Source organism: Salinimicrobium gaetbulicola (assembly GCF_042676025.1).
Taxonomy (GTDB): Bacteria; Bacteroidota; Bacteroidia; order Flavobacteriales; family Flavobacteriaceae; genus Salinimicrobium; species Salinimicrobium gaetbulicola.
Genome location: NZ_JBHTJP010000032.1, coordinates 1417832 through 1475502 on the forward strand (window position 1 = coordinate 1417832; position 57671 = coordinate 1475502).

61 protein-coding genes and 1 tRNA gene (1 of these 62 cut by a window edge) are annotated in these 57671 nt (G+C 40.2%); 54 read left to right on the forward strand and 8 right to left on the reverse strand.

The annotated features are described in order from the left end of the window. The 13 genes from ACFQ1G_RS07925 to ACFQ1G_RS07985 all read left to right on the forward strand — a co-directional run. Positions 1-404: the end of a cbb3-type cytochrome c oxidase N-terminal domain-containing protein gene (locus ACFQ1G_RS07925; protein WP_380738289.1), read on the forward strand. The gene continues 472 nt to the left of window position 1, outside the view; 404 of the gene's 876 nt are visible here — the last part of the coding sequence; the start codon falls outside the window, past its left edge; the stop codon is at positions 402-404. A gap of 69 nt (positions 405-473) precedes the next feature. Further along, complete coding sequence (gene ccoG / locus ACFQ1G_RS07930; RefSeq protein ID WP_380738486.1) at positions 474-1850, forward strand: cytochrome c oxidase accessory protein CcoG; 1377 nt, start codon at positions 474-476, stop codon at positions 1848-1850. Positions 1851-1872: 22 nt separating this feature from the next. After that, on the forward strand, positions 1873-2169 hold the full coding sequence (locus ACFQ1G_RS07935) for a hypothetical protein (protein ID WP_380738291.1): 297 nt from the start codon (positions 1873-1875) through the stop codon (positions 2167-2169). Positions 2170-2187: 18 nt separating this feature from the next. Next, the gene (locus ACFQ1G_RS07940) at positions 2188-2634 is read left to right on the forward strand and encodes a FixH family protein (RefSeq protein ID WP_380738293.1); all 447 of its coding nucleotides are present in this window, start codon (positions 2188-2190) and stop codon (positions 2632-2634) included. Further along, a complete protein-coding gene (locus ACFQ1G_RS07945) occupies positions 2634-3335 on the forward strand; it encodes a sulfite exporter TauE/SafE family protein (RefSeq protein ID WP_380738295.1) in 702 nt (233 codons plus the stop codon). Before ACFQ1G_RS07940 ends, ACFQ1G_RS07945 begins: the two co-directional genes overlap by 1 nt. Positions 3336-3675: 340 nt before the next feature. Beyond that, the gene (locus tag ACFQ1G_RS07950; RefSeq protein WP_380738297.1) at positions 3676-4266 is read left to right on the forward strand and encodes a YceI family protein; all 591 of its coding nucleotides are present in this window, start codon (positions 3676-3678) and stop codon (positions 4264-4266) included. Between the two features lie 70 nt (positions 4267-4336). After that, entirely contained in the window at positions 4337-5644 is a 1308-nt protein-coding gene (locus ACFQ1G_RS07955; protein WP_380738299.1) for a hypothetical protein, read from the forward strand. 86 nt (positions 5645-5730) lie between these two features. Continuing rightward, a complete protein-coding gene (locus tag ACFQ1G_RS07960; RefSeq protein ID WP_380738301.1) occupies positions 5731-6306 on the forward strand; it encodes a YceI family protein in 576 nt (191 codons plus the stop codon). A 4-nt stretch (positions 6307-6310) separates the two neighbouring features. Beyond that, positions 6311-7585 (forward strand): acetyl-CoA hydrolase/transferase family protein, encoded by a 1275-nt coding sequence (locus tag ACFQ1G_RS07965; RefSeq protein ID WP_380738303.1) that lies wholly within the window; start codon positions 6311-6313, stop codon positions 7583-7585. Positions 7586-7692: 107 nt separating this feature from the next. Continuing rightward, positions 7693-7992: a thioredoxin gene (gene trxA, locus ACFQ1G_RS07970; RefSeq protein ID WP_380738306.1), complete on the forward strand. Its 300-nt coding sequence runs from the start codon at positions 7693-7695 to the stop codon at positions 7990-7992. A gap of 6 nt (positions 7993-7998) precedes the next feature. Further along, positions 7999-8595 (forward strand): Crp/Fnr family transcriptional regulator, encoded by a 597-nt coding sequence (locus ACFQ1G_RS07975; RefSeq protein ID WP_380738308.1) that lies wholly within the window; start codon positions 7999-8001, stop codon positions 8593-8595. Positions 8596-8726: 131 nt separating this feature from the next. After that, positions 8727-9017: a hypothetical protein gene (locus ACFQ1G_RS07980; protein WP_380738310.1), complete on the forward strand. Its 291-nt coding sequence runs from the start codon at positions 8727-8729 to the stop codon at positions 9015-9017. Between the two features lie 10 nt (positions 9018-9027). Continuing rightward, the gene (locus ACFQ1G_RS07985) at positions 9028-9417 is read left to right on the forward strand and encodes a group III truncated hemoglobin (protein WP_380738312.1); all 390 of its coding nucleotides are present in this window, start codon (positions 9028-9030) and stop codon (positions 9415-9417) included. A gap of 69 nt (positions 9418-9486) precedes the next feature. On the opposite strand, the gene hemN is transcribed toward ACFQ1G_RS07985, so the two are convergent. Next, positions 9487-10851 carry an oxygen-independent coproporphyrinogen III oxidase gene (hemN, locus tag ACFQ1G_RS07990; RefSeq protein ID WP_380738315.1) on the reverse strand — a complete coding sequence of 455 codons (1365 nt, stop codon included), beginning with the start codon at positions 10849-10851 and terminating at the stop codon, positions 9487-9489. A gap of 93 nt (positions 10852-10944) precedes the next feature. After that, positions 10945-12456 (reverse strand): hypothetical protein, encoded by a 1512-nt coding sequence (locus tag ACFQ1G_RS07995; protein ID WP_380738317.1) that lies wholly within the window; start codon positions 12454-12456, stop codon positions 10945-10947. A gap of 269 nt (positions 12457-12725) precedes the next feature. On the opposite strand from ACFQ1G_RS07995, the gene ACFQ1G_RS08000 reads away from it, so the two are divergent. Next, positions 12726-13055 carry a hypothetical protein gene (locus tag ACFQ1G_RS08000; RefSeq protein WP_380738319.1) on the forward strand — a complete coding sequence of 110 codons (330 nt, stop codon included), beginning with the start codon at positions 12726-12728 and terminating at the stop codon, positions 13053-13055. Between the two features lie 122 nt (positions 13056-13177). On the opposite strand, the gene ACFQ1G_RS08005 is transcribed toward ACFQ1G_RS08000, so the two are convergent. From ACFQ1G_RS08005 to ACFQ1G_RS08015, 3 genes are all read right to left on the reverse strand, one after another. Beyond that, a complete protein-coding gene (locus tag ACFQ1G_RS08005; RefSeq protein WP_380738321.1) occupies positions 13178-13555 on the reverse strand; it encodes a HEPN domain-containing protein in 378 nt (125 codons plus the stop codon). Positions 13556-13626: 71 nt separating this feature from the next. Then, positions 13627-17157: a pyruvate:ferredoxin (flavodoxin) oxidoreductase gene (gene nifJ / locus ACFQ1G_RS08010; RefSeq protein WP_380738323.1), complete on the reverse strand. Its 3531-nt coding sequence runs from the start codon at positions 17155-17157 to the stop codon at positions 13627-13629. A gap of 27 nt (positions 17158-17184) precedes the next feature. Continuing rightward, entirely contained in the window at positions 17185-17535 is a 351-nt protein-coding gene (locus tag ACFQ1G_RS08015) for a 4Fe-4S dicluster domain-containing protein (protein ID WP_380738325.1), read from the reverse strand. A gap of 229 nt (positions 17536-17764) precedes the next feature. On the opposite strand from ACFQ1G_RS08015, the gene ACFQ1G_RS08020 reads away from it, so the two are divergent. From ACFQ1G_RS08020 to ACFQ1G_RS08085, 14 genes are all read left to right on the forward strand, one after another. Beyond that, positions 17765-19615: a 2-oxoacid:acceptor oxidoreductase subunit alpha gene (locus ACFQ1G_RS08020; protein ID WP_380738326.1), complete on the forward strand. Its 1851-nt coding sequence runs from the start codon at positions 17765-17767 to the stop codon at positions 19613-19615. A gap of 2 nt (positions 19616-19617) precedes the next feature. Next, positions 19618-20631: a 2-oxoacid:ferredoxin oxidoreductase subunit beta gene (locus ACFQ1G_RS08025; RefSeq protein ID WP_380738328.1), complete on the forward strand. Its 1014-nt coding sequence runs from the start codon at positions 19618-19620 to the stop codon at positions 20629-20631. A 76-nt stretch (positions 20632-20707) separates the two neighbouring features. Continuing rightward, complete coding sequence (locus ACFQ1G_RS08030; protein ID WP_380738330.1) at positions 20708-21058, forward strand: NADH-quinone oxidoreductase subunit A; 351 nt, start codon at positions 20708-20710, stop codon at positions 21056-21058. Beyond that, positions 21049-21630 carry an NADH-quinone oxidoreductase subunit B gene (locus ACFQ1G_RS08035; protein ID WP_380738332.1) on the forward strand — a complete coding sequence of 194 codons (582 nt, stop codon included), beginning with the start codon at positions 21049-21051 and terminating at the stop codon, positions 21628-21630. The genes ACFQ1G_RS08030 and ACFQ1G_RS08035 overlap by 10 nt, the downstream gene beginning before the upstream one ends. Before the next feature lie 10 nt (positions 21631-21640). Then, the gene (locus ACFQ1G_RS08040; RefSeq protein ID WP_380738334.1) at positions 21641-22117 is read left to right on the forward strand and encodes an NADH-quinone oxidoreductase subunit C; all 477 of its coding nucleotides are present in this window, start codon (positions 21641-21643) and stop codon (positions 22115-22117) included. Between the two features lie 7 nt (positions 22118-22124). Continuing rightward, positions 22125-23261, forward strand: a complete 1137-nt coding sequence (locus ACFQ1G_RS08045) for an NADH-quinone oxidoreductase subunit D (RefSeq protein WP_380738336.1) — start codon at positions 22125-22127, stop codon at positions 23259-23261. Between the two features lie 10 nt (positions 23262-23271). Beyond that, complete coding sequence (nuoH, locus tag ACFQ1G_RS08050) at positions 23272-24321, forward strand: NADH-quinone oxidoreductase subunit NuoH (protein WP_380738338.1); 1050 nt, start codon at positions 23272-23274, stop codon at positions 24319-24321. Between the two features lie 4 nt (positions 24322-24325). Continuing rightward, on the forward strand, positions 24326-24802 hold the full coding sequence (locus tag ACFQ1G_RS08055; protein WP_380738340.1) for a 4Fe-4S dicluster domain-containing protein: 477 nt from the start codon (positions 24326-24328) through the stop codon (positions 24800-24802). A gap of 3 nt (positions 24803-24805) precedes the next feature. After that, a complete protein-coding gene (locus ACFQ1G_RS08060; RefSeq protein WP_380738342.1) occupies positions 24806-25408 on the forward strand; it encodes an NADH-quinone oxidoreductase subunit J family protein in 603 nt (200 codons plus the stop codon). 46 nt (positions 25409-25454) lie between these two features. After that, on the forward strand, positions 25455-25772 hold the full coding sequence (nuoK, locus tag ACFQ1G_RS08065; RefSeq protein WP_380738344.1) for an NADH-quinone oxidoreductase subunit NuoK: 318 nt from the start codon (positions 25455-25457) through the stop codon (positions 25770-25772). Between the two features lie 12 nt (positions 25773-25784). Beyond that, complete coding sequence (nuoL, locus tag ACFQ1G_RS08070) at positions 25785-27704, forward strand: NADH-quinone oxidoreductase subunit L (RefSeq protein WP_380738346.1); 1920 nt, start codon at positions 25785-25787, stop codon at positions 27702-27704. A 9-nt stretch (positions 27705-27713) separates the two neighbouring features. Further along, positions 27714-29201, forward strand: a complete 1488-nt coding sequence (locus ACFQ1G_RS08075; RefSeq protein ID WP_380738348.1) for a complex I subunit 4 family protein — start codon at positions 27714-27716, stop codon at positions 29199-29201. Between the two features lie 18 nt (positions 29202-29219). Further along, positions 29220-30647 carry an NADH-quinone oxidoreductase subunit N gene (locus ACFQ1G_RS08080; protein WP_380738350.1) on the forward strand — a complete coding sequence of 476 codons (1428 nt, stop codon included), beginning with the start codon at positions 29220-29222 and terminating at the stop codon, positions 30645-30647. A 6-nt stretch (positions 30648-30653) separates the two neighbouring features. Beyond that, complete coding sequence (locus ACFQ1G_RS08085) at positions 30654-30983, forward strand: hypothetical protein (RefSeq protein ID WP_380738352.1); 330 nt, start codon at positions 30654-30656, stop codon at positions 30981-30983. A gap of 75 nt (positions 30984-31058) precedes the next feature. On the opposite strand, the gene ACFQ1G_RS08090 is transcribed toward ACFQ1G_RS08085, so the two are convergent. Then, the gene (locus ACFQ1G_RS08090) at positions 31059-31721 is read right to left on the reverse strand and encodes a c-type cytochrome (RefSeq protein WP_380738353.1); all 663 of its coding nucleotides are present in this window, start codon (positions 31719-31721) and stop codon (positions 31059-31061) included. Positions 31722-31983: 262 nt separating this feature from the next. Here ACFQ1G_RS08090 and ACFQ1G_RS08095 point away from each other — a divergent pair, with 262 nt between their 5' ends. Beyond that, positions 31984-33948 (forward strand): sensor histidine kinase, encoded by a 1965-nt coding sequence (locus ACFQ1G_RS08095; protein ID WP_380738355.1) that lies wholly within the window; start codon positions 31984-31986, stop codon positions 33946-33948. Continuing rightward, positions 33945-34319 carry a response regulator gene (locus ACFQ1G_RS08100; RefSeq protein WP_380738357.1) on the forward strand — a complete coding sequence of 125 codons (375 nt, stop codon included), beginning with the start codon at positions 33945-33947 and terminating at the stop codon, positions 34317-34319. The genes ACFQ1G_RS08095 and ACFQ1G_RS08100 overlap by 4 nt, the downstream gene beginning before the upstream one ends. 71 nt (positions 34320-34390) lie before the next feature. On the opposite strand, the gene ACFQ1G_RS08105 is transcribed toward ACFQ1G_RS08100, so the two are convergent. Next, entirely contained in the window at positions 34391-35299 is a 909-nt protein-coding gene (locus ACFQ1G_RS08105; RefSeq protein WP_380738359.1) for a diacylglycerol/lipid kinase family protein, read from the reverse strand. Between the two features lie 210 nt (positions 35300-35509). On the opposite strand from ACFQ1G_RS08105, the gene surE reads away from it, so the two are divergent. Next, positions 35510-36232, forward strand: a complete 723-nt coding sequence (gene surE / locus ACFQ1G_RS08110; RefSeq protein ID WP_380738361.1) for a 5'/3'-nucleotidase SurE — start codon at positions 35510-35512, stop codon at positions 36230-36232. Positions 36233-36443: 211 nt separating this feature from the next. On the opposite strand, the gene ACFQ1G_RS08115 is transcribed toward surE, so the two are convergent. Then, positions 36444-36516: transfer RNA gene (locus ACFQ1G_RS08115), tRNA-Gln, on the reverse strand. A gap of 257 nt (positions 36517-36773) precedes the next feature. On the opposite strand from ACFQ1G_RS08115, the gene ACFQ1G_RS08120 reads away from it, so the two are divergent. The 23 genes from ACFQ1G_RS08120 to ACFQ1G_RS08230 all read left to right on the forward strand — a co-directional run bounded on the left by ACFQ1G_RS08120 (position 36774) and on the right by ACFQ1G_RS08230 (position 57602). Beyond that, positions 36774-40043 (forward strand): protein O-mannosyl-transferase family, encoded by a 3270-nt coding sequence (locus ACFQ1G_RS08120; protein ID WP_380738363.1) that lies wholly within the window; start codon positions 36774-36776, stop codon positions 40041-40043. A 44-nt stretch (positions 40044-40087) separates the two neighbouring features. Continuing rightward, positions 40088-40726 carry a polysaccharide deacetylase family protein gene (locus tag ACFQ1G_RS08125; protein ID WP_380738365.1) on the forward strand — a complete coding sequence of 213 codons (639 nt, stop codon included), beginning with the start codon at positions 40088-40090 and terminating at the stop codon, positions 40724-40726. Between the two features lie 65 nt (positions 40727-40791). Beyond that, positions 40792-41967 carry a tyrosine-type recombinase/integrase gene (locus ACFQ1G_RS08130; RefSeq protein ID WP_380738367.1) on the forward strand — a complete coding sequence of 392 codons (1176 nt, stop codon included), beginning with the start codon at positions 40792-40794 and terminating at the stop codon, positions 41965-41967. 177 nt (positions 41968-42144) lie between these two features. Next, positions 42145-42555: a hypothetical protein gene (locus ACFQ1G_RS08135; RefSeq protein ID WP_380738369.1), complete on the forward strand. Its 411-nt coding sequence runs from the start codon at positions 42145-42147 to the stop codon at positions 42553-42555. 180 nt (positions 42556-42735) lie between these two features. Beyond that, positions 42736-43104 (forward strand): hypothetical protein, encoded by a 369-nt coding sequence (locus ACFQ1G_RS08140; protein ID WP_380738371.1) that lies wholly within the window; start codon positions 42736-42738, stop codon positions 43102-43104. 160 nt (positions 43105-43264) lie between these two features. Further along, positions 43265-43981, forward strand: coding sequence for a hypothetical protein (locus ACFQ1G_RS08145; RefSeq protein WP_380738373.1), 717 nt, complete (start codon positions 43265-43267; stop codon positions 43979-43981). 185 nt (positions 43982-44166) lie between these two features. Then, complete coding sequence (locus ACFQ1G_RS08150; RefSeq protein ID WP_380738375.1) at positions 44167-44604, forward strand: RDD family protein; 438 nt, start codon at positions 44167-44169, stop codon at positions 44602-44604. 253 nt (positions 44605-44857) lie between these two features. Then, positions 44858-45148, forward strand: a complete 291-nt coding sequence (locus ACFQ1G_RS08155; protein ID WP_380738377.1) for a hypothetical protein — start codon at positions 44858-44860, stop codon at positions 45146-45148. 209 nt (positions 45149-45357) lie between these two features. After that, positions 45358-45840, forward strand: a complete 483-nt coding sequence (locus ACFQ1G_RS08160; protein WP_380738379.1) for a hypothetical protein — start codon at positions 45358-45360, stop codon at positions 45838-45840. Positions 45841-46161: 321 nt separating this feature from the next. Then, positions 46162-46455, forward strand: a complete 294-nt coding sequence (locus ACFQ1G_RS08165) for a hypothetical protein (RefSeq protein ID WP_380738381.1) — start codon at positions 46162-46164, stop codon at positions 46453-46455. Positions 46456-46611: 156 nt separating this feature from the next. Then, positions 46612-47226, forward strand: a complete 615-nt coding sequence (locus ACFQ1G_RS08170; protein WP_380738382.1) for a DUF4339 domain-containing protein — start codon at positions 46612-46614, stop codon at positions 47224-47226. A 169-nt stretch (positions 47227-47395) separates the two neighbouring features. Continuing rightward, on the forward strand, positions 47396-48373 hold the full coding sequence (locus ACFQ1G_RS08175) for an alpha/beta hydrolase family protein (protein WP_380738384.1): 978 nt from the start codon (positions 47396-47398) through the stop codon (positions 48371-48373). Between the two features lie 161 nt (positions 48374-48534). Beyond that, the gene (locus ACFQ1G_RS08180) at positions 48535-49107 is read left to right on the forward strand and encodes a hypothetical protein (protein ID WP_380738386.1); all 573 of its coding nucleotides are present in this window, start codon (positions 48535-48537) and stop codon (positions 49105-49107) included. Positions 49108-49267: 160 nt separating this feature from the next. Further along, on the forward strand, positions 49268-49777 hold the full coding sequence (locus ACFQ1G_RS08185; protein WP_380738388.1) for a TPM domain-containing protein: 510 nt from the start codon (positions 49268-49270) through the stop codon (positions 49775-49777). Positions 49778-49925: 148 nt separating this feature from the next. Next, entirely contained in the window at positions 49926-50447 is a 522-nt protein-coding gene (locus ACFQ1G_RS08190) for a hypothetical protein (protein WP_380738390.1), read from the forward strand. 155 nt (positions 50448-50602) lie between these two features. Further along, positions 50603-51238: a hypothetical protein gene (locus ACFQ1G_RS08195; RefSeq protein WP_380738392.1), complete on the forward strand. Its 636-nt coding sequence runs from the start codon at positions 50603-50605 to the stop codon at positions 51236-51238. Between the two features lie 160 nt (positions 51239-51398). Next, positions 51399-52055 (forward strand): SLATT domain-containing protein, encoded by a 657-nt coding sequence (locus ACFQ1G_RS08200; RefSeq protein WP_380738394.1) that lies wholly within the window; start codon positions 51399-51401, stop codon positions 52053-52055. 135 nt (positions 52056-52190) lie between these two features. After that, positions 52191-52817: a hypothetical protein gene (locus ACFQ1G_RS08205; protein ID WP_380738396.1), complete on the forward strand. Its 627-nt coding sequence runs from the start codon at positions 52191-52193 to the stop codon at positions 52815-52817. A 176-nt stretch (positions 52818-52993) separates the two neighbouring features. Further along, a complete protein-coding gene (locus ACFQ1G_RS08210; RefSeq protein WP_380738398.1) occupies positions 52994-53479 on the forward strand; it encodes a hypothetical protein in 486 nt (161 codons plus the stop codon). Between the two features lie 681 nt (positions 53480-54160). Continuing rightward, positions 54161-54874 carry a hypothetical protein gene (locus ACFQ1G_RS08215; RefSeq protein ID WP_380738400.1) on the forward strand — a complete coding sequence of 238 codons (714 nt, stop codon included), beginning with the start codon at positions 54161-54163 and terminating at the stop codon, positions 54872-54874. A 39-nt stretch (positions 54875-54913) separates the two neighbouring features. Next, on the forward strand, positions 54914-55804 hold the full coding sequence (locus tag ACFQ1G_RS08220; RefSeq protein ID WP_380738402.1) for a T9SS type A sorting domain-containing protein: 891 nt from the start codon (positions 54914-54916) through the stop codon (positions 55802-55804). Positions 55805-55817: 13 nt separating this feature from the next. Then, positions 55818-56216, forward strand: a complete 399-nt coding sequence (locus tag ACFQ1G_RS08225; RefSeq protein WP_380738404.1) for a hypothetical protein — start codon at positions 55818-55820, stop codon at positions 56214-56216. A 186-nt stretch (positions 56217-56402) separates the two neighbouring features. Next, positions 56403-57602 carry an AbiH family protein gene (locus ACFQ1G_RS08230; RefSeq protein WP_380738406.1) on the forward strand — a complete coding sequence of 400 codons (1200 nt, stop codon included), beginning with the start codon at positions 56403-56405 and terminating at the stop codon, positions 57600-57602. The last annotated feature ends 69 nt before the right edge of the window (positions 57603-57671 follow it).

The window sequence follows — 57671 nt, forward strand, 5'->3', positions numbered from 1 at the left end:
AATTCGAGCAGGAAATGGCCGAAGCCAGGTTAGAGGTAGAAGAATATAAAAAGAACGCACCAGACCTTGTTGACGCGGAAACTGTTGTACTCCTTACAGATGCCGCAGAACTGGAGCAGGGAGCACAGATCTACCAAACCAACTGTATGGCTTGTCACGCTGCCGACGGGGGTGGTGGAATTGGACCTAACCTTACCGATGAATACTGGATCCTGGGTGGCGGAATCAAGAATGTATTCCATACCGTAAGTGAAGGTGGACGTTCAGGAAAAGGAATGGTAGCCTGGAAAAGCACTTTAAAACCGAGTGAAATTCAACAGGTATCAAGTTATGTGTTGAGTTTGCAGGGTACAACTCCAGCAAACCCAAAGGAAGCCGAAGGTGACCTTTGGACACAAGAATAATTTAAGAATAAAGAAAGCCATCGCCCCGTGAGCAAGGAAGAAGTAAATTATAGAGACCGCATCGTTACGATGAATGACGAAGGTAAACGTGCCTGGGTTTACCCTAAAAAACCCAGCGGCACCTTCTATAAATACCGTACCTGGTTTACGTGGTTCCTACTGGCTTTTCTAATACTTTCGCCCTTCATTCACGTGAACGGCAACCAGTTTATGATGTTCAATGTGCTGCAACGGGAATTCTATATTTTCGGATTCCCGTTCTGGCCACAGGACTTCTACCTTGGGGTGACCGCGATGATCATTGGGGTGTTGTTCATTACCTTGTTTACAGCAGCCTTCGGAAGGATCTTCTGCGGCTGGATCTGTCCCCAGACCATTTTCATGGAAATGGTTTTCAGAAAGATCGAATATTGGATAGAAGGAGATCGCGGCGCGCAAATAAGACTGGACAAGCAGGAATGGAATTCAGAAAAGATCCGGAAAAAAGGATTTAAATGGTTCCTTTTCTTTCTCATCTCATTTGGGATCGCCAACGTCTTTTTGGCTTACCTGGTAGGTAGCGAAAGATTACTGCAGTACATCACCCAGGGACCTCTTGAAAACCTGAGTACCTTCATTGCCCTGTTAATTTTCACAGGGGTGTTCTACTTCATTTTTTCATGGTTCAGGGAACAGGTATGTACAATAGCTTGTCCATACGGAAGGTTACAAAGTGTGCTGCTGGATAAGAAATCGGTGGTAGTGGCTTATAACCACAAACGCGGGGAACGGGAGCAAGGAAGATCGAAATTCAAAAAGAACGAGAACAGGGCAGCAATTGGAAAAGGAGATTGTATCGACTGTTTCCAATGTGTGAACGTATGTCCTACAGGAATTGATATCAGGAACGGTACGCAGCTGGAATGCATCAACTGCACGGCCTGTATCGATGCCTGTGACGCCATGATGGAAAAGGTGGACCTCCCAAAAGGTTTGATAGGATATTATTCCGAAGAGAACATTGAAAAAGAGGAAAAATTCACCTTTAACCCAAGAATGAAAGGTTTCGCTGCCATCCTGTTCGTGCTGATGGGAATACTCTCAGGAATGTTGTTTTTGAGAAGTGATGTGGAAGCCACCATTTTAAGATTACCCGGGCAGTTGTATGAGACCAAGGCAGATAACATGATCAGTAATGTGTACACGTTCAAATTGATCAATAAGACCACCGGGAAATTCGAAAATGTGCATTTTGAACTGCTTTCCCATGACGGAAAAATAGAATCGGTCACTCATGAGAACCTGGTAGTGCCTGAGAAAGGCCTTGCAGAAGGCACCTTGTTCATCGAGATCAATAAGGCCCTGCTCGACAATGAAAAAAGCAGTCTCGAGATAGGGATCTATAGCGGAGATAAATTAATAGAAACCACCAGTACCAACTTTTTGGGGCCAAGGAGTTTCAGATAGAACGAATGTAAGAGCTTGAAAAATGATATTAAAGGAAATTCTTTCAGAAATAGAAACGACCGATAAAGCTGTGGTGAAGAAATTGCAAAACGGCAAAGAGCAGCAGGTCCTCGCAATAGGGCTTCAGAAAAATGCCATTTTAAAAGAACACAAGACCGATATTCCCGCAAAGCTATATGTGCTAACCGGAGAAGTGGTTTACAGAGCAGGCGGTACCGAGAGTATCGTAAAACAATTTGAAGAACAGGAGATAAACATGGGTGACTTACATTCTGTAAAAGCCCATGAGAACAGTTTATTCCTGGTAATTAAAGGTTAACTATAAATACTGTAAAAGATGAAAATTAACTGGGGGACAGGATTAGTGATAGCGATCATATCGTTTGTAGGCTTCATCATGTATTTTGTAGTAACAATGAGTATTGACAAGTCTTATAGCCATGATCTGGTAACAGAAGAGTATTATAAGACAGAACTCACTTTCCAGAAACAGCTGGATAAGGAGATGAACTCACAAAAATTGAAGGAAAACATTCAGGTTGAAAAGACCATCGAGGGATTGGTGATCACTTTTCCCGAAGCCCTGGATCCTTCAAAAATTAAAGGCACAATGTTCCTATACAGGCCGTCGAACAAGCGGCTGGATAATGAACTTCCTCTTTCATTATCCTCTAATCAATTGCTCGTACCTGATAGTAGCTTGGTAGGCGGCCGTTGGAACATTATCATTGACTGGTCATATGAGGCCGAATCTTATTTCTATAAAAAGGAAATAACCTATTAATGCTGGTTACGGCTCTCATATTAGGCCTATTGGGAAGCTTCCACTGTGTGGGCATGTGCGGTCCTATCGCATTCATGCTGCCCGTGAGCAGGGAAAATTCCTTTAAAAAGTTCCTGCAGATCTTCCTGTACCACCTTGGCCGGCTCACTGCCTATGGTTTAATAGGCCTGGCGTTCGGGCTGTTGGGAAAGAGTCTTTATCTCTTCGGAATACAACAGCAATTATCGATCGCCGCCGGGATCTTAATGATCGCGGTGATCGTTATTCCTGCAGAAACATTCGCGAAATACAATTTTTCAAGACCTATGTACCGAATTATAGGAAAGATCAAATCTTCTTTAGGCGCTGCTCTGAAAAAGAAAACGCCCGATACTTTTCTTACCATAGGTTTTCTGAACGGCTTCCTGCCTTGCGGCCTGGTCTATATGGCTGTCTTTGGCGCCATAGCTTCAGGAGCATTGATCGAATCTGGTTTATACATGGTGTTTTTCGGTTTGGGAACCATTCCTTTAATGACCACGGCGGTATACTTCAGCAGTATGCTTAACGGTGTAGTTAAAAGAAAGATCTCCAAATTCATTCCGGTTTTTGTGGTATTAATAGGAATGCTCTTTATCATACGTGGATTGGGGCTTGATATTCCTTACCTCTCTCCTGCTCCGGTTACCGAAATGGTAGGTGCCTCTGCATCTTGTCATTAAATTATCCGGCACTTCCCTGAAAGCTCCATTTTTTTGGACCGAAATATCCTCTTTCAAGTACTTTTTTCTAAAAACTATCCTAAAGAAGTTTCCTGATTTTTAATAAAAATGACCAATTCGGTATTTTAGTACTCTTGAAAACATGAGCATAGTCATTATTTTCAGCGAATATGCAGCAGATATTTTCTCCAAACCCTTTGATTATAAGGCTTCAGGAAATATGTGAAAGAAATCTTAAAATAAATTTAATCCTCCCTAAAATTTTAATGGAAACCTGACGGCGGTCATAATTAAACCTGTGATTATGCCCCAAATTTGTATCAAATAAAAAACAGTAATCATGAACACAACAAAGAACTTTTGGATTGCACTTGGAAGCTTTCTCGTTATGATCTTTTCAGCTAATGTAACAATGGCTCAATCATACACAGTGAACTCTAAGGCTTCTGATTTAAAGGTAGAGGGAACTTCAAACATACATGACTGGGAAATTACAGCAAAAGATCTACAGGGTACTTTGAAGGTAGAAATGGAAGACGGGCAATTAGTAAAGATCAATTCACTTGATTTTGCGGTAGTTGCTGAGAGTCTTGAGAGTGGTAAGGGAGGTATGGATAAAAATACCTATAAAGCACTTGACACTAAAAAACACAAGATGATCACCTATAAGTTAGAAAAGGTAAACAACCTGGATTGCACCTCAAAATCTGACTGTAAGATCACTACCAGCGGTTATCTTACTATCGCAGGCACTAAAAAACCTGTAGACATGGTATTCGATGCTAAAGTAAGTGATGGTAAGATCGTCCTTAGCGGTAGCAAAAAACTTAACATGACTCACTTTAAAGTAGATCCTCCAACAGCAATGTTCGGAACTATCACAACCGGTGATGAAGTTACTATCAAATTCAAAACGGCTTTTTCAAAATAAATAACAATCATTACAAATTCACACAAGAACCTAAAATTTTAAACTATCAACTTTTTTTAAACTAAACAAAATGAAAAACTTAATTAAATATTCCGGGATAGCGCTTTTGATGGCCATGGGCTTACAAGTTCAGGCACAAGAGGTAGAAACAACCGAAGAGGAAAGAACTCAAACTATATGGGAAAGAGACCTTCCTAACTTTAGAGCTCCAGACCAAAGAGGAGTAAATGAATTCGAACCAACTAAAGACATTGATACTGAATTCAACGGATTACAAGTGAGAATAGGTGGAGCATCTACTCTTCAGTTCCAAGCTTTAAGCCAGGAGAGTGAAGGACCTATCGAATTAGAGGAATTAGGAAGCAACTTCAACCTTGCAACTGCTAACCTTGACCTTGACGTTCTTTTAGCAAAAGGTTTAAGAATGCACTTGAGAACGTACCTTTCTTCTCAGCACCACCACGAATCTTATGTAAAAGGTGGGTACTTCCAAATTGACAACCTTGATTTCATCAGCGAAGGTTTAGCTGCAGGTCTTATGGATCACGTAAGAATCAAGATCGGTCACATGGAAAACAACTATGGTGACGGTCATTTCAGAAGAACTGACAACGCGATGGCACTTCACAACCCATTTGTTGGTAACTACGTGATGGATGCTTTCACTACAGAAGTTGGTGCTGAAGTGTATATGTTCAACGGACCATGGTTAGGTATGGTTGGATTCACAAACGGTAAATTGAACCAAAACGTATCTGGTAAAGATTCTACAAGCCCATCTTGGTTAGTAAAATTAGGATATGACGACCAGATCTCTGAAAACTTCAGATTTAGATTAACTGGATCTGTATTACATGCTCCACACAACTACGGAAGAGGTGTTTACCTTTACAGCGGTGACCGTGCAGGATCTCGTTACTACCAGGTTCTTAGCGACATTGAAGGTAATGGAGACGGATTCAGAGGTGGTATGATGGTTCCAGATGTGAACAACGACATGACTGCTTTCCAGATCAACCCATTCATCAAAGTAGGTGGACTTGAGTTCTTCGGAATCATTGAGAACGTAACTGGAAGAAAGAAAGGTGAGACTGAAACAAGATCTTACAGCCAGTACTCTGGTGAGCTTCTTTACAGATTTGGAGCTGATGAAGACTTCTACTTAGGAGGTCGTTACAACACTGCAGGTGGAGAAGACAGAGCTGGAAATGACATCGACATCAACAGATTCCAACTAGGAGCTGGATGGTTCATGACTAAAAACGTTCTTGCAAAACTTGAATACGTAAACCAAACTTATGATGGTTACCCAACAGGAGATATCCACCATGAAGGAAGCTTCGACGGTCTTATGCTAGAGGCAGCTATCAGCTTCTAAGAAATTAAAAAGATTCGTTTGAACTTAGCCCGAGAAATGGGGGAATTGACAAGATTCCCCCATTTTTTTATTAAATTGAAAGAGTTATGAAAAAGTTATTGCTAGTTGTTATGTTACTGTTCACTGGTGCATTCACCAATGCACAGAACGGTTTTCATCAAAAAAAGGTTACGGTGCTGCCTTCAAGTCAGCTCGCTATCAACGGCGACACCAATATCAATAAATTCCAATGTGATTTTGATACCGCCTTTCTAAAGGAGGCGCAACAAGTCTACTATTCAAGGAAAGATTCTATCATGGATTTCACAGGTGCGATCCTGGTTTTGAACACCCGGGGTTTTGACTGCGGAAACAAAGGAATCAACCAGGACTTTCACGACCTCATAAAATCTGATAAATATCCAGAGATCCATCTCGAGATCAGCAAGGTAAAACTTCGCACCAAAACGTTTGGAGTGGCTACCATCTGCATTACCATGGCAGGGAAACAGAAATTCTATGAGGTACCCATCAATATTAAAGATGGGGAGATCGCACAGTTCCAGGGAGAACTTGAGTTAAACATCAAGGACTTTAAACTGGAGCCACCAAAAAAATTATTCGGGATAATTGTGGTGAAGGATGAAATTGAGATTAGTTTTGATCTAAAGGTGAAAAAATAAGAAGATGAATATAGTTACAGCTGCTGAAGCAGTATCGCATGTAAAATCAGGTGACAGAGTATTTTTCCAGGGAGCAGCAATGACCCCAAAAGTATTGATCGAAGCTTTGACAGATCGATACCGGGAAATTTCAGATGTGGAACTTTTCCAGATACATACAGAAGGTAATGCTCGTTACACAGAAGATCCATACAGGGCTTCCTTTAGAACAAACAGCTGTTTCGCTTCAGGCAATGTGCGCGATACCGTAAACTCAAGCTATGGAGCCTATATCCCTATTTTTTTAAGTGAGATCCACCTTCTTTTCAGAAAGAATATCCTCCCGCTGGATGTGGCATTTATTCAAGTGTCTCCTCCAGATAAGCACGGGTATTGTTCTTTAGGAGTTTCAGTGGATATTACCTTGCCGGCCATACAAACGGCAAAAAAAGTGATCGCCCAGATCAACCCTCAGGTTCCCAGAACTCATGGTGACGGAATCATCCATGTTAGCAAGATACATGCTGCTACAGAGGTTGATACTCCCATTCACTCCCATGATCCCGTTGAACCCAGTGAAATTGAGCAGCAAATAGGTAAACATGTAGCCGAACTCATTGAGGACGGCGCAACCCTGCAAATGGGAATTGGAGGTATCCCTAACGTGGTGCTTTCAAACCTCATGAACCACAAAAGACTGGGAATTCATACAGAAATGTTTTCTGACGGAGTTCTGCCTTTGATCGAAAAAGGCATTATCACCGGGGAAGAAAAAGAGATCAAGACCGGAAAGATCGTAACCTGTTTCGCCCTTGGATCTCAAAAATTATATGATTTCATTGACGATAACCCATTAATACACTTCAAAGAAGCCGGCTACACCAATGATACGGCCATCATTCGCCAAAACCCTAAAGTGACGGCCATCAACAGCGCCATCGAGATCGACCTTACCGGCCAGGTGTGTGCAGATACTATAGGAAATTATCAATATTCGGGAGTAGGCGGTCAAATGGATTTTATCCGCGGAGCCTCACTTTCTGAAGGCGGGAAAGCGATCATCGCTATGCCTTCCATCACTACCAAAGGTGTTTCTAAGATCGTCCCCTATCTCAAGGACGGTGCAGGAGTAACGACCACCCGGGCTCATGTGCATTACATCGCCACTGAATATGGCGTGGTAAATCTCTACGGAAAGAATCTGAAGCAAAGAGCCAAAGCCCTTATTTCTATCGCGCATCCCAATCACAGAGAACAGCTCGAAAAAGAAGCGTTTTCAAGACTGAATAAAACAAGATAGCAGAACCTTTCACGAGCTATTAACGAAACCTCAACTTAGTTTCTATTTAGAAATTAATATCTTTATTCTATTCCGAATACTTCGGAAGAACTGAAAAAAATAAGGTTATGAAAAGTAGTTTTAGCGAGATCATAAAAGATGAGAAACCTGTATTGGTAGATTTTTCAGCAGAATGGTGCGGACCGTGCAAAACCCTTGGACCCATTTTAAAAGAGGCCAAAGATGAATTAGGTGATGCCATAAAAATAGTAAAGATCGATGTGGACAGGAACCAGGTTCTAGCCGAGAAATTCCAGGTACGCGGAGTGCCAACCCTCATCCTCTTCAAAAACGGCGAACAACTCTGGAGACAATCGGGCGTGGTGCCTAAGAATGACCTGGTACAATTGATAAGGTCACATCAATAAGAATTTATGATAGAGGAAAACCTATTACTTGACCACGGAGCGAGAAAAATCCCTTTTTCAAAAGGCGATCAACTATTCCGCGAAGGCGAAAGCGCGCTTAATTTCTACCAGGTGGCTTCCGGAGAGGTTAAAATGAACAACTACAATGAAGACGGAAAGGAATTCATTCAGGGCATTTTTTCCGCGGGCGAAAGTTTTGGTGAGCCTCCCTTACTGGCCAATGTAAAATATCCAGCCAATGCCGAAGCCATCAATGATGCCGAAGTATTTCAGCTTTCAAAAGAGCAGTTTTTAGAACTGCTTACTTCCAACCCACAAGTTCACCTAAAGATAACCGAAACCCTTGCGAAAAGGCTATTTTATAAAGCTATCATGGCTTCAGAGATCTCCAGCCAGGAACCGGAACACCGAATTTTAAGGATCCTGGACTATCTTAAGAACCATGTACATAAAACTGAAGGTAAATTCTCTTTCAGGGTAGATCTTACGCGACAGCAACTGGCCGATCTTACCGGTCTAAGAGTAGAAACGGTCATTAGGGCTACCAAGTCTTTAGAAAAGAAAGGCGAGCTCGAGATCAGGAAACGCAAACTCTACCGATAAAACTCACCCCTGTAACTCAATAACTTACAACCTGTTTTAAGAGGATGAAAATGTCCCATTTTATGATTCAGGTCATAGTCTCTGCCCTGTTGTCCTGCTAATTTTGCTCCTATAACATTTAAACGAGCAATATGAAACTTTACAAATCATTGTATGAGGACTTTGAAAAATTGTATGTAGGATATTCGGCATTAGCCATCATCCTTTCAAGCTGTGTGGGAGCTGCAGCAGCCATGGTGATCTTAATGAACGGCCATGACTTTCTTCAAATGACCCAGTTATTCGTTGTAGTAGCGGTCGCCATGAACTATATGGCTTCTGTACTGGCACAATTAAAACCAAAATACGTATTCAATTCTTTATTGGTAAGTTTGCTGGTAAGCATTGCACTGTTGTTCATCAATGTAATAATGCGCTACTAAGAAAAATTACATGAAAACCGATATAAAAAACAGGGAGGACGTGTTTCTCCTTGTTTCTACTTTTTATTCCAGGGTACGCGCGAATCCTGAAATCTCCCATTTTTTCAATGAGACCATTGAGGACTGGCCTTCACACCTGGAAAAACTTACCGATTTCTGGGAAACCAACCTGTTCATGGTGAGCAAGTTCAGGGGGAATCCTATGAAGGCTCATAAAGAGGTGGACCAAAAGTTCCAATACAGTATTGAACAAAAACATTTTGGGGAATGGCTGAACATGTGGTTTCAAACCATCGATGACCTGTTCGAAGGCGATCGGGCTAACATCGCTAAGAATCGCGCCCGTAACATGGCAGGGAATATTTTCATGAACATGTATCAGAGCAGAAAAAAATCCTGAAAATTCAAACAGAAAATAAAAAATCCGAAGGCAGCACCTTCGGATTTTTTTGTTGGAAATTTCAACCTTCTATACCGTCATTGAGAACAGCTGAGTTTCCGGTTTGCTTCTTTGCAACAAAAGGTCAAAAGCCATGCAAACGTTTCTTACGAACGGCCTTCCCTCCTCTTTTATTATTAAACGATCCTTTTCAATTTCTATTAACCCGTCACTCTCCATTTCCTTCAGCCTGATCAGTACATCGGGCAATTCCGGAAAATACGAACTTTCGTCCTCCCATGAAGTCTCCAGGTTGCACATGAGGTTTAAGATATGCTTTCTAAGTTTTTCATCTTCTTCCGTAAGGATATGCCCGCGATAGAGCGGAAATTCCCTCTTTTCAAGAAGTTCATAATATTCTTCAAGGGTCTTCACATTCTGAGCAAAACCACTCCAGCTATCACTTATCGCAGATACTCCAAGACCTATCATTACTTTGGTCTTTGAATGTGTGTAACCCATAAAATTGCGGTGCATCTTCTTCTCCTCTACCGCCTTGTACAAAGAATCTGATCTCAGGGCGAAATGGTCCATACCGATCTCCACATAACCGGCCTCTGCCAGCATTTTTTTACCGGTCTCATACATTTCACGCTTCACATCGGCAGTGGGAAGATCTTCCTCGTTAAAGCCTCTTTGTCCGTTTCCTTTTATCCACGGAACATGCGCGTAGCTGTAGAATGCGATACGATCTGGCATCAACTCCTTGGTCTTTTCAATGGTAGTGCGGATATGTTCTACGGTTTGAAACGGGAGCCCGAAGATGATATCGTGGCCTACCGAAGTATAGCCGATCTCCCTGGCCAGTTCGGTAGCTTTTTTGACATTTACGAACGGTTGGATTCTGTGGATGGCCTGCTGCACGGTCATATTATAATCCTGTACACCGTAGCTCACCCTTTTGAATCCTGCTTCATATAAGGCTTCTAAATGCCCTTTTTGAGTATTGTTAGGATGCCCTTCAAAGCTGAAGTCAAAACCTTCGGCTTTTGTAGCGTTTTTAAAAAGGCCTTGGATAAGTAGTTTTAAATTTTCCGGAGAAAAGAAAGTGGGGGTTCCACCTCCCAAATGTATCTCCTTTATCACCGGTTTTTCCTCCAAAAGCTCCAGATACATCTCCCACTCGTCTAAAATGGCATTTATATATGGAGATTCCACCTCGTGCCGTTTGGTGATGCGCTTATTACAGCCGCAAAAGGTGCACAGGCTTTCACAAAATGGTAAATGTAGATACAGGCTGATCCCTTCAGACTGATTGCTTTCAGAAAAGGATCTTTTAAGGCTCTTTTTATACTCCTCAATAGAAAAATTGCCCAAATCCCAATATGGTACGGTTGGGTAACTGGTATACCGCGGACCCGCAACATTGTACTTGTTGATTAAATAATTGCTCATTCCTAATAGTTTACGGGCAAAAATAGAGCAAGGAAGAGGGGGAAAATATGATTTGAATCAGGTCGGACAAATCTGTCCTGTTTTAACGTTTTTCTATATCTGTACCAGGGCATCCAATACACCCTTTTTCAGCCCTAGCCAGACATAGTTCCAGAAAGATTTGGCCTTGTCTCTATTTACCTGAATATCTTTGATATTGTTCTCTTCGGAAAGTCCATCGTTATCCACGAACAAGTTGGCAATGGCCGATAGAAATTTACTTGTTTCCCGGCTCTGGTCTTTGAGAATCTCTATCCTGAAATTCTCATATTCCACCTGCACATCGCCGGAAAGCATATCATCGTTGCCGGTAAACGTAAAGGCCACTGAATTAATACTTCCCTCTGCCGCGAGCCCCATGGAAGGGCTTAAAAAAGCGTTCATAGAATCACCCGAAACACGGCCGAAGCTACCTGAAAAAAGGAATTTTTCATTCTGGTTCGCGGCATTGAAAGACCAGTCGATCTCAACGGGAGTGGTATCCATAAAATCAGCGCTGGCAGTGATCTTTGTCCGCGGAAGGTCTTTTTGATCCAAACCAACATTGGTCAGGTTGTCAATTTTCCCGTCCACATTATTGAAACTGATCCTGGCCACCTGGCGGTCTGCCTTGACCTTTTCTTCATAAACAATACGCGTGCTGTCTACGGAGACTTCCTTAAGATCAAGTTTTACTGGCGACTGTCGCAGCATCTGACTGTAAAGGGGTATCATTTTAGGATTATCCGGAAGGGTCTTGTTGCGATAGATCTGCAGGTCCCCGCCCGATATTCCCATGACAGGATTTTGTAAATACAAAGTGTCATTTCTGAAGCTAAAACTAAGGCTGTCCAGCCGAATTTGGTTTACCTTAAGCGAGATACGGTCTTTCTCATACAGTATTTTTTGATCGAAGACAGAGGGCCCATAATTCGGGATGATCTTGAAATTCCGAACCTCAACGCGGCCGTTTTTAGCATCAATGCTTTCCGAAGCTATATAATGCTCAGGGGTGATATTGATTCGCAGAGAATCAACTTTGAAGTTATAACCGTTATAGTTGAACGGTACCATTTGGTTTATGGTAGAGGAATCTACTTTTATCCCTGAAACTTCAAATTCCCTTATCCTGCTGAAAAGTTTATTCCCGGCGGAATCTTTTCCTTTAAGTTCCAACGTTGCTTTGGAAGTCTTAAACACCTTCACCTCTATTTCCTTCTTAAAAGAGACTTTCGATTTCGAGACAGAGTCCTGGGAAGGAGCAATGATGATCTCCGGCTCGGCTAAACTTACCTCATCGAAAACAATTTTTCCATTTTTCAAATATTGCAGGTAGCTTAGGCCTTTAAAAGAAAGTTTCGGGGTGTTGATTTCTGTGCCCCTGTTCCTGAATTTCAGACTCCGGAGGTGGATATTTTGCGCGAAAAGATCAACATCAATTTTCTCGTGGGATGATTTTTCACCTAAGGCGCTATTAAGCTCATCCTGGATTCTCCCCGATAAATAATTTGTTGCGATATACCCGGCAACCAGAATGATGAAAACTATTACTAAAATACTGACCCCTGTCTTTTTGCTGTTTCCCAATTTCTTCCCTATTTATTTTATTCATCAATTCAGAAATGATCAAAAAGTAGAATTATGGAATTCTCTGTTTTGAGAATAATGTCTGTTTCAACTGTTAAAGCTCTAAATTATTTTTTTGTCAGAATCTCACATTTCTGCTAATATTTTCACAAACCGTCTTTAGCGTTGTTAATTCTTTATTAATAAACATTTCCTTAGAACATTTTTAACAGCCCAACCCCTAATTTAGGTCCCGTAAGCAAGAATTAACTAACTAATAAAATAGCCAAATGACCACCTTTCAACCTACCGAGATTCTTAATGAATTCAAAAATATCATCCATAACAGTTGTACAGATTGTACCGGTGTGAACGCCATTTACAGCTCCCTTCATAAGGGAATTATTAAAATGTATTTCCAGGCAAGAAATGTGGAAATAGATTATGAAAACAAAGTGATCAAGGCCGAGATCCCTGTTACAGATAAGGAATTTACTTCTGTGAGTTTTGAATGTCTTGATCTAGAAAGATTTTTAACCTCGTGCATCAAAAATGACAAACGAAGCCTGAACTTTTACAAAAGCGCTTTGAATTATTACAGCCTTTCTAAGGTAGCATAAGAATAGTTGTCTCTGGTTATCATATAAACCTGAAGCTCCGGTTCATCCCGGAGCTTTTTTATTGTATAAAAAAAGCTTCAGTTTCCTGAAGCTTTCTTGGATAGGTTAGTAAAAAACCCCAATTAATTAACAAAAACCTCTTTCCGGAAAAAAGCATCTATACTGTCTGCTATCTCGTAGCATTTACTCACTTTTTCAGAACCACTGCATGATCTGGAATCAGGTGAATAAGACTTACAGGTAAACCCGGAAAGGTCCAGATCCTTGAATTTTGGATTGATTGCAATACATTGTTCATACAGGCTATTGATATTTTCATAACCTTGAGGGTCAATCCCCTTGCTTAAGAGATATCCTTTAAGGAAATTCTCTATTGCATTCTGGGAATTCTTGCAAACCAAATAAGAAACGACATCTTCCTCGGGCCTGCATAGTTCATCATTGGCTTCCCGAAGTTTTTGAATGGCTTCAGAAAATAGACCAAGTGCTTTGTTTTCCATGTGCAGAAATTTAAAAATTACGGGATCTTTAGGGCAAAGGCCTTAATAACCTCTGCCCTAAAGGATATATATTACATATCTCTATAGAGTTCGAGTCTTTCCCATTTAGACTCAACTTCTTCCTGTGCCTGTTTTAATAAGGCTTCTCCCAGTTCGGCATTTTCTTTAGCCACCCTGGTGAATCGGGTCTCTTTATACATGAAATCCTTCAACGGAGCCTGAGGCGCTTTCGAATCCAGTTTGAATCGCTTGCCTTTCTCTTTGGAAGGATCAAATCTGAATAACGGCCAGTATCCGGTTTCAACAGCTTTTTCCTGTTGAGTTGCTCCATGTTTAAGGTCATAACCATGCTCCCCACAATGTGAGTAAGCGATGATAATGGATGGTCCCGGGTAAGCAGCTGCCTCTTCGATCGCTTTAAGCGTCTGTAGGTCTTTCGCCCCGATGGCCACCTGCGCCACATACACATTCTGATAAGAAACGGCCTGCAAAGCAAGACTCTTTTTAGAGGTCTTTTTACCTGAAACCGCGAACTTGGCGCTTGCTCCTAATGGAGTGGCTTTAGACATCTGTCCCCCGGTGTTCGAATACACTTCGGTATCCATTACCAGGATATTGATATCTTCTCCAGAAGCCAGCACATGGTCCACACCTCCATACCCTATATCGTACGCCCAACCGTCTCCACCAAGTATCCAGACCGCCTTTTTACGAAGGTATTCGGTCAGTTGATTCAATTTGATGGCTTCAGGAGTTCCCAGGGTTGAAAGAATTTCTTTCAGTTCGGCAATTTGAGCGTGTTTCTCTTTCTTCTGAAGTTCATTCTCTTCAGGATTATTCAGAATAGCCTGTACCAATTCAGTTCCAACCAGTGGTTCAACTATTTTTAAAAGGTCAGCGGCGATCTCCTGCTTTTTAGAAAGTGCAAGTCTCATTCCTAAACCGAACTCAGCGTTGTCTTCAAACAGGGAGTTTGCCCATGCCGGTCCTCTGCCAAATTCATTGGTCTTGTATGGAGTAGTCGGCAGGTTACCTCCATAGATGGAAGAACATCCTGTCGCATTGGCGATCATGATACTGTCCCCGTAAAGCTGGGTCAGCATTTTGATATATGGAGTTTCTCCACAACCTGAACACGCGCCGGAAAACTCAAATAAAGGCTCAAGGAACTGAGATCCTTTGACGTTTGTGATCTGCAATTCTGTACGGTCGTAATTTGGAAGTGAGCTGAAGTAATCCCAGTTCTGATTTTCGGCTTCTGCCACATCCAGTTTTGGACGCATATTGATAGCCTTGAAGTTTTCAACCTCCTTACTTTCCGCAGGACAAACAGCCACACAAAGATCACATCCTGTACAGTCTTCAGGAGAAACCTGTAGCACATAAGAATCTGATGTACTGGTGAATGGCCTACCTTTGGCCGGAACAGATTTTAAAGTTGCAGGCGCGTCCCCCAGTTCTTCATTGGAAACAACCTTCGCCCTGATAGCAGCATGCGGACAAATAGCCACACACTTGTTACACTGGGTACAAAGATCTTCGCCTTCCCAAACAGGAACGAAATCGGCAATCCCGCGTTTCTCATATTGAGTAGTACCGGTAGGGAAGGTACCGTCAATAGGGAATGCGCTAACCGGAAGCTCGTCTCCTTCGCCGGCAAGGATCTTGCCTAATACTTCTTTTACGAAAGGATCTGCGTCACCGGTCATCATTGGCTTAAGACGTTTGTCGCTGGTGACCTGTTTTGGATAATCTACTTTTTGAAGGAATTCCAGAGATTTATCAACCGCATTGAAGTTCATTTGAACCACCTTCTCTCCTTTGTGGGAATAAGATTTAACGATCGCATCCTTGATCTTCTGGATGGCTTCCTCTTTAGGAAGAACTCCTGAAATGGCAAAGAAACAGGTTTGAAGTACAGTGTTGGTGCGCTTTCCTAATTTGGCTTCATGCGCCACTTTAGTCGCATCAACCACATAGAATTCAAGTTCGTTCTCTACGATCTCTTCCTGCATTTTTTGTGGCAGCATATCCCAAACCTCATCATTAGAGAAAGGAGCGTTCAATAAGAAAGTTCCTCCCTTTTTGATCTTTTTCAGGATATCATATTTCTCAACAAAATTGAACTGATGACAGGCAATGAAATCGGCTGTATTGATCAAATAGCTAGAGTAGATCGGGTCCGGCCCGAATCTAAGGTGAGACACAGTTTGAGAACCTGCTTTTTTAGAGTCATAAACAAAGTAACCCTGAACATAGTTATCGGTGGTCTCTCCAATGATTTTAATCGAGTTCTTATTAGCACCTACAGTTCCGTCAGAACCTAATCCGTAGAACAGACAGTTAAACGTTGATTTTTTGGTCTTGAAAACCGGATTATACAGTAAACTTTTGAAAGTTACATCGTCATTGATACCTATCGTAAAATGGTTCTTTGGCTGAGGTTTCAACATCTCATCAAAGATCCCTTTCACCATGGCCGGGTTGAATTCTTTAGAAGAAAGTCCGTAGCGACCAGCCAGGATCTGCGGCATTTCACGGTCACTTTCAGCAAAAGCCGTTACAGCGTCCAGGTATAAGGGATCCCCGGTACTTCCCGGTTCTTTGGTACGATCCATTACAACCAGTTTTTTTACTGTTTTCGGGATCATCCCGATAAAATCTTTCACAGAGAAAGGACGGTAAAGACGTACGATCAGCACTCCTACTTTTTCGTCGGAATTCAATAGAGTATCAACTGTTTCACGAACAGCACCCTCTCCAGATCCCATGATCACAACCACGCGTTCTGCTTCTGGATGCCCCTCATAGTCAAATAAGTTATACCTTCTTCCTGTATGTTGATAGAACTCGTCCATAACCTCCTGCACGATCTGCGGAACATTCTCATAATGCAAGTTCGCGGCTTCACGAGCCTGGAAGAATACATCAGGGTTTTGAGAAGTACCCCTTATCACCGGACTATCAGGATCTAAAGACCGCTTTTTATGTTCCATGATCTTTTCTTCGGGCATCATTGCCTCGATGATATCATCTGGAATAGCATCTATTTTAGAGATCTCATGAGAAGTTCTGAATCCGTCGAAAATATTCAAAAAAGGAACTCGTGACCTTAAGGTAGCTACCTGCGAGATCAATGCGAAATCCATCGCTTCCTGCACAGAACCTCCAAACAACATGGAATAACCCGTTTGACGGGCAGCCATAACATCAGAGTGATCTCCGAAAATTGAAAGGGCGTGGGTCGCAATGGTACGAGCAGCAACATGTATCACGTTTGGCAAGAGCTCTCCTGCTATCTTATACATGTTAGGGATCATTAATAATAATCCCTGAGAAGCCGTAAAAGTTGTAGTAAGTGCACCGGCCTGAAGTGAGCCGTGAACGGCACCTGCGGCACCTCCTTCACTCTGCATCTCAACAATGCGCGGAACATTGTTCCAGATATTCTTTTGGCCTTTTGAGCTATAAACATCCACATGCTCGCCCATTGGAGAAGCCGGCGTTATAGGGTAAATGGCGCATACCTCATTTGTCTTATGGGCAACTTTGGCCACGGCCTCGTTGGCGTCACAAATGAGTTTTGGAAATTTTTTTACCATTTTATATAATTTTTTTCTGCATTCCGGCTAAGACTCATGAAGCCAAACCTTTTTCTCAAGTAATTCTTCTTCAGATTCCTCATGGTCCTCATCCGGCACACAGCAATCTACTGGACAAACAGATGCGCACTGTGGCTCATCATGGAAGCCTTTACATTCTGTGCACTTATCTGCAACAATAAAATAGAACTCGTCAGAAAGTGGTTCGTGCTCCTCGTCAGCATCCACCTCTTTCCCACTGGGTGTAGTAACCGTTCCGCTAAGAGCTGTCTCATCTGAATATTTCCATTCCTGATCTGGTTCATAGATCGCGTTATTTGGACATTCTGATATGCAAGCGTCGCAATTGATACACTCGTCAGTTATTTTTAGCGCCATAATCTTATTATTTAAATTATTAATGAAAATTTTGATTAAAAGTATTGCAGCACTAAATCGTTTGATATGATCACCATCATATTTTAATTTATGCAGAATTATTCTTAATAACCTATTTAATAGTGCAATATGATTTACATCATATTTAATACCCTTAGGTCCTTTTATATTTACCCCAAAGATCCATTCACTACCAGTGAGCGCACCGGTGGTACCAAAAAATGTAGATATGATCACAGAAAATATGAATCAAGCCGAAGCCCTGGACGCAGTTGTAATTCGCTTTGTGGGCGATTCGGGTGATGGGATGCAATTGACGGGTACTCAATTTTCAGACACCTCAGCGATGTTTGGAAATGATGTTGCTACCTTCCCTAATTATCCTTCTGAAATACGGGCTCCCCAAGGAAGCTTATATGGTGTTTCAGGATTCCAGGTTCACATAGGAAGTGTGGAAGTAAGTACCCCGGGAGACAACCTGGACTTACTGGTCGCTATGAACCCTGCCGGATTGAAAACCAACCTCTACGCTGTAAAACCGGGTCAGACTGTTATTGTTGATGTGGATTCCTTCACAAAAAAGAATCTGGAGAAGGCGCAGTATGCTACGAATCCTCTTGAAGACGGAAGCCTGGAAAATTACCGGGTTATTGAAGTCCCAATGACTTCTCTCACCAAAGAAGCTTTAAAGGATATTGAAGGACTTGACAACAAAAGTATCACCCGGAGTAAGAACATGTTCGCACTGGGAATGGTCTACTGGTTGTATGACCGTTCACCTGAACACACTATAGAATTCTTCGGAAAGAAATTTAAAAACAAACCTCACCTAATAGAAGCAAACACCCGGGTATTGAATGCCGGGTATTTTTATGCAGAAACTATTGAGTTGATCCCTAATTCCTATTCTATCTCCCCGGCAAAAATGGCGGGTGGAACATACAGGATCATTATGGGGAATACCGCTACCGCCTGGGGATTCCTAGCAGCTGCGGAAAAATCTGGATTAGAACTATTCTTAGGTTCCTATCCTATTACCCCGGCCACAGACATACTTCATGAACTGGTAAAACATAAGCACTTTGGAGTGAAGGCCTTCCAGGCAGAAGATGAGATCGCCGGAATCAGTTCAGCAATTGGTGCAGCTTTCGCGGGAGATCTTGCGATCACCACTACTTCAGGTCCGGGACTTGCACTTAAAGGAGAAGCCCTGGGACTTGCCATGATGCTGGAATTACCACTGGTAGTAGTGAATGTACAGCGAGGCGGCCCTTCAACCGGGTTACCTACAAAGACCGAGCAATCTGACCTTTTACAAGCCATGTATGGTCGAAATGGAGAAAGCCCGGTAATAGTAATTGCCGCGAGTACACCGGCAAACTGCTTCACTTATGCATATGAAGCTTCAAAATTAGCACTGGAACACATGACCCCGGTAGTACTATTGACCGACGGGTATATCGCTAACGGATCTGCTCCCTGGAAAATCAAAAAATTAGAGGAGCTCCCTGAGATCAAGAACCACATTGTAAAAGAAGCTAAAGAAGACTGGCACCCATACGATCGGGATGAAGAAACTCTGGCAAGGAACTGGGCCATCCCAGGAACTCCCGGACTGGAACACCGAGTTGGTGGTCTTGAAAAGGACCGCGTGACCGGTGACGTTTCCCATGTTCCGGAAAACCATGAGATCATGACCCAGATAAGGGCAGAAAAAGTAGAAAGAGTTAAGAATTATATTCCTGAGATCGTTCCGGAGTTTACAAATGAAGGTGACCTGCTGGTAATTGGATGGGGAGGAACTTATGGATCCCTGCATACCGCAGTACAACAACTAAATACCGAAGGATATAAGAATATCGGCTTCGCCCACTTCAACTACATCAATCCCCTTCCGAAGAACACAGGAGAGCTATTGAACAGATTCAAAAAGATCGTAGTGTGCGAATTGAACAACGGGCAGTTCGTAAATGTGCTGCGCATGCATTTCGACAACAAATTCCTACAATATAACAAAGTGCAGGGCTTACCATTCGCGAATAATGAGCTACTGGAACACTTAAAACAATTAGTAAAATAACTATGGAAACAACAGTTCAAAAAAAGTACACGTACAAGGATTTTGGCAATGACCAGGAAGTAAGATGGTGTCCGGGATGTGATGACTATGTTATTTTACGCTCTGTTCAAAAAGCCCTTCCCGAAATGGGAGTAAAAAAGGAAGATGTAGTATTCATTTCCGGGATCGGGTGTTCTTCCCGCTTCCCTTATTATATGGGAACTTACGGAATGCACGGGATCCATGGTAGAGCTCCTGCGATCGCATCTGGAGTGAAACTGGCAAACCCAGATCTAAGTGTTTGGGTTATTACCGGGGATGGAGATAGTATGGCTATTGGAGGAAACCATTTCATACACGTACTAAGAAGAAATATCGACCTCAACATCATTCTTTTCAACAACGAGATATACGGTCTTACAAAAGGCCAGTTCTCCCCTACCTCTTTAGTAGGACAAAGAACTAAATCCTCTCCTTTTGGGAATACTCAGCCGCCATTCTCCCCGGGAGAACTTGCAATTGGTGCCCAGGCACGATTTTTTGCAAGAATTGGCGGGAATGCGCCTAAAGAAATGAGTGATCTATTCATTCAGGCTGAAAAGTTCAAAGGTACATCCTTAATTGAGGTGTTGCAGAACTGCGTGATCTTCAATGACGGTTGTTATGTTAAATACACAGACAAGAGCGTTAGAGAAGACAAGCAGTTGTTCGTGGAACATGGTAAACCTATGATCTTCGGAAAAGACAAAAACAAAGGCCTTATCTTAAATGGTCTTAAACTGGAGGTGGTCACTATTGGTGAAAACGGTATTACAGAAGATGATATTCTGGTACATGACGCCAAGGAAAAAGACCCTACCATGCATCAAATGCTGGTGAGATTGGAATATCCTTTAGTAACCGGAATCATTCGAAGTTTTGAGGATGTTACCCTGGAAGAAAGAGAGAATGCACTGACCGAACAGATCAAAGCAAAATCTGATTTTAAAGTGACTGACGACCTCTTCTTTTCGGGAGAAACTTATCAGGTGAAATAACGGTTTTACTGACTTTCATCAGTTCTCAGCTGGAGGATTACTGTTAATTTTATTAACAAATTAAAGCCTGGAAAAAATGGGTTCAGAAGCAATCATCGTCTTTTTTCTTGCCGGGGTAATTTTGGTTGCCGGCGCGAACTTTCTTTCGAATTTAATATCGCCAAAGTCAGATAACCTTCAGAAAAGGGAACCTTATGAAAGTGGGATGAAAACGATCGGTCCTACCTGGGTTCAGTTCAAGGTGGGATACTATTTGTTCGCTATCCTCTTCCTGATCTTTGATGTAGAAGTTGCCTTTTTAGTACCCTGGGCAGTAGTATTTGCAGATCTGGGTACGGTAGCGCTTGTTGAAATAATCATCTTCCTGTTTATCCTGGGACTTGGTCTCGCTTACGCATGGAAAAAAGGAGCATTGAAATGGGAATAATAAATAAAAAAGAAACTGCTTCAAAAGCAGGACAAATACCAGAAGATTTTCCCGGAAAAGTTATTCCGGCAGGCAACGGCGCCAATATTGTGGTGACCTCGCTTGATAAGATAATTAACTGGGGCCGGGCGAATTCGCTTTGGTCCCTTTATTTTGGAACGAGTTGTTGCGCCATTGAAATGATGCAAACCGGCGCAGCCCGTCATGATTATTCCCGCTTTGGTTTTGAAGTGGCAAGGCCTTCCCCCAGGCAAGCCGATCTCATCATTATCGCGGGAACTATCACCAATAAAATGGCTCCTGTGCTGAGAAGGTTGTATGACCAGATGGCCGAGCCAAAGTATGTGATCGCAATGGGTGCCTGTGCCATTTCGGGAGGGCCCTTCTTTTACAACTCTTATTCCGTAGTAAAAGGTGCAGATCACGTGATCCCCGTTGATATCTATGTACCGGGTTGTCCACCGCGACCCGAAGCATTACTGGAAGGTATGATCATGCTGCAAAAGAAGATCATGACCGAAAGCCGTACCAAACAAAAGAACCCTATCGAAGGTTTTGACGAAGGAAAATAAATAAGGAGCCATGACAAACGAAGAACTACAAAAGACTATAGAAAGCTGGTTCCCCGTGCCTGAATTTACTCAGCCCGAATTTTCTACGGAAGGTTCCCAGTTTCTTAACGTGAGTATAGAGCCTGAAAACCTTCACGAATTAATGGGTCTACTGCAACATCACCCCGAGACGCATTTCGATTACCTCTTCTGCCTCACCGGGGTTGATTACGGTAAAGAACTGGGAGTGGTATATCATCTTGAGTCTACCGTGCACCGCCATATCATCGTGGTGAAGGTACAGACAGAGGATCGTGAAAACCCCATTTTTGACAGCGTTCAGGATCTATGGGCGACAGCCAATTTCCATGAACGGGAAGTATACGATTTCTTCGGAATTAAATTCAGAAATCACCCGAACATGAAACGTCTCTTCCTTTCTGAAGACTGGGAAGGATTCCCTCTTAGAAAGGATTATGTAGACGACGTAAACATGGTGGTTAAATAGACATTTTATGGAAACAGCAACTGTAAATAAAGCCACACCAAGAAATAACTTCAAGTCTGAAGAATACTTCATCAACATGGGGCCCCAACACCCGGCCACTCACGGAGTACTCAGATTATTATTGACCATTGACGGGGAGATCATCAAAAAGGTGGATCCAGATCTTGGTTATATACATCGCTCTATCGAGAAAATGTGTGAGCGGGACAGTTACCAGCAGATCGTTCACCTGACCGACAGGATGGATTACCTCTCCTCTCATATCAACAACGAAGCTGTTTGTTTAACCGTAGAAAACGCACTGGAACTTGAAGTTCCAGAAAGGGTTAAAGTCATCAGGACCATTTTAGGTGAATTGACCAGGCTCGCTTCTCATACCTTATGGTGGGGAGTAATGGGAATGGACGTAGGAGCATTAACCACCTACTTTTATGGCTTCAGGGACCGGGAGATGATAAATGACATTTTTGAAGAGACCTGCGGAGCAAGACTTACAATGAACTACAATATCCCGGGAGGATTGATGCATGACATCCATCCAAACTTTGTAAAAAGGGTAAAAGAGTTTGTGGCTCATTTCAAGACCAAGCTTCCTGAGTATGACAAACTCCTAACCGGAAATGTCATTTTTCAGAAGAGAACAAAAGGCGTGGGAATATTAACTAAGGAAGATGCAATCAATTTTGGGGCTTCGGGCCCTGTTGCACGGGCTTCAGGTTATTCCTGCGACGTAAGAAAATACCATCCATACAGTGCACTTGACCTGGTAAGTTTCAACGAAGCGCTTGATACCGCCGGAGATTCTTTCGCCCGCTATACTGTGAGGATCCAGGAAATGTGGGAGTCTCTTTCAATTATAGAACAATTGATAGATAACATTCCAGAAGGGGATCACAAGGTTGAAACCAAAGCTGTGATCAAATTGCCTAAAGGGGAATATTATCAAAAAGTAGAGACCGCCAGAGGAGAACTGGGGGTTTACATCCTTAGTGACGGAAGTAAGAACCCGTACCGGATGAAATTCAGATCTCCAGGGCTTTCAAATCTCTCCCTGCTGAATCACATCGCGGTGGGTGGAAAGATTGGAGACCTTGTAGCCACGATGGCTACCATAGATATTGTAGTACCGGATATTGACCGATAAATTGTAAAAAATGAATTTCTTAAGCATCAATGAGTGGTTACTCAGCTTCATGCCGGCAGGCGCAGTAAGTATCGCGAAAATGGTATTTATCGCCCTTATCTATCTTACTGTTTTCGCAGTATTGGGATTATACCTGGTTTTACTGGAAAGAAAGGTAGCTGCCTGGTTTCAATTGAGACTTGGTCCTAACCGTGTAGGATATAAGGGAATGTTCCAGACGCTGGCAGATGCCCTGAAACTGGTTTCCAAGGAACTTACAGGTACAGTAAAAGCTGATAAGTTTCTCTATAACCTCGCCCCCTATTTTGTGATCATCACTGCTTTGATGGCACTTGCGGTTTTCCCTTTCACCAAGGATCTGCAAGCATATGATATAAATATTGGATTGTTCTTTTTGATAGCCATCTCCTCTATTGGAGTGATCGGTATCCTTTTGGGAGGCTGGAGCAGTAATAACAAATTCGCCTTAATCGGGGCGATGAGAAGTGGAGTACAGACCATTAGTTATGAACTTTCTGTTGGTTTGTCACTTTTGACCATGGTCATTCTCTCCGGAAGTTTACAGCTTTCAGAGATTATTGAAGTGCAAAAGGACGGCTGGTTGATCGTGCAGGGACATATTCCCGCGATGATCGCCTTTATGATCTATATGATCTCGGGGACCGCAGAAACCAACCGCGCGCCTTTTGATATGGTGGAAGCCGAATCTGAACTGGGAGCAGGATTTCACACCGAATATTCGGGAATGAAGTTCGCCTATTTCTTTCTCGCGGAATTCATCAACATGTTCATTATAGCTGCTATCGCAACCACGGTATTCTTCGGAGGATGGTTATCCCCCTTCGGAATGACCGAATCCATACCATTTTTAGGCCTCTTCTGGTTCCTTGCGAAAACGTTTGTGTTGGTGTTCCTAATGATGTGGTTCAGATGGACGTTTCCGAGGCTGAGAGTTGATCAATTATTAACCCTGGAATGGAAATACCTGTTACCCATCAACCTGGTAAACCTTGTGTTGATGGCTGTGATCGTATGGTTAAATCTCACTATTCAATTCTAAGACCATGAGTTACTTTTCAGAAATATATAATGGCATAAAGACCCTTCTCACAGGGATGAGCGTTACGGGAAAATATTTCCTGAATTCACGAAAAGGTGCCATTACCCAGCAATATCCTGAAAACCGGGAAACCCTTCAAATGTTCGAACGCTTCCGCGGAGAGGTGGTGATGCCACATGATGAGAACAACGAGCACAGCTGTACCGGATGTCAAAAATGTGAACTGGCCTGCCCTAATGGAAGTATCGAGATCATCTGGGACCGGGTGATCGATGAGGAAACCGGAAAAAAGAAAAAGATCATAGATCAACATATCTATCATTTGGGAATGTGCACCCAATGCGGACTTTGTGTGGACGCGTGTCCTTCAGACGCCATTAAATGGGCTCAGAACTTTGAGAATTCCGTTTATGACAGGACCCACCTAACCCGAGTGTTAAACAAACCGGGCTCTAAAGTGAGAGCCGGAGTAGAAGAATAAGTCATGGAAAAAGTAATTTTTTACCTTCTAGCTATAATAATGGTTGGCGCCGCGATCTCCGCGGTTAGCAGCCGAAAAATGTTGCGTTCTGTTGTATATCTGTTATTTGTGCTGATAGGGGCCGCCGGGCTATATTTTATGATGGACTATAATTTCCTGGCGGCCATTCAGCTTACCGTATACGCAGGTGGTATCGTAGTGCTCATCATTTTCTCGGTTCTGCTTATCGAGCATATCGAGATGGAACTGGAAATAGCCAAACCGGCAAGGCGCTGGTTTACGGCACTACTTTGCCTGATGGGTCTAAGCGTTTTCCTAGCCACAATTTATTCACACCCTTTTGCCGTTGCTGAAACTACTGCCCCTACTACTGTTGCTGAAATAGGAAACGCGCTGCTGAGCTTCGAAAAAGGCGGATTTATCCTGCCTTTTGAAGTAATAAGTGTGCTTTTGCTGGCAGCCATGATAGGAGCTATCGTGATCGCCAAAGGCGGTAGGGAAATAAAACAGGATCCGAATTTTAATGACATAGATCTGGATGTAATTCTGAAGGATGCCAAACAAAAAGCTGAAGCAAAAGTTCTGGAGAACGAAACTTCAGTATAAAAGATTAGAAAAGCAGGCATAAAGCCTTAAAAAATAAACATTGCATATGATCCCGGGAGTAAGCATAACCGAAATTCTCACCCTCACCTCCATCCTGTTCTTCATTGGAGTGTATGGGTTCATTACACGAAAGAACCTGGTATCGATCCTCATTTCTGTAGAATTGATACTGAATTCATCTGTAATAAATTTTGTAGTGATCAATAAGTACCTATATCCTGAAATGCTTCAGGGCATGGTGTACTCGATTTTCATAATTGCGGTAGCGGCGGCCGAAACGGCCCTTGCGGTTGCCATTATCATCAATATCTACAGGCGCCTGAGTTCTGTGGAAGTCAAGGAAACTGAAACAATGAAGTATTAATCCTTTCAAGACATGAACCTTACTAACCTTCTTTTAATTCCTGCGATTCCCCTGACCGTCTTTCTGGTCCTGGGGATCTTCAGCCATAAAATTAAACCGGCCGTATCTGGCCTGGTAGGTGTGGCAGGTCTTGCAGCCTCTACCCTGCTTTCCTATCATACCGCCTGGCAATATTTCTTTGTTCAGGGTAAACTTGACGGGGTTTACCAGACTTTCGTAGAAAAGGTCACCTGGATGAATTTCACCGACACCTTGCATATAGACATGGGAGTTTTGATCGATCCTATCTCGGTGATGATGTTGATCGTCGTTTCCACCGTCTCTCTAATGGTGCATATTTACAGCAGAGGTTATATGAAAGGCGACGACGGGTATACCCGGTTCTTCGCTTACCTTTCTTTGTTCACCTTTTCAATGTACGGACTGGTACTGGCCACAAACCTTTTCCAGATCTATATTTTCTGGGAGCTGGTGGGAGTTTCTTCCTTCCTGTTGATCGGATACTATTACACTAAATCCTCAGCGATCGCGGCTGCCAAAAAAGCCTTTATAGTCACCCGTTTCGCCGACTTCGGATTTTTGATAGGGATCTTCATTATAGGTTTTTACACCAACACTTTTGACTTTGAAACCCTTAATGATCCTGAAGGGCCTGCGATCCTGAATTGGGCTTCTTCTTCCTTTATGGGACTTTCTTTCATCACCTGGGCATTGATCCTGATATTCATGGGAGGTGCCGGTAAATCGGCCATGTTCCCATTACATATCTGGTTGCCCGATGCGATGGAGGGGCCAACCCCGGTTTCTGCGCTTATTCACGCTGCTACCATGGTTGTGGCCGGAGTTTACCTGGTGGCAAGACTCTTCCCCATGTTCTATATGGTAGAAGACGGCTTCGCGCTGGAGATCGTGGCCTATGTTGGAGCATTCTCCTCTTTGTTTGCCGCGATCATCGCGATCACCCAGACAGATATCAAACGAGTACTCGCCTTTTCCACTATGTCACAACTTGGTTATATGATGATGGCTTTAGGTGTTTCCGGATTTGACGGACACGAAGGAGTTGGTTACATGGCCTCCATGTTCCACCTGTTCACACACGCCATGTTCAAAGCCCTGTTATTCCTGGGAGCCGGTTCTGTCATTCATGCCGTTCACTCCAACTTATTACAGGACATGGGTGGACTAAGAAAATATATGCCGGTCACCAATATCACATTTTTGATCGCTGCTCTGGCCATCGCGGGGGTACCGCCATTGGCAGGTTTCTGGAGTAAGGACGAGATCCTGGTAGCCGCTTTCGAGAACAGTCAGTTCCTATATGGTAACGGGGTTTTCGTAGCCGGACTTACAGCATTCTATATGTTCAGGATCTACTTCGGAATATTCTGGGGTAAAGAAACGAAATACGAGCATGCTCCGCATGAATCTCCATTTTCAATGACCTTACCGCTCATTATCCTGGCAGTATTGAGTATTGGAGCAGGATTTATCCCGTTCAGTGAATTTGTTACTGCAGATAAGGCCGGTTTTGAAGCCCACCTGAATTATCCTCTTGCGGCGATCGCAGTTGGCGCAGGATTACTGGGTATCATCATCGCCTGGATCTTCTACAAAAAAGAAAATGACCTGGCATACCGCTTTGCAAATGCCTTTGGAAGAGTTTATACCTGGACCAGTCGCAAGTTCTACTTCGATGAGATCTATTTGTTCATCGCCCGTAATATCTTCTTCAATAGCGTTGCCGCCCCAATCGCGAAATTCGACAAGAAGATCGTGGACGGCACTATGGAGGGTATCGGAAATAAAACAGTGGTGATCTCACAAAAGATCAAAGGAATGCAGTCGGGGAAAGTACAGGATTACGCCTTCGGATTTATTGGAGGGGTTGTTATCCTGGCGCTGGTATTCATTTATATATGGACTAATTAACGAATGATCATGGATATTTTATCACTTTTTGTCATAGCACCGGTTCTTGTAATCATCGCTTTGGTTTTCACAAAAGACCTGAAGCAGGCCCGCATGATCTCAATGCTGGGTGGGCTCATTCAGCTTGGAATGGCAATAAACCTTATGTTCGCTTACATACGTGAACGGGCCGTTGATGACAGCATCATGCTGTTCACCAGAGACCTGGTTTGGTTTGAACAATTCAACATACATTATAACATTGGAGTCGACGGAATTTCTGTCGCTCTTATCCTGCTTACTTCGATCATTGTACTGGCCGGGGTTTTCATCTCCTGGAAAATGGAGGATCTGCCAAAGGAATTCTTCATTTCCCTGATCGTATTGTCAACAGGGGTTTATGGTTTCTTTATTTCGATAGACCTGTTCACCATGTTCGTATTCTACGAGATCGCGGTGATCCCAATGTATCTCTTGATCGGGATATGGGGTTCAGGGCCAAAGGAATATTCGGCAATGAAATTAACCTTAATGCTGATGGGAGCTTCCGCCATATTAATGGTTGGGATCCTGGGCATCTATTTCAATTCAAATGCCGACGGAGGGGCACTAACCTTCAATATTCTGGAGATCGCTAAGGTGAATATCCCGTTTGAAGCACAAAAACTGTTCTTCCCGCTAACCTTTATAGGGTTCGCGATCCTGGGAGCCTTATTCCCTTTCCACACCTGGTCACCAGACGGACACGCTTCGGCACCAACAGCGGTTTCCATGCTGCACGCCGGGGTTTTGATGAAACTGGGTGGTTACGGGATCTTTAGGGTGGCGATGTTCCTGCTTCCGGAAGGAGCGCTGGAATGGAGCTGGTTCTTCATTATCCTTTCAGCAACTGGAGTGATCTACGGTGCTTTCGCGGCCTTACGACAAACCGACCTGAAATATATTAACGCCTACGCATCTGTGAGCCACCTGGGAATGGTAAGTTTCGCTCTGCTTATGCTGAATAAAACAGCCTGGAACGGGGCCATTTTACAATCCCTTTCTCACGGATTCATGACAGCATTGTTCTTTGCCCTTATCGGGATGATCTACGGAAGAACTCATACCCGGGACATTACAAAACTAGGTGGATTGCTGAAGGTGATCCCTTTCATTTCGGTCATCTATGTGATCGCCGGAATGGCATTATTGGGACTTCCCGGTTTCAGCGGATTTGTAGCCGAAATGAACATTTTCATGGGAGCTTTTCAGCATGACAGCATGTTCTACAGGGTTGCGACCATTATCTCGATCTCAGCGATCGTGGTGACCGCAGTCTATGTTCTGAGAGTGGTTGGTATCATGTTGATGGGACCGGTGAAAAATGAAGCGTATACCAAACTGCCCGGAGTGACCTGGTATGAAAGAACCGGGATCCTGCTGCTGCTTATCCCTATCGTAGGAATTGGAGTAGCGCCACTTTGGATCAGTAATATGATTTTAGAAAGCATACAACCCTTCATCCAGGGAGTGTTATAATATTTAAAGAGGAGAAAAATGGAACTTAACAGTTTTTTACTGATGCGGCATGAGATCTTACTTTTATCGATCATCCTGCTATTGATCATTGCTGAAATATTCGTCCCCGAAAACCGGAAAACCAGTATCATGCATTTAGCTTTGGTTTTCTTCGGAATTCACACGGCAGTTGGATTCTTTCCTTTGGCTGAAGCCAGCCTTTTCGGAGGCATGTTCAGGAGCAATGACATGATACACTTCTTTAAAGTGGTGTTGAACATTGGCGTTTTCACCATCTTGTTACAGTCGGCAGAATGGCTGGACAAGAATGTTATAAAACAGGATCGCGGCTCTGAGTTCTTCATCCTGTTGTTCGCCTCCCTGCTGGGAATGTATTTCATGATCTCGGCCGGCGACTTCCTTATGTTCTATATTGGGCTGGAACTATCAACCCTGCCGGTAGCGGCTCTGGCTGCGTTCGAAATCATGAAGAGACAATCGGGCGAAGCGGCTGTGAAGTTCATACTTTCAGCGGCGCTGGCATCGGGAGTTTCTTTGTTCGGTATTACCATGCTGTATGCAACCAACGGCTCCATATATTTTGAAGATGTGATAAGTACGTTGGTGGCAAACAATCTTACTATTTTAGGATTCATCCTGTTCTTTGCGGGGCTTGCTTTCAAGATATCTTTGGTGCCTTTCCACTTCTGGACAGCCGATGTATATCAGGGCTCTCCCATAAGTATCGCCTCTTATCTTTCGGTTATTTCTAAAGGCGCGGCGTCATTCATTTTGATGATCCTGTTGTTCACCGTTTTAAAACCTTTAATGCACATTTGGGAGCCCCTACTTTACATCCTGGCCCTGGTCACCATGTTCACAGGAAACCTCTTCGCGTTAAGACAACAAAACATGAAGCGCTTCCTGGCATATTCGTCAATCGCGCAGGCCGGATTCATTCTTTTAGGTCTAATGACAGGAACCCAATTAGGGACCGCGACCGTTGTATATTTCGTGACAATATATATTTTCTCAAACCTGGCTGCTTTTGGAGTGGTGCAAGCCATATCTACCAAGACCGGTAAAGAAAACATGGATGATTATGAAGGGCTGTACCGTACCAACCCTAAATTGAGTTTGGTCATGATGCTGGCTTTGTTCTCGCTGGCGGGGATTCCGCCGGTGGCAGGATTCTTCGGAAAGTTCTTCCTGTTCACGGCAGCCGCGAGTAAAGGATATTATCTGCTGGTATTCCTGGCAGTAGTGAACGTGACCATTTCCCTTTATTATTATTTGTTGGTAATAAGAGCGATGTTCGTAAGAAAAGGAGAAGATCCTATCCCATTTTTCAGAAGTAAGATCTATATGAAGCTGGGTCTGTTAATCACCGTGCTGGGAATCCTGGCTCTGGGATTATATAGTCCGCTTTATGATTACATATATGATTTAAGCGCTGTTTTTAATTAGAAAGTTATGGCATTAGAAGGTAAACATACGTTCGGAAACATTGGAGATACCCGTGTAAGTTTTGTAGAAAAGAAGATCGAGGAAGCCCGAAAAGACTTTCTTAAAGATTTACTGGAACACAATGGCTTTGAAGTAATTATAGAAGAAGAGAAGAGGAAGAAGGAAGAAGAACCACAGCTCTATACCGTCGCGGTCACAGATATGACCTTTAACCCGGTGGTAGCCGTTTATGAAAGAAAGCTCAGGACCTTTGATGACCGTAAGGTAACGGCCGATTACTGGAACCAGGTTTCAGAAAACACCTCACCTCAGTATTGGCAAAAAAAAGAAGAGTAATTTTAGTTTAAGTTTAGGATGGTCCCGCAACAGCGGGATTAAAGCCTTGCAGAGTGATCTGCAGGGCTTTTTAATTTATTGCTTTTTCATTCGGGCTATCTTATCTGGAGGGATAGGCGCAGGAACCGCATTTTTAATGGGTTTGGTGCTTTTTAAATAGGCGAACATGGCTTTGAGGTCATCATCTGAAAGCAGGCCGTAACTAGGCCAAGGCATAGGCGGAAGTAAGTCGCGGTTATTCTTCATTCCCTTGTATTTCCCCTGGCGAATAGCGGTTTCGAACTGTTCATAGGTCCAGTTCCCTATTCCGGTTTCATCTGAAGTAAGATTAGCTGCAAAAGAAACTCCCCAGGGTCCTACAGAAGCGGTTAGATCTCCAGTAAATAAGATCCATCCCTTCTCAACAGCGTTTTGATCAATTGGCGGTAATTCGTTCCCCTGCCGGTAACCTGATAATTTAAGTTCAGGATCTTCTTCAGGTCCCCTTTCTCCCATTTTTTTTGGAGAATGGCAGTCTGCACAACCAATACTGGTAATCAAATATTCACCTCGCTTTACAAGATCTTTCTGGGCCTGATCAGCATTAGCTTCCTGCAGTTCAATTTCCCCGGGGGCAGCAGATATTTCTGAGTATTCCTTTTCCTTACATCCGGTCAATAGAAAGGAAAAAACAATTAAAGAAGACAATGAAAACCGTAACAAATCAGGGGCAATTCGGAGATTGGATGGTCCAGACATAGCAAATATAATTTTAGTTAACTTACTGATATTAAATATATTAAAATTCCAGACCTGTTTTTTAATTATCTAACAAAAATCAGTCATACTACCTAAATCCTTGAAAAAATACCATTCTAAGCCAAATAATTTTAAATTTCTATAAGAAAAAAGCTACAATGATTAACATTTAAATAAATTAACTCATCAGTAGGTGTTAAAATTTTCCTAATTGAATTAATTTTACTTAGAATTGTCAATCCATTTGACCCCTAAATCCAATATGGACAATAAATTAACAGCCTCAACTATAAATTTCAAGAAGCCGGCTGTGGTCGGATTTTTAGTTTTTGTGATTGTCCTACTATTGGGTTCATTTATCTTCTGGCAACGTTACCGTATCCTTTCTGAAGAGAGGAACCGGGAGATGATAGGGATCATCCAGGTCATCGAAAATAATATTTCCCAGCCCCTTAAAAGCAGTTATTCTGCAGCTCTCAGCCAGGCCCTGCTAATTGGGGATGACGGGCAGATCTTCGATTTTGAAGCAAAGGCTCCGCAACTTCTGGAAGCCAACCCCAATCTGGACGCCATTCAATTGGTTCCCAAGGGGATTATAACACACGTCTACCCGCTGGAAGAAAACAGAGCAGCACTAAATTATGATATCCTGGCCGATGAAACCCGCAATGAAGAAGCCTTTCGTGCCATCGAAAAGAGAAGAATGTATTTTGCCGGTCCCTTTCAGCTTAAACAGGGAGGCCTGGCCGTGGTGGGGAGACTGCCTGTATTCATAGATAATGAATTCTGGGGTTTTTCAGCGGTGATCATCAAATTTGAAAACCTACTGGAACAAGCCGGTTTTAATGAATTATCAAGGGGAGATTATCAATTTCAGTTCTCAAAATATGACCCTGAAACCGGCAAGGAAAATTTCTACCTTGAAGGTGATATTTCTTCCAATGCCTATTCTGAAAACATACTTTTCACAGACGGAAATTGGAAAGTGTACGTGGCCCCTAAAAACCAATATGCACCATTCTTAAGCCTGTTGCCTCTTGCTGGTCTTATAGTCTTTCTCGCAATTTGGCTAGGTCATTTGATGAAAAAATTATTAAAAAGGCCGGAAAAGCTGGAGGCAGTTGTGGAAGCCCAGAACCTGGAACTTTACAACAGTAACCTGCGCTTCCGTAAGATCTTCAACCAGGCAGCCGTGGGGATGGCCAGGATGGACACCAGAACAGGTAAATTCATTGAGACCAATAAACGCTTCAGGGATCTTTCAGGATATTCAGAAGAAGAGATCACCAAACTTAATTATAAGCAACTCTCCCACCCAAATGACAATGAAGAGAACGGTATTCTTATGCAAAAGTTGCTGCAGGGTGAGATCAGGGAGTACAGTCTTGAGAAAAGGGCCCTTAAAAAGGACGGTTCTATCTACTGGGTAAAATTAACGGTCTCCCCTTTATGGCAACCCGGCGATGAACCTACATCCCATATTTCGATCATTGAGGATATAACAAAAAATAAAGAAGCCGAACTTCAGCTGAATAAATCATACAAGATGCTGGTAGACCAGAACAAAAGGCTGGTTAACTTCAGTTATATTATATCTCATGACCTTCGCTCCCACTCGAGCAACATTCAGTCTATTTTAGATCTCTACGAAATTTCAGAGCTTCAGGAGGACCGAGACAATTACATTGAGTTACTTTCCAAAGTGACTGCCAACCTTAACCAAACCCTGCAACATTTAAATGAGGTGGTTTCCATTCAGAATAACCCCGACCTGAAAAAGGAACCGTTAAAACTGGTGGATTTTGTAAAGAAAACCATTGAACACCTGGAGATACGTATCAAGGAGAAGCAGGCTAAAATTTTCATTGACATTCCCAGAGAAGCTGAAATCAATTTCAATTCAGCCTACCTGGAAAGCGTACTGCTTAATTTCATTTCCAACTCCCTGCGATACAGTGACGAGAACAGGAATCCGGAGATCAACATCAAGGCCACCCAACGCGAAGCCGACAAATGGTCATTGGAAATTTCAGACAACGGTATAGGGATCGATTTGGAGAGAAATAAGGAAAAGCTCTTTGGGATGTACAAGACATTTACTGACAGACAGGATTCTCGAGGAATAGGGCTTTTCATTACAAAGCACCAGGTTGAAGCCATGGGTGGGGAAATAGAAGTAGAAAGCACCCCGGGTTACGGAACCACTTTTAAAGTCAATTTTCAATGAGAAAATCTATCGCGGTTGTTGATGATGACGAGATCTACAAGATCATTATTGGAAAAATGATCAGTAGTTCAGAGCTTTTTGACAAGGTCTACTTGTTTGATGATTCCAGAAATGCTCTTGAAGTATTAAGCAATGGTGATATTCCTGCTCCTGAAATTATTTTATTGGACCTCAACATGCCGCATTTGGATGGCTGGGAATTTCTGGATCATTTAAAAGAACAAAAACCCGAACTCTATTCTGAGTCTTCAATCTATATAGTAACATCTTCCATATCTCAAAGTGATCAGGATCGGGCCAGAAGTTATGAGGAGTTAAAAGGCTTTATCAGTAAACCAATCACATCAAAGTTCCTGAAAGAAATTGCCTGACAGTCCAAATTCAGAAAAAGCTCCCCAAATTAATTAACTACGAATAAAAGCAAGCAAGCTTCAGAAAGTCCTTACAGGTCCTTCACAAACTTTAACCGTTCGGGGTCCAGATCTACCACGAAGCTGCCCCCAGAAAATCCCTGAATAAGCTCATCATCAACATGAACATCGGGACCATCCCACTGGATCTCAGTTTTTTTCACCCTCATAGAAAAAACCATATCCTTAAGGTCTTCTTCATCTGCGAACTCCTCTATCATTTTCTGAATATAATCCAGCAGTTGTTCCCGCTTCTCTTCTGGGATCAATACCAGGTCAAAATAACCGTCACCCGGATTCGCGGTAGGCGCCAGTTCAAAATTGGGACCAATGTATTGTATGTTCATTACTTCGACCAGTAAAAAATGACCGGAAATAGTAATGCCCTCCGTCTTAATGACCGCCCGTTGGGCTTTAAAATTCCTGACAACGTCAAGCAGCACTTCCAGCGATTTTTCGATCTCTTCAGACTTACTGAAAGAGGTGATCTGCATATTCTTGATCCTCGACACAAGAGCCGGAAATACCCCGGCACCAACTGCTTCCAGAAAAAATTCCCTTTCCCGGAAGCCTTTTACCCTTCCCACATCAAATCGCTTCAGGTATTTTACCGTATTGAACCTATGAGAAATATAGGAAGATCCTATCCTGAGTGTTTTGGAGATATTATTGGCCGTTCCCATAGGCAGGATATGCACAGGGGTATGGGAATCAATTTTTTTACTTTCCAAAAGGACTTTGGCCACCTTGTGCACAGTACCGTCACCACCTGCGAGGAAAATCACATCGGGGTGATTGGCGTCGAACCTTTCCCAGTGTTCTTCTTCTGTGGAAGCAAACTTCACCTTTGAAAAATTGCCCTTTGAAACGAATTTTTCGACATCTTCTTTGGTATGCCTGTTCTTACCCGAAGTAGGATTGTAAATGATCTGTGCTTTCATGAGTATGGAATTCTGATCTTCAAATTTAAGGATTGAATTGCATCTTTACCACTGATTAACAGTTGCTTATGAAAACCTCGCTTCAAAAACCGCTTTTTGAGGCTACAGTGTTAAAACAAAAATAATTTTGGGTTAATCTCCCAGCCTACAACAGGTATTGGGAACCGAATTTTGTAAATTAAAGGCTAACGAACTATAAAAACTGTAATGATGAAAATATTGGTAACCAATGATGACGGAATTTATAGTCCGGGGCTCATGTGTCTTGCGGAAACCGCGGCAGAATATGGAGAAGTGATCGTAATGGCGCCGGATGTCGAGCAATCTTCCATGGGGCAGGCAATAACATCGGGTAAACCCATCACCTATAAGACCTCCCCTATTCACTTTGAAGGCATCGAGGCCTACCGGGTAAGTGGTACCCCTGCCGATTGTGTGGCACTGGGAGCTCACTTATTTGACGGGATCGATCTGATACTTTCAGGGATCAACATTGGAGCTAATCTGGGTAATTCCGCCTGGCATTCGGGCACGCTCTCTGCAGCGAGGCAAGCAGTTCTCTTCGGAATAAGAGGGGTCGCCTTCAGCGTTTCCGTAGGCGAGGGTGAACCTGATTTTGAAAGCCTGAAACCTTTTGTAAAGGAGGCTTTAAAGGAAGTGGTCCATAAACACGACCGGGAACTACTGAATGTCAACTTCCCCCGAAACCCGGAAGGAGAGATCGTATGGACCTCTCAGTCTGTAAGGCATTATGACGGGAGGGTCATAGACCAGAAAGATCCTATGGGCAGGCAACATTACTGGTTCACGGTAGTACCTATTGAGGAAGTGGAAGAAGGAACAGACCGCTGGGCAATAAGACAAGGCATGACCAGTATTACGCCTATGATCCTTGATCTTACCGACAACAAATACCTGGAGCAGTTGAAATAACGGAATCTCTTTAAAAACAAAAAAACCGAACTGTTTTCACAATTCGGTTTCACATTTACTTTGTTGGCCTCCCTTCGGCTCCGCTCAGGACAAGACCAGGGCTTCCCTCGATCCCGATAGCCAAAGGGACTCGGGATAAACTTCTCGTCCAGTCATTTCCAAAAACAAAAAAACCGAACTGTTTTCACAATTCGGTTTCACATTTACTTTGTTGGCCTACTAGGGCTCGAACCTAGACTCTTCTGGACCAAAACCAGACGTGTTGCCAGTTACACCATAGGCCATTGCTGTAATGCGGATGCAAATTTAAAACAAACTTTCTGTTGTACAAATATTTTTTTCGATTTCTTTCGAAATCTCTTCAACTTTTGATGCTACTTCAGCCGCGATAACTTACAATGATCTGTAATTCAGCAAAAAGAAGATCCTTCCGCGGAAAAAAAAATTTACAGAATGATTGAAATATTCATGTTTTAAAAAGCGTTCTGGTGAGCATTCTATATTTATTCTTAAATTCGCCTCAGTTCACAATTCAAATCTTATGACAGATCTTAACTTTACCAGGTGGAACAAGATTCTAGGCTGGTTAGTTTTTCTTATAGCCCTAACCACTTACTGGCTTACCGTTGAACCTACCGCGAGTTTCTGGGATGCGGGGGAATACATTTCAACCTCCTCAAAACTGGAGGTGGGTCACCCGCCGGGAGCCCCACTCTATCAAATGATGGGCGCGTTCTTCTCCATTTTCGCGAATGATGCGACACAGGTAGCCCTCATGGTCAACATGATGTCAGTCTTTGCAAGTGCCTTTACCATTCTTTTCATGTTCTGGTCTATCACGATCCTCGTGCTGAAGGTTGCCGGGCCAGAGGATACGCTTACTACAGGCAAAAAGATGGCTGTGCTTGGAAGTGGTTTGGTGGGAGCCCTTGCTTTTACCTTTACAGACAGTTTCTGGTTCAACGCTGTGGAAGCCGAGGTATATGCCATGGCGGCATGTATCATGTCTATCCTGTTCTATTTAGGATTACGTTGGGAACGTGACATGTTCGCCCCCCGCGGAAACCGCTGGGTGATCCTCATTTCTTTCATTGTCGGGCTATCCTTTGGGGTGCACTTCATGGGACTTTTGACCATTCCGGCCATAGGTTTCCTTTACTATTTCAAGAATTTTTCGAAGATCACCGTGAAGAATTTCATCATTGCCAACCTGGTAGTGGTCGCGGTGCTCATGTTCATTTTTAAAATGCTGTTGCCCTACTCACTCAGCATCTTTTCGGCTACCGAAGTTTTCTTTGTGAATTCCCTGGGAATGCCATTCCATTCGGGAACTATCTTTAGCGCCCTGGTGGTGATCGCAGCTTTTTACTTCGGAATAAAATATACCCGCAGAAAAAAATTCTACCAGCTGAACACCTTATTGTTGTGTATCCTGTTCATTTTTATAGGATTCTCCAGCTGGATGATGCTCCCTATTCGTGCCAACGCCAATACGGTCATCAATGAGAACAATCCCAATAATGCCCGCGAACTGCTGGCCTATTACAACCGGGAGCAATATCCTGAAACACATTTGTTCTTTGGCCCGCAATTCACCGAAATGTACAGCGGACTGGATGAGGACAACCCGTACCTTGACGATAAGCCGAAGTATGAAAAGGACGAAGAGGCCGGAAAATACGTGATCGTAAATGATTACAAGAACGCCCGTCAAAATACAGATGATGCCCACAAGGCGATACTGCCAAGGATGTGGAGCACAGAACACGCTGCCAATTACATGGAATACACCGGCCCGCTGGAATTCACTATCAAATCTGAATACCAGGGACAGGAGCAGTTGATCGCGGCCGTCAACAATTTTAAACAGAAATACAACCGCGGGGAGATCGACAATCAGCAATATGATGCCTTTTTAAAGCAGTTCAGGGAATACCTGAATGTTGAAAAACCATCTTTTGGGTCTAACATCAATTATTTTTTCGAGTACCAGTTAGGCTATATGTACTGGCGCTACTTCATGTGGAATTTCACGGGAAGACAAGACGACATCCAGGGTAAGACAGATGATCTCCACGGAAACTGGTTAAGCGGAATAGACTTTATTGACGAGGCGAGACTGGGATCACAGGACAATCTGCCAAGCGACGTGAAGAACAACAAAGCCAGGAACACCTATTATTTCCTTCCATTATTGCTGGGACTATTAGGATTGGTCTTCCACTTTTCAAAAGACAAGAAGAATTTCTGGGTTTTACTGGTGTTCTTCCTCTTTACAGGGATCGCATTGAAACTATACCTCAACGAGCGACCTTTCGAACCTAGAGAAAGAGACTACGCTTTGGTAGGTTCCTTCTACGTGTTCGCCATCTGGATAGGCTTTGGAGTGTACGCCCTGTTCGATATTCTGAAGGATTACCTGAAACCAAAATTAGCCGCTCCCGTAGTAATAGCCGTAAGCTTACTGGCTGTGCCAACTTTGCTGGCTTCGGAAAACTGGGATGACCACGACCGGTCAGATCGTTATACCGCGCTGGCCATGGCAAAAATGTACCTGGACAGCCTTGATGAGGACGCGATCCTATTCACCATTGGTGACAATGACACTTTCGCACTTTGGTATGCCCAGCAAATTGAGGGTTACCGAAGAGATGTAAGGATCGTCAACACCAGCCTTTTCGCGACCGACTGGTACATAGACCAAATGAAATCGCAGGCATGGGAAAGTGAACCTATCCCGGGGCAACTGGTACACGAGCAATACAGTTATGGCACGAACGATGCGGTCTGGTTCCAGCCCATTACCCAGGACACCATGATGATCAAGAACTTCCTGAACTGGATAGGCAGCAGTGATCCTCGCACCAAGGCCGAGCTTATGAGCGGTCAAAGCGTGAGCACCTTCCCTACCAAGAACATCAGGATCCCTGTTGACAAGCGGAATGTACTGGAATACGGAATCGTAGATGAGGAAGATGCTGATAAGGTTGTAGATCACATTGATATTGAGATCTCGGGGGATATTCTTTACAAGAATCGCCTGTTGATGCTGGATATCATTGCCAACAACGACTGGAAACGCCCAATCTATTTCACCGGCGGAAGCTTCGGTGATGACGATTACCTTTGGATGAAAGATTACCTTCAGCTGGACGGTGTCGCCTACAAACTGGTACCAATTAGAACTCCGGTGAACAGGAATAATCCCTTTGATATGGGCCGACTCGATTCAGAAAAGATGTATGACATCGCGATGAACTGGTATTGGGGCAATTCCGGAAGCTCAGAGATCTATCATGATCCTGAGACCCGCAAGAACGCGATCACCTACCGAAGCAACCTTGCGAGGCTTGTGGAGGTATTAATCCAGGAAGGAAAGCTTGAAAAGGCCAAAAATGTCCTCGACCTGGCTATGGAAAAAATGCCGGTAGAATATTATGGTTATTATACCCTTTTAGAACCTTATATCTCGGGATACTATGAAGTTGGTGAAACCGAAAAAGCCCGTGAACTCTGGGAGCAGGTAGCGCGTAAATACCAGGAGAACCTGAGGTGGTACAGCACCTTTGACGTAGAACGTCAATATAGACTGGGCAGCGAGATCATTACAGATATTGAACGCTACAGAAGCCTGGTTGACCTGGTGATCATCAATGACCAGGAGGAACTGGCACAAGAAAAAGCTGAAGAATTCAACCAATACCTGATGCTCTTTGAGCATTTCTACGGAAGTTCCCAGGCTCCTGAAGAAGTAGAATCTGAATTACTGCAGGAACAAATTCCGGAGGAAGTCATAGACACGATCAACTAAAACCGAAAGTCCGCTTCTCACCAGGCGGACTTTTTTGTATTACCATGAAAGTAAAGATCCCGAAGCTGGTAAAGAAGGTCTATCCCTCACGCATTTGGGATGGCCCCAAGAACGGAAAGAGTCTGTACCTCACATTTGACGACGGTCCCATTCCCCAGGTGACCCCGTGGGTACTGGAGGAGCTTCGGAAATATGATGCCAAGGCCACCTTTTTCTGTATTGGCGATAATGTAAGGAAACACCCCGAAGTGTTCAGGCAGGTGGTTGCCGAAGGCCATGCCGTGGGAAATCATACTTTCAACCACCTCAACGGCTGGAAGACCTCTTCACAAAAATACCTGGAAAACAGCCTTCAAGCCCAGCACCAAATGGAAGAGTCAACTTCCGAAGAAGCTCTAAAAGATCAGCTTTTCAGGCCTCCGTATGGTAAGATCAGAGAGAAGCAGGCCCGGCTGTTGCGAAAACACGGATTTAAGATCGTGATGTGGGATATAATCAGTGAAGACTACAACCAGAATCTTTCCGAAGAAAAATGCCTGCAAAATGTGCTTGAAAACTCTGTTTCGGGAAGTATTGTCGTTTTTCACGACAGTATTAAAGCTGAAAAGAATTTGAAATTTACCTTACCAAGGGTGCTGGAACACTTTAAGGAGCGGGAATACGCCTTTAGAGCCCTTCCCTGATAAGCAGGAATAAACGCACATTTTCGAGGACGGTTTTGAGTTATATTTACCTCAAAATCAGACACATGAAAAAAGTTTTACTCGTCCCCATCCTCCGTGGTGAAAAAGAATATATCGCCATAAAATATTCATTTGATCCTCATCTTCAGAAGCTGCTAAGCTCAATGAAAGAGGTTTACTGGTCTCACAAGCACAATTATTTCTACACTCCTTTTTCAACCGAGCAGAAGAAACTGCTTTTTAACAGGCTAAGGGCGCAGGATTATTATGTGGATTACAGTGCTCTGGAAAACTTTACTTCGAAAATCAAACAAGAGAGTTCACTTTCGGCTACTGATTTTAATAAAGAGCAAAGGAAAACTTTACACAAATATGTGGCCTATCTAAAGGGACAACGCCTGAGTGAAAGCAGTGTGCGCACGTATTACTACTTTATTCTCAAGCTGGTGGCTTTTATTGGAGACAAACCTTTAAATGAATTAGTAATGCGAGACCTGGAGCTTTTTGTAGAACAGAAAATAGCATCAAAAAACTACGCGATCAGTACCCACCGCCAATGTATGAGTGCCATCAAGCATTTTTTAGAGCTCCATCCAGAAATACAAATAGACTCACTTGAACTAAGAAGACCTTCTAAGAGTAAATATTTACCATCGGTACTTTCCAAAGAGGAAGTGGTAAGGCTTTTAACAGTAACGCGCAACCTGAAGCATAGAGCCATTCTGGCAATCATATATTCTTCAGGTCTTAGAATTGGAGAATTAATAAACCTCAGGCTGCGAGATCTTGATGTGGAGCGCCGGCAGATCTTCATTAAGAATTCCAAAGGCCGAAAGGACCGGGTGGTGGTCATGGCTGAAAGTATCCTGCCTTTATTACAGAATTATATGGTAACCTACACGCCCAAGGAATATTTTACCGAGGGCAGAAACGGGGAAAAGTATCATGCTGAAAGCATTCGTGCGTTCTTAAAGGATTCCTGCAGGAGAGCAGGGATAATAAAGAAAGTGACTCCTCATAGTCTTCGGCATTCTTATGCTACACATATGCTGGAAAACGGGATCGATATAAGATACATACAAGCCTTACTGGGGCATTCCAAACCGGAAACCACGATGATCTACACTCACGTTTCCAGAAAGGACCTCATGCAAATAACCAGTCCGTTAGACGTAACGGTAAGGGAATTGAGAAAAGCGAACAGCCAACAGGGCAAGTCATTACCATTTGAGGGCTCCTGAAATTAATAAGCGGGGGTGATTTTTGTTAAAAATTTTAACTTATATTAGTAAGCCTTATATGATGTAGCGGGGGCAGACTTCAAAAAGTTCTGTTATCCCCTAACCAGAGTTTATAAAAAGAACTATAAGTTGACATATAAGGTGTTGTACACAAGCTAAACGAACTCATATAAATTGATGAGAAATTTACTTTTTGGAATTTTAATTGTCGGATTTTTAGCCATTTTCGGTTATATAATTTTTATGGCAAATTTTGACATTTTTGATGAACCAACGGAGACGGAATTAAGAACAGAATGCGATTATGAAGGTTTGAGGAAAGTGAAAATGACCCAAATGACTGGAAATGCCACTGCGAACAGTTCAATCCATATTTACGCAACGGACTGTAATTACAATCGAAATATAGAACCCGAACCGATATTTGTCGCCAGTGCCGGATTTATAAAACCTGAAGACGTGAGTTTTGAATGGAAAAGCTTTGACACCTTGACAATCCAGTACAATAAAAGGTTAGAGATTTTCCAGCAAAAAGCAGAATCCGAATCTGTAAACTCAAAAATCATTTTTGAATATATAACCCAGTAAAAAGCCTGTGTACAACATCGGTTAACGAGCAAATAGCGGAGAACCGTTTTAAAATGACATTTTTAACTACCTTTAAAACGATAACTTAACCCGGACAACTCGCGTTTTCCAACTCCGCTACTTGCGTTAACCGTAGACGTTGTAGTACATTTTGAATTCAACAAAATCTAATATTGAACTATGAATAATATAGTTAATTATATAACACTTATGACTTTATTATTCTTCTCTAACTGTATTCTCGGACAAGAAAATAAGACTGTCTTAAAAGTGGAAACTTCGAATAGAATTTTTTTATTCACCGAACCTGTCGGCGGAGTTTATACTAATACTTGGTACGCATATAAACTGGACAATGGAGAAATAGCATTGATTTCTGAAGGTAAATCAAAAGAAATAAGAAGTTATATAACTTTTAATTGTGAAAACGAAAACTACTTAATATCTGCTTCAACTAATTTTGGACATAATATTACAAACGAGGAATTTGAAGAATTTGTTCCTGCTAAAGTCATTGATTTGTGTAGAAAGATTCAATGTAGTAATTAATATGAATAAATAAAAAACGTACTACAACATCGGTTAACGAGCAAATAGCGGCAGACCATCTAAAATAACATTTTTGACTACCTTTAAAAAGATAACTTAACCGACAAATTCCCGTTTCCCAGGTCCGCTACTTGCGTTAACCGGAGACGTTAGGCACAATATGAACAAAACTTTGCGACAGATACTATTAATTGGATTTTTGACATTATTACTGACTCAAATCGGATATAGTCAATCGATTGATAAATTTACTGACTCATCAATCAAAGTTGATAGCCTAAATGTTCCGACTGATTTAAAACAACCTTATTTCCCAAAAGAAATGTTTCCTGAAGTTGAACTGGATTGGATCAAAACTGATAAGGGAACGAAAATAGAAAGCAAAGTTAAAGAAGGAACTTATGATGAATTTGTAGTGAATTGGTACTCAAATCATCTTCACGCAATGAAAGAACCTTTGTTGTTTAACAGAAAAATTGACAAAGAAATTTATCGATTTACTTGGTTGAGAACATTTGACAAACCAATGACTTTTAGATTTGAAAAGATAAATGACAGATATATTCTGTACTGGAAAGTATTAAGTGGAGCTGGTGGTTATGAACCTGGAAAAATAGAAATTGAGCAACTGAAAATATTAACCGAAAAAGAATGGACCAAATTTACTCAACTTGTTGCAAAAGCGGATTTTTGGAAAATGGAATTAGGTCGTAGTTCAATTGGAACAGATGGTTCCGAATGGATTATGGAAGGTGTTAATCAAACGGATTATAGGGTTGTAAGTGTTTGGTCACCCGGTAAAGGGAACTTTTATAATGCTTGTGATTATCTAATTTCGTTAACAAATTTGAAAATATCTGAAAAGGACAAATATTAAAAAATACTGTGCCTAACATCGGTTAACGAGCAAATAGCGGCAGACCATCGAAAAATGACATTTTTGACTACCTTTAAAAAGATAACTTAACCGACAAATTATCGTTTCCCAGGTCCGCTACTTGCGTTAACCGGAGACGTTGCCTGCAAGCTAAAAACTGATAAAAAACTAAGCTTTTGATTTAAATGAAGAATAACCGAGTCTTTAACTATGAATTAGCCTCAAAAGGCGACCGACTTTTTGCTGCAATTACTCAAGGAGTTTTACTTTTCATTCTACTGATTATAGTTTATAAGTTCATAGGTATTCCGATCGCAGCAATATTTTCCTCTGACACCGACTTGATTGATATTTTAATTTCTATTCTTCAAGGCCTGTTCTTGGGAGCAATATTTTATCCATTCTTCACTGGAAATTTAGGCCATAAGATTTTTGGATTAAAAGTTATTTCGGCAGAAACAGGAGAAGATTATAAAAAAGCCGATGAAGGGGCAATACGCGAATGTTTAAAAAACCTTTTGGGATATTTAATTATACCTAACATCTGGATTCTGTGGGATAAAAAAAATCAGAATTTGTACGACAAACTGACCAATACTTATGTTGTCAAAAGGTTTGATTAAACACGGATAAGAACTTATTAAATCAAACGGAGAAAAGCCTGCAGGCAACAACGGTTAACTAAAATGGCTTTTATGAGGGATAATTTCCTACATTTATTTCCATAACCAAAACTCGTCTCCACGGAAAGTGACATCTTCCCTACTCGCCACTTTTGTTAACCGGAGACGTTGTAAGCAAGCTTAATTTTGAAAAATTTCGTTTCTATAGAAGAAAACCTTAATAAAAATGATTTAATTAAAATATTTCAAAACGTTGAAATCGGATAGAAAAAGAGAATTCCTAAGAATTATAAATAATCGCGGATTAAATATTGCGGCGATTTTAATAGCAACAACTATTGCATTAATAAAGGCTTGGAGATTTTCTTTAAATCTTCCTGGTAGTGCAAATATGGGTGGTTTAGCTCTCCTACTTCTAATCCCAATCCTAGGTTTAATAGTTTTAATTTCATATTTAATACTAAGAAAACCACTAAATGAATTCAGTTGGATAATAACTGTAATTGGAATAATTTATCTCATTTACAAATCCACTGATATTTAATGTTTCACTATAAATATTCAAATTAAAAAGAAGTTTAAAAAGACGTGAAATCGTATAAATTAAGCCAGCTCACAACAGCGGTTAACGAGCAAATAGCTTAGATCCTTCGAAAATGACATTTTTGACTACCTTTAAAAAGATAACTTAACCGACAAATTTGGCGTTTCCCAAAACCGCTACTTGCGTTAACCGGAGACGTTACCTGCAATTTGAAAACAAACGATACATACAAATTGGAATCAAAAGGACGAAGGGTTTATAGAATTGGTTTTGCCGCCATTTTGAGCGGACTGCTCTTGCTTTATGGATTGATGGACAATTCGACAGGACTTTTAGTTTTTGCTGCAGCTATAGCCTTTTCAGTATTTATTGAGTTATTAATTCATGAAGAAACCATAATAGAATTAACCGCTGAGAAAATGAAAGTTAGTATTTCAAAACTTTCAGGAACGATAAAGGATGATTATGAAATTCCACTTTCCGAAATTCAGTCGAGATTCTTTGAAAGAAAGACTTATGACGGATACATGTTGGCATTTCATACTCTTTGGGAACTTTATTTTCCGACCAATAAAAGTCAGCTGACAATCCATTTAAGAAATGGTAAAAGGAAAGAAATATCTTTAAATGTATCTGACAATGAAGCAAGGAATCTAATCAGTAGAATTCCTGAAAGGATTCCGAATTTTTAAGAAAGAAAAAACTGCAGGTAACATCGGTTAACGAGCAAATAGCGGAGAACCGTTCAAAAATGACATTTTTGACTACCTTTAAAACGATAACTTAACCAGACTAATTCGTGTTCCCCTACTTCGCTACTTGCGTTAACCGGAGACGTTGGGCACAATTATAACTACCTCATGAGACCAATATTTCTGATAATCTTAATTTCTCTCATTTCTTGCAATAAACAAGATAGAACGGAGTCAAAATCATTAGGATGGATAACTGTTTCTAATAGTGATTCTTCAATAACTTTTAAAGACTCTTGTCTAGCAACAGAACTTAATATTATGAAAGTCGATTTAACGGATTCAATTGTTTACTTGAAAGACAAATGTAAAAACCAAAATTTGAGCATTCTTGCTGCCAAATATGAATATCCTGACGGTTCATTAAACGTTAGTTCAAAAATTACTAATGATACAATTTCAACTATATCAAAAAGCGAATTCATAGGAGCTTTTGAAGAGAAATACTATGAGCTAATTGTAGACTCAATCACAACTAAATGGACAATCAATAACCGAATTCCAGTTCAACTTTCAAAAGATTCAACTCGGATTATTAAGAGAATTAGATTATAAATAACTGTGCCCAACATCGGTTAACGACCAAATAGCGGCAGACCTCTAAAATGACATTTTTGACTACCTTTAAAAAGATAACTTAACCGACAAAATACGTTTCCCAGATCCGCTACTTGCGTTAACCGGAGACGTTGCCACCAATTTTATGAAATTATGAGTGAATACTATGTTTTACTAAATCAAACTCAAGAAGGTCCATATTCCAAAGAAGATTTGAGAAAACTTAATTTAAGTAGAACTACTTTAATTTGGAATAAAGAACTAGATGATTGGACAGAATTAAAAAATGTAAATGATTTAAAATTTCTTCGAAATGAGTTGCCTCCTGAGGTAAATTTAAACAACAAGAAATCCACTTCAATAAAATCAAAATTAGCTAATCAAATTATTAGCATTTTTAGAATATTGATAGCATCATTTATCATAGGAACCATATTTTTTATTGGATTCGGATTTTACAACAATTTATTCTCCTATAAATTCTTTAATAAAGACATAAATTTTAGTGACACACACGAAGTTCTTGGTTATAAACCAAATCAATTTCAATTTAATGAAGTGTCATCAAACGGACAATATGGAAGATCCTCTGGATTTATGGAAATTAGTGATTCAGGTAAGGAAGAGGTAAGAGAAATTGTAGTTGAAGAATTACTAGAAGAAAGTTTTCAGTTTTCTTTATATACGGTTATTGCATCCTTTTTAATCTTAATTTTAATTTTCTATTTGATAAAAGGTATTCGATGGGTTAGAAAATACTCTTCCTAAAAAAATAGTACAGTTAAACTGGTGGCAACAACGGTTAACTAAAATGGCTTTTTTGAGAGATATTTTCCTACATTTATTTCCATTAGAAAAACCCGTTACGCCTGAAAGTGATTTCTTCCCTACACGCCACTTTTGTTAACCGGGAACGTTGTACACCATTATTTAGAATATGAAATACATCCAATTATTAGCATTTTTATTGATATTTAATAGTGGTCAATCTCAGGAAAATGACAAACTACTTTTAAGACAAGATTTAATTTCTGACTTATCTAAATACCCAATCTATCCAAGACTAACAGAAGAAGTTAATGGTAAAATAGAATGGAAAGAGGATTTTAAATATTTAGATGAAATTGACATTTATTCTATTACATATTTAAGTGATGGTTTAAAAGTAAAAGGACTTTTAGTCAAGCCAAAGAAAAAAGGAAAATATCCTTCTGTAATTTTTAATCGAGGTGGAAATCGAAATTTTGGTGCTTTAGCAATCGCCCACGGGGCAATTACACTCGGTCGAATTGCAAAAGAAGGCTATGTTGTAATTGCTAGTCAGTATAGAGGAAATGTGGGTGGTGAAGGAAAAGAAGAATTTGGAGGAAAAGAAGTCAACGATATAACTATTCTACCCGAGGTATTAAAAGAAATAGAATCAGCAGATACTGATAAAATAGGAATGTATGGATGGAGTCGTGGTGGAATGATGACTTATATTGCTTTAACTAAAATGGATAAAATAAAGGCTGCAGTAGTTGGTGGAGCAGTTTCAAATAGTTTTAGTACTATCGAAGATAGACCTGAGATGGAAACAAATGTTTTGGTAGAACTAATTCCAAATTACCAAGAAAATAAAGAGGCTGAATTAGAAAAAAGATCTGCTATTAAATGGGTTGATAAGTTTCCAAAAAATGTTCCGATTCTAATGTTGCATGGAAATTCTGACTGGAGAGTAAAACCAGAACAAAGTTTAAATCTAGCTTTGGAATTTGAAAAACATAGAATTCCATATAGACTAATCATATTCGAAGGTGGTGACCATGGAATTTCTGAACACAAAAAAGAAGTTACCGACCAGGTAATAACTTGGTTTGATCGATATTTAAAAAATGGTGAATCATTACCTAATATGGAGTATCACGGGAAATAACGGTGTACAACATCGGTTATCAAAAATGGCTTTTTTGAGAGATAAATTCCTACATTTATTTCCATAACAAATATTCGTCTCCACGGAAAGTGATGTCTTCCCTACTCGCCACTTTAGTTAACCGGGAGCGTTGTACGCAATTTTAAACTAAATCAGCATAAATGAAGTTGAAACAGTCCAGAGACGAATTAGAAAGAGCCAAACAGACTGTAGAAAAAATTAAGAATTCCGATTCTCTAGATGAATATGAGGAACTTTGGAAAGACTTTTTACATTATCTAGAAAAGACGTGGATTAAAGCCGAGCGCGAATGTCAAGGATTTAAAAATAAATTTATGCCCTGGCAAGGAAAGTTTAAAAACCTTAGAAGAAAAGACCCGCTATTAAAGTACTTAAAGAACGCAAGAGATGCTGATGTTCATTCGATTCAAGAAATAACAAAGAAAGGGAAATCTTCCGTAACAGGTAACTTTGTAAATCCGTCGGGAGGTTATATAGAGAAAATGGTAATTAAAAACGGAGTAATTGAAGAATATAAAGGAGATCCAATAATTTTTGAGTTTTCACCGGGATTTGTAAAAGCTATATCCTTCTTTAACAATAATCTGTTATATGACATCCCAAATTACCATAGAGGTGAAAAAGTAAAAAATCCTGATAACCCAACAGAACTTGCAGAGTTAGGAATAAAATTTTATGCTGACTATTTAGATAAGATAGAAAAGGAGTTCTAGAAAACTGCGTACAACATCGGTTAACGAGCAAATAGCTGCAGACCATCTAAAATGACATTTTTGAGTACCTTTAAAAGGATAACTTAACCAATAAATTACGTTTCCCAGGTCCGCTACTTGCGTTAACCGGAGACGTTGTACACAATACCGAAAACCATAAATGAAAATCCAAAAACTAATAATTGGAATCTTAATACTGAGCTTAATTGCTTGTAAAGACTCTAAAAAATCTGATGGAAAAATACAACCACCTGCAATCGAATTTGACTTTTCTGATATGCCAGAAAATGTGGAGGTTAAACCAGATACTTATGTGAATGATTTGGAAAAGTTATTTACTAAAGAACAGAATGAAAAACTTGAAAATTATTTGACTAAACTTTATTCAAGTACTTCAAAAAAAATTGTAGTAGTAACCTCTCCTTATAGCAAAGAATTAGATAAAGAATGGGAAATTGGAACAGCATTTAGTAACGGCGGATTATGGATAGTCTTTAGCAAATCGATGAAAGAGGTTAGTATAGGAGCGGATAAAAAAACTGACAAGATTATTCCTCAAGAGGATAGAGAAAAAGTAATTAACGAAATTATTATTCCTGAATTTGAAAATGGGAACTTTTATAAAGGCATTGAAAATGGAATATTAGAATTATTAAAAAAATGGAAATAAAAGTACTGTGTACAACATCGGTTAACGAGCAAATAGCGGCAAACCTCTAAAATGGCATTTTTGACTACCTTTAAAAAGATAACTTAACCTACAAAACAATTGTTTCCCATGACCGCTACTTGCGTTAACCGGAGACGTTGTAGCACATATGAAACTAACCGCAGAAAACATTAAGAACAACTATCTGATTTTGATAATTAAGCTCACAATATTGAGTTTATTTGTTTTCTCCTTAGTGCTTGGAAAAATTGAAACTTCAAATCATTTGAAGTTTGTTGCGGAAACTGGAAACGGATTTCAAAACTTTCTGAATGTACTAAAAGAAACATCTTATTTTAGACCTGCAATAATCTTGTTAATTCCACTCCTCGGAATTTTTATTAATAATAAAATTGGTTGGGTTTTAATTCAATCTTATTTCTATTTTCTAATTTCTAATTTGGCATTTTCAGCTAAATATATTGACTCCACTGATAACACTCTGATTTTAATAAACATTGTCGGATTCTTACTATTGTTTCTAATTATTATTCTTATGAATAAAAAGAGGATCAGCGATATGATTTATGGGATTGGAAAAACAGAATTGATAAGTAAAAATATTATTGCTTCTTTTATTGGAATAGGAATAACAATAATTTTAGCATTGATTAAAGTAGATGGAATATAAAAAATACGTGCTACAACATCGGTTAACGATCAAATAGCGGCAGACATCTAAAATGACATTTTTGACTACCTTTAAAAAGATAACTTAACCGACAAATTCGCGTCCCCTACTCCGCTACTTGCGTTAACCGGGAACGTTGTGCAATATTTTTAAGAATGAGAAAGAGTATAACATTATTTTTTTTATTGCTTTCTATTTCAGGTATAAGTCAGCAATATCAGAAAACAGAAGTAATTGATAAAGCAAAGGAATATTTAAAATCATCAGTCGGAGAAAACCTTTATAAATACTTTGAACTTAGTCCAGATTCATTTTATAAATATCGGACAAAGTCTGGCAAAATTAAATGGGAAAACATTAATGAAGGAAAAAAGACCAAAGGAGAATTTGTAAATGCCAAACAAATGGTGTTTTTACTAAACCATCCTGATTTTCAGTATAAATTCGTAGATAAAACGATAATAGTCCAATTGGACTCACAGCTAAATTTGAGTGAAAAAATCAATTTAGATAAAATCCCAAAATTTCTCCTAAACGATAAAAATTCTGATTGGATAAGTGAAGAAAAAATAGACAAGATTATTTCAGACCAGGATTTAAAAAAATCGATTAGAAAACCAATAAAGCGATTAGAATTTGATTCAAAAAACAAATATTATTACTGGATCGTTTTCAATACTCTTTATCAAGAAATGTGTTTTTCGAATGAAGAAATACTATGGATTAGCCCAAAAACAGGAGAAATCTTAAAACACTTTGAAGAAAGACAACATCAAATAGATTGCAAGTAAAAAAACATTGCACAACACCGTGTAACGCAAATGGCGGGCATTCTGCTAAAATTCGGTAATTTAGAGACCAATTAGAAACAACTAAGCTGACAAGTTCGCCTTCCCTACTCCGCGCCACTTGTCGTTACACGATACCGTTGTGCAACATCTAAAAAAATCTATGTCAGCAAAAAAATTTGATAAACCAGAAGGAAAAGAACATCTTGACAAGGATTTTCTTGAAGAATTAAAGCATAAAATCTGGTCAACTAAAGGAACAAGATTTACAGCTGACAGCCGACTAAAAGCAACAGCTCAACTCTCACATCTTTGTATCAGCATTCTCTCCGTCTATCTGATTATTTTCGGACTATTAACTGTTTACAAAATTTACAATCCCGGAGAAGATCCTGACTCGGCAAATATTATTGCGTTTTCAATAACAGCTACTTCGATTCTCCTTCTTGTCTTTTCGTTGTACGAGAATGCTCAGAACTACCAGATCAGAGCAAAAAACTTCCACGACTGCGCATTAGATTTAGCCGACTTGTACAACGAATTGCAAAATTTCAAGACGTATAGAAAAGCAGCAACTGATGTAGAAAAAATGGAATTCACTCAGGATTTACAACAGCGTTATCAAAACGTCCTAAGAAAATATGATAACCACTCTCCAATTGATAATCGAAAATTCAAAAGTGAACATTTGGATTACTACAAAACCTTAGGATGGGGCTTCAAATTGCGTACGCTGGGAAGTTATTTTATTAAAACCAAGCTTGTCTATTGGACAGCCATAATTGTTCCTGGAATCATCCTTTACCTCATTATGAAGTAAAAAGACGTTGCACAACAACGGTTAACTAAAATGGCTTTTTTGAGCGATAATTTCCTACATTTATTTCCATAACAAAAACTCGTCTCCACGGAAAGTGATGCCTTCCCTACTCGCCACTTTTGTTAACCGAAGACGTTGGCACACATTAAAAAAGTGAAAAATCAAATCTACATATTGATTGTCTTAACATTGCTTGGATGCGGAAATTCTGAGAATAAGGATTCTCAAACCATTTCTGAAAGTATGGAACTTGTACCTGAGCCTGATAAAGATTTAAGACATAAATATGAAAAAACACTAGTAAAAGAAGTAGAGAAAATTGATTCTGTCAATTGCTTTGGGAAAACCGTTGATTTTTTAAAACTAAAAGACAATGAACTTCAAACAGATTTCTTCGCCAAATTAGATTCCTTACGAAAAGTTCAATTTCCTGACAATGACCAAGAAACTTCAATAATGGTCGAAATAACACCTGAATATTTAAACAAATTTCTTTCTGATATTGACCAAGACTCTCTAATTATAAATAAAAGGTTTGATAAAGAGTATAATTTCAACATTGCACCAAAAGATTACACAGACCCTGAGATATGTAAAGATAAAATCGCAATGAATTTTGATGAAAAAAACTGCTCTTTTCAACTAAATGTCTACAATACATTTTTAGTTGAACCTGATTGGTGTACGGAATCAATGGTCATTTATGGATTCAAAATACAGAATGAAAAAATCGTTGACTTTTGGAGACAAGAAGCGGGTTGAATAGAATAAAAACGTGTGCCAACATCGGTTAACGAGCAAATAGCGGCAGCCCCTTCTAAAATGACATTTTTAACTACCTTTAAAAAGATAACTTAACCGACAAATAATCGTTTCCCAGTCCGCTACTTGCGTTAACCGGAGACGTTGTGCCTCATTTAAAAAAACGGAATCTAAAAATGAAATTGTTTCCAAGCAAAAGCTTTAAAATCGATCTGAGTGAAAATAGTTCATTAGCAATGGCGGACTTGAAACAAAATACAAGACTGACTTCTAATATTGTTTCAAAATGGGGAGTCAAGGAAGATTTTATTGGACAAGTAGAGAAAAACGGATTCAAAGTTATTTCTTCAATTGTAGGTTTTGGTGCTCTTTGTGTTTTAATTGGAAAGTTTCAAAATAGCAGCGGACAAATAGAGGTTAGACTTCACAAAGCTTTTAAAATCTTATTTTCAATTTTATTATCATATCCTATAATTGGATTTTTCATCATTTGGTCAACTCAAGGAATAGGAACTGCCATAGACTTATTGCCAATTTTAATTTTCGCGTTTTTGGCAACCAGATTCTTATTTATAGAATTAAGTTTTAGAGTTATGTCAAAAATCGGAATGAATAAGTTGACTAAAACTATTGGAATAAAAACGAGGCACAACATCGGTTAACGAGCAAATAGCTAAGATCCTTCAAAAATGACATTTTTGACTACCTTTAAAAAGATAACTTAACCGACAAAATACGTTTCCCAAGTCCGCTACTTGCGTTAACCGGGGACGTTGGGCACAATATAACCACTGAACTTAAAAGATATCTTGATAAATATGTCATATTTGTATTACTCCATTTACAAATTCATTCTTCTGACTCCTTCCAAAAGTGAGCAACCTGAACATATTGCGAATATTACTTTATCATTAATTCTATCTTTTACTCTATTTGGAATAGTAAACATACTTGAATATTTAAACCTAGATCTGACTTACAACATTTGGGAAAATAAAATGGTGTTTGTTGGAATTTATCTAAGTTTCATGATTTTGGGATACTTTCTTTTTATAAGAAACAAAAGATATATTGCGCTCGGACAAAAATTTGATTCTGAGAGCAAAAGGAGTAAAATTAGAAATGTAGCCTTGATTATATCTTATGTGATTCTATTGATTATTTTAAACTTTGTTATTAACTGATAAAATACTGTGCCCAACACTGTATAAAAACAATGCTGAAACGTGTCTCGAATCGAAAGTCCGTGCTCGCTTGCAACGCCTGATTGTCCTGCGGACAATCAAGCTCGCCAGCTCGCACTGTTTTTATACGGGACGTTGTGCACAATTTAAACAAATGTTATGACTTTGAAACCAAATATTACTTTAACACTATTAGTTGTATTTATATACCATTTTGCTTGTAGTCAAGAGTTTTGTAATGTTCAAAACTATTCTCCAAATCAAGAATTTTCTAACCTATCAAGTATGTTGTTTACAAATACATCAACAGAAGAAATGTTATGCATTAATGTATATTATCATATTGTTAGAGATGATATAGGTTCAGATAATTCTAACCCAATTAGAGCTTTTGAGTTAGGTGGTATTACAACCGACTTGAACTCAAAATATAACCCGCACAATATTAGTTTTCATTATGTAGGATATGATTATATAGACAATGCCTTGCTAAATGATTTGCAAAATTCTGAAATCAACCCTCTATTAGCCATTAATAATGTTTCAAATGCAATTAATATTTATATAGTAAATAATGTAACCGCAGGATGGAATGGGTTTGCCAAAACCATTCCAGGCAGATACTTAATTATAGCTGCAAATGCAGCCTTATCACATGTAGTCTCTCATGAAATAGGACATTGTTTAAATTTATACCATACACATCATGGGCACCCTATTGCCGAACCAGCATCTTCAACATACCCAAATGCATGCGAAGAACTAATTGATGGCTCTAATAACACAGTATGTGGTGATTATGTTCAAGACACACCTGCTGATTCTGGGTTAAGGGTTGATGGAATTGATTATACAAATATTAACTGTACCTAAACAAAAGCAGATGGATATAATCCTGACACTAAAAACATTATGTCTTATACAAGACCAAATTGTTTAAAGTATTTTACCAATGGGCAAGGCATCAGGATGCGAGACGCTATTCTTAACTCTCCAGTTTTACAGCCTGTTTTAAATTGTAATTGTACGGTTGCAGCCTTTTTAGGTAAATCTACTATTTGTAGTACAGAAACTGCTTCCTACACTATACCTTGTAACAACTCTTCTTTTACTGTATCTTCAAATTTGCAGGTAATTAGTTCAACCAGCAATAGTATAACGATAAAGGCTGCAAACTCATCTGTAAATGGTAGTGCCTTTGTAGAAGCTAGCATAAATGGCAATGCCTATCAAAAAGAAATTTGGGTTGGTAAACCAAAGGCAGATATTCAACTTACTCCAGAAGGCAATTATGTTTTTATGGAGCTTGTTGGTGTTAATTCCGACATACATGAGCAAAACATAACTGCCATAAAATGGGAAACTGAATCATCAACTGGTAGTGCTACTATGGGACAGTTAATTGATAGGTTTGAAAATCTTGCCCATGGCAATAATGATAATTGGAGCATAAACGCCAAAATTACGCTTACTAATGATTGTGGTAGTACAATTTTATACAAATACATTATTCCGCCAGAGCCACAACCCTGTGAAGGTAATTACAGGATTACAAAAAACAATAGAAATGAGTATATTACTTATAGAATAATTGACCCTTGTGCAAGGTCAACCACTAAAAGTAAAACAGAAAAAGTAAAAGACAAAGAAATTAAAGAAGCGGTATTATTCGATATATATGGTTTAAGAATAAAAACATACTCAAAAAATAGCTTTAACACCAATTACCTTAAAAAAGGCGTATATATATTCAAAGTGAGAATTAATGAAGAAGTAATAACCAAAAAGATTATTGTAAATTAAAAACAAAAGAGAAATGAGAAAAATACTTATTATAACACTATTATCCTTAACAATTTTAGGTTGTTCCAAAGGGAATAATGACCTTAAAAACAATATCCCAACTGAATTAATTGGAAAATGGAAATTAACAGAAAGGTATACTAATTCTGGAGGTGGTGATTTTAATTGGGTAGAGATAAATACTAGATTAGAGTATGACATTTGGTTTAAAACAAATAGTGATGTAATTATGAAATCATTGGGAGAAAATTGTGAAGAAGGAAGTTTCGCTGTAATAGAAAATGAAATTAATTTCTCTTTTCCTTGTGGTGAAAGTACAATTCCTATTGACTCATTATCAAATACAACCTTAATAACAAACATAAGTTATATTGAGTATGAATTGAATAAATACATTAAGGTTGAAAATTAAAGTAGTTAATAATTAAGAATAAGTCAGAAAAAACTGTGCACAACATCGGTTAAGCGCAAATAGCGGGCTTAGTCGAAAAAGTGTATTTTAGACATCAAGTAACAAACAACAAAGCCGACAAGAAAGCGTCCCTACTCCACGCTACTTGCCTTAACCAAGACCGTTGTGCAAAATTTAAAAGAAGATATGCCTAAAATATTGATTTCAGGAAACGGATTCGATTTAAATATCGGACTTCCGACATCTTATATAAACTTCATCAAAATTTTAAATCTTGTCAAAGCAAAAAATAAAAACTTAGAGTTTGATTCAGTCTATTCCGAATGTTTTCAATATGAAAATATTCGAGAAAATTTTAACCAATTCGAGTTTAATCTTGATAAAATTAAGATCCTGGAAAAAGAACTTGAATCGAACATTTGGTTTGACTTTTTTGAAAACGAATATCAAATTGATACATGGATTGATTTTGAAAACAGAATAGAATACGTCCTAAATATTTTATTTACGGCACTAGAATACGTTCAGAAAAATGTCTTTGATGGTGGTTCTAGAGCCGAAGACGATCTATCGTTTACCTCAGATATTTTTAAAAGAAATGTTGAAATAATTGAAGTTCTCAGTAAATTTTCAATTGTGGATTTTGATTTTCAATATAATGTATCCTTCAATAAAGACTTCTTGATTAAGCGATACGGACACTATTCCGATTTAGATATGGATAAGATCACTCGAATCCTAAGAAAGGAATTAGTGCAATTCAAAAGGATTTTTAATTACTTTTTTGAAATATTCGTTTTCCCTTTTTACGAAAATTCAAGTCATCAGTTAGATGATAAAATGTTTGATCAGATTGATTATCATTACACCTTTAATTATACTCCAACTTTTCAAAAGTTATATAAAAGCAACATCGAAACTAGATTTTTGCATGGAAGAGTAGACTCTACATTAAACAAGATAGTAGTTGGAATAAATGAAATTCCTACAGAAAAGATAAACAAAAAATTTTTCCTTCCATTCACCAAGTATTTTCAAAAATTAAATAATGACACTGACTACATCTTTATAAAAGAATTGGAGGAGGTACAAAGTTCGAATTTTATTTTTTTCTTTTTTGGGCACTCACTAGATGAATCAGATAAAGATTATATCAATGAAGTATTTGATTTTGTCAATAAAATAAAAACTGAAATAAAGGAGATAATAGTAATTCACCACAACGAAAGTTCTAAATCCAACCTATTGATAAACCTTTTAAATATTCGTGGTAAAAAGGACATCGAAAACTTAATGCGTAGTGGAAACTTGATTTTTCGTTCTATTAATTCTCCAGAACTTAAAGAGGATTTGAATAAAGACATTAAAAAAGCATACTACGTCTAAACTTTGCACAACATCGGTTAACGATCAAATAGCGGCAGACATCTAAAATGACATTTTTGACTACCTTTA

Bases quoted from the DNA above. Each gene is read 5' to 3' on its own strand.
- ccoG (WP_380738486.1), top strand. From the start codon at position 474: ATGAATGACGAAGGTAAACGTGCCTGGGTTTACCCTAAAAAACCCAGC.
- ACFQ1G_RS07935 (WP_380738291.1), top strand. From the start codon at position 1,873: ATGATATTAAAGGAAATTCTTTCAGAAATAGAAACGACCGATAAAGCT.
- ACFQ1G_RS07940 (WP_380738293.1), top strand. From the start codon at position 2,188: ATGAAAATTAACTGGGGGACAGGATTAGTGATAGCGATCATATCGTTT.
- ACFQ1G_RS07945 (WP_380738295.1), top strand. From the start codon at position 2,634: ATGCTGGTTACGGCTCTCATATTAGGCCTATTGGGAAGCTTCCACTGT.
- ACFQ1G_RS07950 (WP_380738297.1), top strand. From the start codon at position 3,676: ATGAACACAACAAAGAACTTTTGGATTGCACTTGGAAGCTTTCTCGTT.
- ACFQ1G_RS07955 (WP_380738299.1), top strand. From the start codon at position 4,337: ATGAAAAACTTAATTAAATATTCCGGGATAGCGCTTTTGATGGCCATG.
- ACFQ1G_RS07960 (WP_380738301.1), top strand. From the start codon at position 5,731: ATGAAAAAGTTATTGCTAGTTGTTATGTTACTGTTCACTGGTGCATTC.
- ACFQ1G_RS07965 (WP_380738303.1), top strand. From the start codon at position 6,311: ATGAATATAGTTACAGCTGCTGAAGCAGTATCGCATGTAAAATCAGGT.
- trxA (WP_380738306.1), top strand. From the start codon at position 7,693: ATGAAAAGTAGTTTTAGCGAGATCATAAAAGATGAGAAACCTGTATTG.
- ACFQ1G_RS07975 (WP_380738308.1), top strand. From the start codon at position 7,999: ATGATAGAGGAAAACCTATTACTTGACCACGGAGCGAGAAAAATCCCT.
- ACFQ1G_RS07980 (WP_380738310.1), top strand. From the start codon at position 8,727: ATGAAACTTTACAAATCATTGTATGAGGACTTTGAAAAATTGTATGTA.
- ACFQ1G_RS07985 (WP_380738312.1), top strand. From the start codon at position 9,028: ATGAAAACCGATATAAAAAACAGGGAGGACGTGTTTCTCCTTGTTTCT.
- hemN (WP_380738315.1), bottom strand. From the start codon at position 10,851: ATGAGCAATTATTTAATCAACAAGTACAATGTTGCGGGTCCGCGGTAT.
- ACFQ1G_RS08000 (WP_380738319.1), top strand. From the start codon at position 12,726: ATGACCACCTTTCAACCTACCGAGATTCTTAATGAATTCAAAAATATC.
- ACFQ1G_RS08005 (WP_380738321.1), bottom strand. From the start codon at position 13,555: ATGGAAAACAAAGCACTTGGTCTATTTTCTGAAGCCATTCAAAAACTT.
- nifJ (WP_380738323.1), bottom strand. From the start codon at position 17,157: ATGGTAAAAAAATTTCCAAAACTCATTTGTGACGCCAACGAGGCCGTG.
- ACFQ1G_RS08015 (WP_380738325.1), bottom strand. From the start codon at position 17,535: ATGGCGCTAAAAATAACTGACGAGTGTATCAATTGCGACGCTTGCATA.
- ACFQ1G_RS08020 (WP_380738326.1), top strand. From the start codon at position 17,765: ATGATCACAGAAAATATGAATCAAGCCGAAGCCCTGGACGCAGTTGTA.
- ACFQ1G_RS08025 (WP_380738328.1), top strand. From the start codon at position 19,618: ATGGAAACAACAGTTCAAAAAAAGTACACGTACAAGGATTTTGGCAAT.
- ACFQ1G_RS08030 (WP_380738330.1), top strand. From the start codon at position 20,708: ATGGGTTCAGAAGCAATCATCGTCTTTTTTCTTGCCGGGGTAATTTTG.
- ACFQ1G_RS08035 (WP_380738332.1), top strand. From the start codon at position 21,049: ATGGGAATAATAAATAAAAAAGAAACTGCTTCAAAAGCAGGACAAATA.
- ACFQ1G_RS08040 (WP_380738334.1), top strand. From the start codon at position 21,641: ATGACAAACGAAGAACTACAAAAGACTATAGAAAGCTGGTTCCCCGTG.
- ACFQ1G_RS08045 (WP_380738336.1), top strand. From the start codon at position 22,125: ATGGAAACAGCAACTGTAAATAAAGCCACACCAAGAAATAACTTCAAG.
- nuoH (WP_380738338.1), top strand. From the start codon at position 23,272: ATGAATTTCTTAAGCATCAATGAGTGGTTACTCAGCTTCATGCCGGCA.
- ACFQ1G_RS08055 (WP_380738340.1), top strand. From the start codon at position 24,326: ATGAGTTACTTTTCAGAAATATATAATGGCATAAAGACCCTTCTCACA.
- ACFQ1G_RS08060 (WP_380738342.1), top strand. From the start codon at position 24,806: ATGGAAAAAGTAATTTTTTACCTTCTAGCTATAATAATGGTTGGCGCC.
- nuoK (WP_380738344.1), top strand. From the start codon at position 25,455: ATGATCCCGGGAGTAAGCATAACCGAAATTCTCACCCTCACCTCCATC.
- nuoL (WP_380738346.1), top strand. From the start codon at position 25,785: ATGAACCTTACTAACCTTCTTTTAATTCCTGCGATTCCCCTGACCGTC.
- ACFQ1G_RS08075 (WP_380738348.1), top strand. From the start codon at position 27,714: ATGGATATTTTATCACTTTTTGTCATAGCACCGGTTCTTGTAATCATC.
- ACFQ1G_RS08080 (WP_380738350.1), top strand. From the start codon at position 29,220: ATGGAACTTAACAGTTTTTTACTGATGCGGCATGAGATCTTACTTTTA.
- ACFQ1G_RS08085 (WP_380738352.1), top strand. From the start codon at position 30,654: ATGGCATTAGAAGGTAAACATACGTTCGGAAACATTGGAGATACCCGT.
- ACFQ1G_RS08090 (WP_380738353.1), bottom strand. From the start codon at position 31,721: ATGTCTGGACCATCCAATCTCCGAATTGCCCCTGATTTGTTACGGTTT.
- ACFQ1G_RS08095 (WP_380738355.1), top strand. From the start codon at position 31,984: ATGGACAATAAATTAACAGCCTCAACTATAAATTTCAAGAAGCCGGCT.
- ACFQ1G_RS08100 (WP_380738357.1), top strand. From the start codon at position 33,945: ATGAGAAAATCTATCGCGGTTGTTGATGATGACGAGATCTACAAGATC.
- ACFQ1G_RS08105 (WP_380738359.1), bottom strand. From the start codon at position 35,299: ATGAAAGCACAGATCATTTACAATCCTACTTCGGGTAAGAACAGGCAT.
- surE (WP_380738361.1), top strand. From the start codon at position 35,510: ATGAAAATATTGGTAACCAATGATGACGGAATTTATAGTCCGGGGCTC.
- ACFQ1G_RS08120 (WP_380738363.1), top strand. From the start codon at position 36,774: ATGACAGATCTTAACTTTACCAGGTGGAACAAGATTCTAGGCTGGTTA.
- ACFQ1G_RS08125 (WP_380738365.1), top strand. From the start codon at position 40,088: ATGAAAGTAAAGATCCCGAAGCTGGTAAAGAAGGTCTATCCCTCACGC.
- ACFQ1G_RS08130 (WP_380738367.1), top strand. From the start codon at position 40,792: ATGAAAAAAGTTTTACTCGTCCCCATCCTCCGTGGTGAAAAAGAATAT.
- ACFQ1G_RS08135 (WP_380738369.1), top strand. From the start codon at position 42,145: ATGAGAAATTTACTTTTTGGAATTTTAATTGTCGGATTTTTAGCCATT.
- ACFQ1G_RS08140 (WP_380738371.1), top strand. From the start codon at position 42,736: ATGAATAATATAGTTAATTATATAACACTTATGACTTTATTATTCTTC.
- ACFQ1G_RS08145 (WP_380738373.1), top strand. From the start codon at position 43,265: ATGAACAAAACTTTGCGACAGATACTATTAATTGGATTTTTGACATTA.
- ACFQ1G_RS08150 (WP_380738375.1), top strand. From the start codon at position 44,167: ATGAAGAATAACCGAGTCTTTAACTATGAATTAGCCTCAAAAGGCGAC.
- ACFQ1G_RS08165 (WP_380738381.1), top strand. From the start codon at position 46,162: ATGAAAGTCGATTTAACGGATTCAATTGTTTACTTGAAAGACAAATGT.
- ACFQ1G_RS08170 (WP_380738382.1), top strand. From the start codon at position 46,612: ATGAGTGAATACTATGTTTTACTAAATCAAACTCAAGAAGGTCCATAT.
- ACFQ1G_RS08175 (WP_380738384.1), top strand. From the start codon at position 47,396: ATGAAATACATCCAATTATTAGCATTTTTATTGATATTTAATAGTGGT.
- ACFQ1G_RS08180 (WP_380738386.1), top strand. From the start codon at position 48,535: ATGAAGTTGAAACAGTCCAGAGACGAATTAGAAAGAGCCAAACAGACT.
- ACFQ1G_RS08185 (WP_380738388.1), top strand. From the start codon at position 49,268: ATGAAAATCCAAAAACTAATAATTGGAATCTTAATACTGAGCTTAATT.
- ACFQ1G_RS08190 (WP_380738390.1), top strand. From the start codon at position 49,926: ATGAAACTAACCGCAGAAAACATTAAGAACAACTATCTGATTTTGATA.
- ACFQ1G_RS08195 (WP_380738392.1), top strand. From the start codon at position 50,603: ATGAGAAAGAGTATAACATTATTTTTTTTATTGCTTTCTATTTCAGGT.
- ACFQ1G_RS08200 (WP_380738394.1), top strand. From the start codon at position 51,399: ATGTCAGCAAAAAAATTTGATAAACCAGAAGGAAAAGAACATCTTGAC.
- ACFQ1G_RS08210 (WP_380738398.1), top strand. From the start codon at position 52,994: ATGAAATTGTTTCCAAGCAAAAGCTTTAAAATCGATCTGAGTGAAAAT.
- ACFQ1G_RS08215 (WP_380738400.1), top strand. From the start codon at position 54,161: ATGACTTTGAAACCAAATATTACTTTAACACTATTAGTTGTATTTATA.
- ACFQ1G_RS08220 (WP_380738402.1), top strand. From the start codon at position 54,914: ATGTCTTATACAAGACCAAATTGTTTAAAGTATTTTACCAATGGGCAA.
- ACFQ1G_RS08225 (WP_380738404.1), top strand. From the start codon at position 55,818: ATGAGAAAAATACTTATTATAACACTATTATCCTTAACAATTTTAGGT.
- ACFQ1G_RS08230 (WP_380738406.1), top strand. From the start codon at position 56,403: ATGCCTAAAATATTGATTTCAGGAAACGGATTCGATTTAAATATCGGA.